This window comes from Variovorax sp. GW821-FHT10C12 (assembly GCF_059415405.1).
On the sequence record NZ_JBWKNE010000006.1, the window covers coordinates 113790 to 168162 of the forward strand.

59 protein-coding genes and 1 tRNA gene (2 of these 60 only partly in view) are annotated in these 54373 nt (G+C 68.5%); 23 read left to right on the plus strand and 37 right to left on the minus strand.

The genetic code is table 11. The features are described 5' to 3' along the window. The 3 genes in view from AC07OH_RS23535 to rbsD are tightly spaced (each overlapping or abutting the next) and all read left to right on the plus strand, a layout consistent with a single transcriptional unit that may run on beyond the window. Window positions 1-119: the final stretch of a LacI family DNA-binding transcriptional regulator gene (locus tag AC07OH_RS23535; protein WP_495302312.1), read on the plus strand. It extends 964 nt beyond the left edge of the window; only the last 119 of its 1083 coding nucleotides appear in the window; its start codon lies off the left edge, out of view; the stop codon is at window positions 117-119. Then, a complete protein-coding gene (rbsK, locus tag AC07OH_RS23540; protein ID WP_495302313.1) occupies window positions 116-1084 on the plus strand; it encodes a ribokinase in 969 nt (322 codons plus the stop codon). Before AC07OH_RS23535 ends, rbsK begins: the two co-directional genes overlap by 4 nt. Beyond that, on the plus strand, window positions 1081-1476 hold the full coding sequence (gene rbsD / locus AC07OH_RS23545) for a D-ribose pyranase (protein ID WP_492680114.1): 396 nt from the start codon (window positions 1081-1083) through the stop codon (window positions 1474-1476). Before rbsK ends, rbsD begins: the two co-directional genes overlap by 4 nt. A 3-nt stretch (window positions 1477-1479) precedes the next feature. Here rbsD and AC07OH_RS23550 read toward each other — a convergent pair whose 3' ends face one another. After that, window positions 1480-2457 (minus strand): glycerophosphodiester phosphodiesterase family protein, encoded by a 978-nt coding sequence (locus AC07OH_RS23550; protein WP_495302314.1) that lies wholly within the window; start codon window positions 2455-2457, stop codon window positions 1480-1482. A 10-nt stretch (window positions 2458-2467) separates the two neighbouring features. After that, complete coding sequence (locus AC07OH_RS23555) at window positions 2468-3352, minus strand: MOSC domain-containing protein (RefSeq protein ID WP_495302315.1); 885 nt, start codon at window positions 3350-3352, stop codon at window positions 2468-2470. A gap of 87 nt (window positions 3353-3439) precedes the next feature. On the opposite strand from AC07OH_RS23555, the gene AC07OH_RS23560 reads away from it, so the two are divergent. From AC07OH_RS23560 to AC07OH_RS23570, 3 genes are read left to right on the plus strand one after another with little or no spacing between them, the layout of a single operon-like run. Further along, window positions 3440-4567 carry an FAD-dependent monooxygenase gene (locus AC07OH_RS23560; protein WP_495302316.1) on the plus strand — a complete coding sequence of 376 codons (1128 nt, stop codon included), beginning with the start codon at window positions 3440-3442 and terminating at the stop codon, window positions 4565-4567. Window positions 4568-4613: 46 nt separating this feature from the next. Then, window positions 4614-5333 carry a DsbC family protein gene (locus tag AC07OH_RS23565; protein WP_062481991.1) on the plus strand — a complete coding sequence of 240 codons (720 nt, stop codon included), beginning with the start codon at window positions 4614-4616 and terminating at the stop codon, window positions 5331-5333. A 4-nt stretch (window positions 5334-5337) separates the two neighbouring features. Then, the gene (locus AC07OH_RS23570; RefSeq protein ID WP_495302317.1) at window positions 5338-7194 is read left to right on the plus strand and encodes a M61 family metallopeptidase; all 1857 of its coding nucleotides are present in this window, start codon (window positions 5338-5340) and stop codon (window positions 7192-7194) included. Window positions 7195-7204: 10 nt separating this feature from the next. Here AC07OH_RS23570 and AC07OH_RS23575 read toward each other — a convergent pair whose 3' ends face one another. Next, window positions 7205-7813: a DUF2325 domain-containing protein gene (locus tag AC07OH_RS23575; protein ID WP_495302318.1), complete on the minus strand. Its 609-nt coding sequence runs from the start codon at window positions 7811-7813 to the stop codon at window positions 7205-7207. A 133-nt stretch (window positions 7814-7946) separates the two neighbouring features. Between AC07OH_RS23575 and AC07OH_RS23580 the strand changes: the two genes are divergently transcribed. Then, entirely contained in the window at window positions 7947-8726 is a 780-nt protein-coding gene (locus AC07OH_RS23580; RefSeq protein ID WP_062481985.1) for an enoyl-CoA hydratase, read from the plus strand. 45 nt (window positions 8727-8771) lie between these two features. On the opposite strand, the gene AC07OH_RS23585 is transcribed toward AC07OH_RS23580, so the two are convergent. Then, entirely contained in the window at window positions 8772-10025 is a 1254-nt protein-coding gene (locus tag AC07OH_RS23585; protein WP_495302319.1) for a hypothetical protein, read from the minus strand. Then, window positions 10022-10690: a sigma-70 family RNA polymerase sigma factor gene (locus AC07OH_RS23590; RefSeq protein ID WP_495302320.1), complete on the minus strand. Its 669-nt coding sequence runs from the start codon at window positions 10688-10690 to the stop codon at window positions 10022-10024. Before AC07OH_RS23590 ends, AC07OH_RS23585 begins: the two co-directional genes overlap by 4 nt. 169 nt (window positions 10691-10859) lie before the next feature. On the opposite strand from AC07OH_RS23590, the gene AC07OH_RS23595 reads away from it, so the two are divergent. Continuing rightward, window positions 10860-10936: transfer RNA gene (locus AC07OH_RS23595), tRNA-Met, on the plus strand. Between the two features lie 84 nt (window positions 10937-11020). Here AC07OH_RS23595 and AC07OH_RS23600 read toward each other — a convergent pair. From AC07OH_RS23600 to AC07OH_RS23700, 21 genes are all read right to left on the minus strand, one after another. Next, window positions 11021-11305, minus strand: a complete 285-nt coding sequence (locus AC07OH_RS23600) for a hypothetical protein (RefSeq protein ID WP_495302321.1) — start codon at window positions 11303-11305, stop codon at window positions 11021-11023. Further along, a complete protein-coding gene (locus AC07OH_RS23605) occupies window positions 11290-12723 on the minus strand; it encodes an Ig-like domain-containing protein (protein ID WP_495302322.1) in 1434 nt (477 codons plus the stop codon). Before AC07OH_RS23605 ends, AC07OH_RS23600 begins: the two co-directional genes overlap by 16 nt. Window positions 12724-12998: 275 nt before the next feature. After that, on the minus strand, window positions 12999-13190 hold the full coding sequence (gene thmT, locus AC07OH_RS23610; RefSeq protein WP_062475127.1) for a 2-hydroxymuconate tautomerase: 192 nt from the start codon (window positions 13188-13190) through the stop codon (window positions 12999-13001). Window positions 13191-13228: 38 nt separating this feature from the next. Further along, window positions 13229-14017: a 2-oxo-3-hexenedioate decarboxylase gene (gene dmpH, locus AC07OH_RS23615; protein ID WP_495302323.1), complete on the minus strand. Its 789-nt coding sequence runs from the start codon at window positions 14015-14017 to the stop codon at window positions 13229-13231. After that, window positions 14014-15087: a 4-hydroxy-2-oxovalerate aldolase gene (gene dmpG / locus AC07OH_RS23620; RefSeq protein WP_495302324.1), complete on the minus strand. Its 1074-nt coding sequence runs from the start codon at window positions 15085-15087 to the stop codon at window positions 14014-14016. Before dmpG ends, dmpH begins: the two co-directional genes overlap by 4 nt. A 10-nt stretch (window positions 15088-15097) precedes the next feature. Continuing rightward, on the minus strand, window positions 15098-16027 hold the full coding sequence (locus AC07OH_RS23625) for an acetaldehyde dehydrogenase (acetylating) (RefSeq protein ID WP_495302325.1): 930 nt from the start codon (window positions 16025-16027) through the stop codon (window positions 15098-15100). Window positions 16028-16040: 13 nt separating this feature from the next. Further along, a complete protein-coding gene (dmpE, locus tag AC07OH_RS23630) occupies window positions 16041-16823 on the minus strand; it encodes a 2-oxopent-4-enoate hydratase (RefSeq protein WP_070062782.1) in 783 nt (260 codons plus the stop codon). Window positions 16824-16857: 34 nt separating this feature from the next. Further along, entirely contained in the window at window positions 16858-17694 is an 837-nt protein-coding gene (locus tag AC07OH_RS23635) for an alpha/beta fold hydrolase (protein ID WP_495302326.1), read from the minus strand. A gap of 10 nt (window positions 17695-17704) precedes the next feature. Beyond that, the gene (locus AC07OH_RS23640) at window positions 17705-19159 is read right to left on the minus strand and encodes a 2-hydroxymuconic semialdehyde dehydrogenase (RefSeq protein ID WP_495302327.1); all 1455 of its coding nucleotides are present in this window, start codon (window positions 19157-19159) and stop codon (window positions 17705-17707) included. Between the two features lie 13 nt (window positions 19160-19172). Further along, window positions 19173-20105: a catechol 2,3-dioxygenase gene (locus AC07OH_RS23645; RefSeq protein WP_495302328.1), complete on the minus strand. Its 933-nt coding sequence runs from the start codon at window positions 20103-20105 to the stop codon at window positions 19173-19175. Window positions 20106-20136: 31 nt separating this feature from the next. Beyond that, window positions 20137-20481 carry a 2Fe-2S iron-sulfur cluster binding domain-containing protein gene (locus AC07OH_RS23650; protein WP_495302329.1) on the minus strand — a complete coding sequence of 115 codons (345 nt, stop codon included), beginning with the start codon at window positions 20479-20481 and terminating at the stop codon, window positions 20137-20139. A gap of 13 nt (window positions 20482-20494) precedes the next feature. Further along, complete coding sequence (locus tag AC07OH_RS23655; RefSeq protein WP_495302330.1) at window positions 20495-21553, minus strand: NADH:ubiquinone reductase (Na(+)-transporting) subunit F; 1059 nt, start codon at window positions 21551-21553, stop codon at window positions 20495-20497. Window positions 21554-21571: 18 nt separating this feature from the next. After that, window positions 21572-21934: a phenol hydroxylase subunit P4 gene (locus AC07OH_RS23660; protein WP_495302331.1), complete on the minus strand. Its 363-nt coding sequence runs from the start codon at window positions 21932-21934 to the stop codon at window positions 21572-21574. Between the two features lie 94 nt (window positions 21935-22028). After that, window positions 22029-23612, minus strand: a complete 1584-nt coding sequence (locus AC07OH_RS23665) for an aromatic/alkene/methane monooxygenase hydroxylase/oxygenase subunit alpha (protein ID WP_354344629.1) — start codon at window positions 23610-23612, stop codon at window positions 22029-22031. 37 nt (window positions 23613-23649) lie between these two features. Further along, a complete protein-coding gene (locus tag AC07OH_RS23670; protein WP_174250302.1) occupies window positions 23650-23946 on the minus strand; it encodes an MmoB/DmpM family protein in 297 nt (98 codons plus the stop codon). A gap of 26 nt (window positions 23947-23972) precedes the next feature. After that, on the minus strand, window positions 23973-24977 hold the full coding sequence (locus AC07OH_RS23675; protein ID WP_495302332.1) for an aromatic/alkene monooxygenase hydroxylase subunit beta: 1005 nt from the start codon (window positions 24975-24977) through the stop codon (window positions 23973-23975). 43 nt (window positions 24978-25020) lie between these two features. Beyond that, window positions 25021-25290, minus strand: coding sequence for a phenol hydroxylase subunit (locus AC07OH_RS23680; protein WP_174250303.1), 270 nt, complete (start codon window positions 25288-25290; stop codon window positions 25021-25023). 223 nt (window positions 25291-25513) lie between these two features. Next, entirely contained in the window at window positions 25514-27187 is a 1674-nt protein-coding gene (locus tag AC07OH_RS23685) for a sigma 54-interacting transcriptional regulator (protein ID WP_492698655.1), read from the minus strand. Between the two features lie 172 nt (window positions 27188-27359). Beyond that, a complete protein-coding gene (locus AC07OH_RS23690; protein ID WP_492686512.1) occupies window positions 27360-29000 on the minus strand; it encodes a 3-(methylthio)propionyl-CoA ligase in 1641 nt (546 codons plus the stop codon). A gap of 44 nt (window positions 29001-29044) precedes the next feature. After that, window positions 29045-30259, minus strand: coding sequence for an ABC transporter substrate-binding protein (locus AC07OH_RS23695; protein WP_062475166.1), 1215 nt, complete (start codon window positions 30257-30259; stop codon window positions 29045-29047). A gap of 46 nt (window positions 30260-30305) precedes the next feature. After that, entirely contained in the window at window positions 30306-31544 is a 1239-nt protein-coding gene (locus tag AC07OH_RS23700) for an ABC transporter substrate-binding protein (protein WP_390348541.1), read from the minus strand. A 241-nt stretch (window positions 31545-31785) separates the two neighbouring features. Here AC07OH_RS23700 and AC07OH_RS23705 point away from each other — a divergent pair, with 241 nt between their 5' ends. The 9 genes from AC07OH_RS23705 (at window position 31786) to AC07OH_RS23745 (ending at window position 40389) form a co-directional block, all read left to right on the plus strand. Then, on the plus strand, window positions 31786-32973 hold the full coding sequence (locus AC07OH_RS23705; protein WP_495302333.1) for an acyl-CoA dehydrogenase family protein: 1188 nt from the start codon (window positions 31786-31788) through the stop codon (window positions 32971-32973). A 22-nt stretch (window positions 32974-32995) separates the two neighbouring features. Continuing rightward, entirely contained in the window at window positions 32996-34090 is a 1095-nt protein-coding gene (locus AC07OH_RS23710; protein WP_495302334.1) for an acyl-CoA dehydrogenase family protein, read from the plus strand. A gap of 11 nt (window positions 34091-34101) precedes the next feature. Beyond that, complete coding sequence (locus AC07OH_RS23715) at window positions 34102-35301, plus strand: CaiB/BaiF CoA transferase family protein (protein WP_495302335.1); 1200 nt, start codon at window positions 34102-34104, stop codon at window positions 35299-35301. A 2-nt stretch (window positions 35302-35303) separates the two neighbouring features. Then, the gene (locus tag AC07OH_RS23720) at window positions 35304-35975 is read left to right on the plus strand and encodes a nitroreductase (protein WP_495302451.1); all 672 of its coding nucleotides are present in this window, start codon (window positions 35304-35306) and stop codon (window positions 35973-35975) included. A 14-nt stretch (window positions 35976-35989) separates the two neighbouring features. Continuing rightward, a complete protein-coding gene (locus AC07OH_RS23725; RefSeq protein ID WP_492686506.1) occupies window positions 35990-36520 on the plus strand; it encodes a hypothetical protein in 531 nt (176 codons plus the stop codon). A 193-nt stretch (window positions 36521-36713) separates the two neighbouring features. Then, entirely contained in the window at window positions 36714-37163 is a 450-nt protein-coding gene (locus tag AC07OH_RS23730) for a hotdog family protein (RefSeq protein ID WP_495302336.1), read from the plus strand. Between the two features lie 41 nt (window positions 37164-37204). Continuing rightward, entirely contained in the window at window positions 37205-38182 is a 978-nt protein-coding gene (locus tag AC07OH_RS23735; RefSeq protein WP_495302337.1) for a Bug family tripartite tricarboxylate transporter substrate binding protein, read from the plus strand. 11 nt (window positions 38183-38193) lie between these two features. Further along, the gene (locus tag AC07OH_RS23740; protein ID WP_495302338.1) at window positions 38194-39174 is read left to right on the plus strand and encodes a Bug family tripartite tricarboxylate transporter substrate binding protein; all 981 of its coding nucleotides are present in this window, start codon (window positions 38194-38196) and stop codon (window positions 39172-39174) included. A 3-nt stretch (window positions 39175-39177) separates the two neighbouring features. After that, the gene (locus AC07OH_RS23745) at window positions 39178-40389 is read left to right on the plus strand and encodes a CaiB/BaiF CoA transferase family protein (RefSeq protein WP_495302339.1); all 1212 of its coding nucleotides are present in this window, start codon (window positions 39178-39180) and stop codon (window positions 40387-40389) included. A 3-nt stretch (window positions 40390-40392) separates the two neighbouring features. On the opposite strand, the gene AC07OH_RS23750 is transcribed toward AC07OH_RS23745, so the two are convergent. The 3 genes from AC07OH_RS23750 to AC07OH_RS23760 are packed head-to-tail and all read right to left on the minus strand — an operon-like array spanning window position 40393 to window position 44554. After that, window positions 40393-41379, minus strand: a complete 987-nt coding sequence (locus AC07OH_RS23750) for a Bug family tripartite tricarboxylate transporter substrate binding protein (RefSeq protein WP_495302340.1) — start codon at window positions 41377-41379, stop codon at window positions 40393-40395. Between the two features lie 41 nt (window positions 41380-41420). After that, window positions 41421-43538, minus strand: a complete 2118-nt coding sequence (locus tag AC07OH_RS23755; RefSeq protein ID WP_495302341.1) for an acetate--CoA ligase family protein — start codon at window positions 43536-43538, stop codon at window positions 41421-41423. Between the two features lie 23 nt (window positions 43539-43561). Beyond that, window positions 43562-44554 carry a tripartite tricarboxylate transporter substrate binding protein gene (locus tag AC07OH_RS23760; protein WP_495302342.1) on the minus strand — a complete coding sequence of 331 codons (993 nt, stop codon included), beginning with the start codon at window positions 44552-44554 and terminating at the stop codon, window positions 43562-43564. A 197-nt stretch (window positions 44555-44751) separates the two neighbouring features. Between AC07OH_RS23760 and AC07OH_RS23765 the strand changes: the two genes are divergently transcribed. The 5 genes from AC07OH_RS23765 to AC07OH_RS23785 all read left to right on the plus strand — a co-directional run bounded on the left by AC07OH_RS23765 (window position 44752) and on the right by AC07OH_RS23785 (window position 49542). After that, a complete protein-coding gene (locus AC07OH_RS23765; RefSeq protein WP_495302343.1) occupies window positions 44752-46305 on the plus strand; it encodes a long-chain-fatty-acid--CoA ligase in 1554 nt (517 codons plus the stop codon). A 94-nt stretch (window positions 46306-46399) separates the two neighbouring features. Beyond that, entirely contained in the window at window positions 46400-46765 is a 366-nt protein-coding gene (locus AC07OH_RS23770; protein ID WP_495302344.1) for a hypothetical protein, read from the plus strand. A 19-nt stretch (window positions 46766-46784) separates the two neighbouring features. Further along, window positions 46785-47609 (plus strand): helix-turn-helix domain-containing protein, encoded by an 825-nt coding sequence (locus AC07OH_RS23775; RefSeq protein ID WP_495302345.1) that lies wholly within the window; start codon window positions 46785-46787, stop codon window positions 47607-47609. Between the two features lie 35 nt (window positions 47610-47644). Beyond that, window positions 47645-48625 (plus strand): DMT family transporter, encoded by a 981-nt coding sequence (locus AC07OH_RS23780; RefSeq protein ID WP_495302346.1) that lies wholly within the window; start codon window positions 47645-47647, stop codon window positions 48623-48625. Between the two features lie 8 nt (window positions 48626-48633). Continuing rightward, complete coding sequence (locus AC07OH_RS23785) at window positions 48634-49542, plus strand: alpha/beta hydrolase family protein (protein ID WP_495302347.1); 909 nt, start codon at window positions 48634-48636, stop codon at window positions 49540-49542. Between the two features lie 25 nt (window positions 49543-49567). Here the strand turns inward: AC07OH_RS23785 and AC07OH_RS23790 are convergent, their stop codons facing one another. Both AC07OH_RS23790 and AC07OH_RS23795 read right to left on the minus strand, forming a co-directional pair. Then, the gene (locus AC07OH_RS23790) at window positions 49568-49909 is read right to left on the minus strand and encodes a hypothetical protein (RefSeq protein WP_495302348.1); all 342 of its coding nucleotides are present in this window, start codon (window positions 49907-49909) and stop codon (window positions 49568-49570) included. 49 nt (window positions 49910-49958) lie between these two features. Next, window positions 49959-50303 (minus strand): helix-turn-helix domain-containing protein, encoded by a 345-nt coding sequence (locus tag AC07OH_RS23795; RefSeq protein WP_495302349.1) that lies wholly within the window; start codon window positions 50301-50303, stop codon window positions 49959-49961. 480 nt (window positions 50304-50783) lie between these two features. Here AC07OH_RS23795 and AC07OH_RS23800 point away from each other — a divergent pair, with 480 nt between their 5' ends. Next, entirely contained in the window at window positions 50784-51104 is a 321-nt protein-coding gene (locus AC07OH_RS23800; protein WP_495302350.1) for a hypothetical protein, read from the plus strand. A gap of 19 nt (window positions 51105-51123) precedes the next feature. On the opposite strand, the gene AC07OH_RS23805 is transcribed toward AC07OH_RS23800, so the two are convergent. The 6 genes from AC07OH_RS23805 to AC07OH_RS23830 form a co-directional block, all read right to left on the minus strand. Next, window positions 51124-51579, minus strand: coding sequence for a DUF4288 domain-containing protein (locus AC07OH_RS23805; RefSeq protein WP_495302351.1), 456 nt, complete (start codon window positions 51577-51579; stop codon window positions 51124-51126). Between the two features lie 9 nt (window positions 51580-51588). Beyond that, window positions 51589-51828 carry a hypothetical protein gene (locus AC07OH_RS23810; protein ID WP_492680030.1) on the minus strand — a complete coding sequence of 80 codons (240 nt, stop codon included), beginning with the start codon at window positions 51826-51828 and terminating at the stop codon, window positions 51589-51591. A 161-nt stretch (window positions 51829-51989) separates the two neighbouring features. Then, window positions 51990-52400, minus strand: a complete 411-nt coding sequence (locus AC07OH_RS23815) for a tetratricopeptide repeat protein (RefSeq protein WP_492680380.1) — start codon at window positions 52398-52400, stop codon at window positions 51990-51992. A 114-nt stretch (window positions 52401-52514) separates the two neighbouring features. Further along, window positions 52515-52940 (minus strand): DUF4279 domain-containing protein, encoded by a 426-nt coding sequence (locus AC07OH_RS23820; RefSeq protein ID WP_495302352.1) that lies wholly within the window; start codon window positions 52938-52940, stop codon window positions 52515-52517. 49 nt (window positions 52941-52989) lie between these two features. Further along, a complete protein-coding gene (locus AC07OH_RS23825; RefSeq protein WP_495302353.1) occupies window positions 52990-53787 on the minus strand; it encodes an immunity protein TriTu family protein in 798 nt (265 codons plus the stop codon). 68 nt (window positions 53788-53855) lie between these two features. After that, window positions 53856-54373, minus strand: partial view of a hypothetical protein gene (locus tag AC07OH_RS23830; RefSeq protein ID WP_495302354.1) — the 3' portion only. It continues 19 nt past the right edge of the window; the window shows 518 of its 537 coding nt (coding positions 20-537); its start codon lies off the right edge, out of view — the gene reads right to left on this strand; the stop codon is at window positions 53856-53858.

Genomic DNA, 54373 nt, shown 5'->3' on the forward strand with positions numbered 1-54373 from the left:
TGCAGCCCGAGCTGCGCGTGCGCGCCTCGACCGCGCGCCACGCGGGCTTTCGCGAAACCGGCGTGACGCCCGCCCCTTCCACCACCACCGCCACACCTTCCAAGTCCCGCACCTCGTGAGCCTTCCGCCTCTTTCTTCCTCCACGCCGTCTTCGCCGCCGCGCATCGTGGTGCTCGGCAGCCTGAACATGGACATCGTGCTGCGCGTGCCCTACGCGCCGGCCGCGGGCGAAACCCTGCTGGGCCGCTCGATCGCCGCCATCCCCGGCGGCAAGGGCGCCAACCAGGCCGTGAGCTGCGCACGCGAAGGCGCGCAGGTGCAGATGATCGGCTGCGTGGGCGACGACGCGCATGGCGCGGCCCTTCGCGATGCGCTCGCGCGCGACGGCATCGACACCGCCGCGCTGCGCACCGTGGCGGGCGAGCCGACCGGCACGGCGCTGATCCTCGTGGAAGACAGCGGCCAGAACCGCATCGTGATGATCCCAGGCGCCAATGCGCAGGTCACCATCGACGAGGCCTCGCTGACGCAGCAGGTGCAGGGCGCGGCCTTCCTCGTCGCGCAGTTCGAGACCCCGATGGACCAGGTGGCACGCGCCATCAACGCCGCGCACGACGCGGGCTGCGCGGTGATGCTCAACCCCTCTCCGGTGCAAGCCATCGCCGAGGCGCTCTGGCCCCGCATCGACACGCTGGTGGTCAACGAGATCGAGGCGCAGACCCTGTCGGGTCAGAACGCCGACAGCCCCGAAGAAGCAGCACAGGCCGGCCAGGCACTGCGCGCGCGCGGCATCGCCCGCGTGGTCGTGACGCTGGGTTCGCGCGGCGCCGTGGCGGTCGACGCCGACGGGGCGCGCCACCATCCCGCGCCGAAGGTGCAGGCGGTCGACACCACCGCCGCCGGCGACACCTTCCTGGGCGCGCTCGCCGTGGCGCTGGGCGAAGGCCAATCCTTCGACGAGGCCGTGCGCCTGGGCATCCGCGCCGCCGCGCTGTGCATCCAGCAGCCCGGCGCCCAACCCTCCATTCCGCTGCGCGACGCCGTGCTGCGCAGCCCCCTGCCCCCCGACTGGATCACGCTGTGAAACGCTCTCCCCTGCTGCACGCCGAACTCTCCCACGTGATCGCCTCGATGGGCCACGGCGACATGCTGGTGATCGGCGACGCCGGCCTGCCGATTCCCGACGGCCCGCGCCGCATCGACCTGGCCGTGGCGCGCGGCGTGCCGGGGATCAGCGATGTGCTGAAGGCGGTGCTGTCCGAGATGCAGGTCGAAGCCATCGTGGTGGCCGACGAAGCGCTGCAAGGCGATGCGAAGGCGCTGCCGGGCTGGTACCCGCAGTCGCTGGGCATCGCGCCGCAGACGGTGTCGCACGAAGAGTTCAAGCGCCGCAGCGCGAAGGCCCGTGCCATCGTGCGCACGGGCGAATGCACGCCCTACGCGAACATCATCCTGATCGCCGGCGTGAGCTTCTGAGGCTCAGTCGGGCGCGCGCTGGCGCACCAGCGGCCCGATCTGCTCGATGCGGTTGGTCCACAGGCCGCCGCGGTAGTCGGGCGGCAATGCCGCCAGTGCCTCGGCACTGTCGATGCCCCCGTTGAAGTCGCCGCCCGTGTAGGGACCGACCACGATCAGCTGCGTGCCCACGCCTTCCAGCCGCTGCTGCAGCCGGTGCGGCCAGCCCCAGAGCCAGGGCGCGACATTGGCGGGCACCAGCATCAGCCCGTCCCGGCACGCCTCGGGCACATGGCCCGACCAGCCGAGCGCCTCGTAGCGCAGCAGGCATTGCACCAGCGCCCCGCGTGGCGCCACGCGCACGGCCGGCAGTGCCTGCTTCAACGCGACGACGGGCTCGTCGCTGCCATAGACCGCCAGCCGCGCCAGCGCCGCCGTGTCGAGCGCCGCGAGGTGGCGCGCGAGCAGCCGCCCTTCAGCCGCATCGCGGCTTTTCATGTGGATCAGGAAACGCTGCGACGGAAAGGCGGCCAGCACCTGCGCCAGGCTGGGCATCAGCCCGACGCCCTGGCCGCGCAGCGGGTAGGTCTTGCCGCCATCGGCCGTGTAGCCGTGGCCCACGTCCAGCGCCTGCAGCGCGGCCAGCGTGTGTTCGCGCACCACGCCGCGGCCGTCTGTGCGGCACTCGAGCGTCCAGTCGTGGAACACCGCGAACTGGCCGTCGCGCGTGGGATGCACGTCGAACTCCACCCGGTCGGCGCCGGCCTCGAAGGCAGCGCGCATCGACGGCAGCGTATTCTCGATCAGGCCGTGCGTCGGCGCATGGATGCGCTGCGCGGTGCAGGTGTCGTTGCGCAGATCGTGCGTGTCGAAGGTCTGGTGCACGCCGCGGTGCGCGAGCAGCGAGGGCGAGGTCTGCGGCGGCGCGACCCAGCGCGACTGGTTGCCGGCGTAGAGCAGCGCCGCGACGGCGAGCAACACGGCCACGAGGGCACGCCGCATGCTCCGCCCCTCACTCGAAGCGGTAGTTCGCGCCCACCACCTGCCCCACCTTCAGCATGTGCTCCACGCCCTGCACCACGATGCAGTTCATGCCGAAGGTGATGCCGCCGTCCACGCGCGCGTCGGCGCGGTAGGTGCGCAGCATGTCGCCGACCTCGGGGCTGCTGAGCGCGGTGGCCGGGTCGATGTCGGGAATCGGGCAGCGCGTGCAGGGCTTGACCGGGCGCAGCTCGGCTTCGCCTTCACCGGTGGTGACGTGCAGCGCGTCGACCCGGTCTTCGTCGTGCGACTCGATGCCGGCCAGCACGATGTTCGGGCGGAAGCGCTCGATGCCGACCGGGTCGTGGCCCGCCGCCGCCAGGCGCTCGTTGAGTTCGGCGATCGAGCCTTCGCTGGCCACCAGCAGCGGAAAGCCGTCGGCGAACTGGTTCAGCGCCTCGACGCCGTCGGTCCACTTCAGGCTCGACAGGCGCTGGTGCTCGGGGTCGAAGCGCACCAGGCGCAGCGTCTGCGGCTTGCCGGGCTCCGAAAGAAAGTCGCTGAACCACTGGGCGGCGATGTCGCCCATGTCGTAGGCCGCCACCTCGTCCTTCCACACGCGCACGCGCACCGGCTGCTCGACGCGGTCGAAGGCCAGGTGCAGCGCCAGCATGCCGGGCGCGCGCAGCACGACCTCGGTGTGCTTCATCTGCGGCTGGATGAGCGCCATGCGCGGCAGCTGCCGCTGGGTGACGAACTCGCCCTGCGCATCGACCACCATCCAGGCGCGGTCGAATTCCAGGCCGGTTTCGGTGAGCAGCATCTCGTCGAGCTCGACGCCGGCGCACGACTTGACGGGGTACACGAACAGGCGGGCGATGGTGGCCTGGAGATCGAAAGCGGACGGCTGCGACACGGTGGGGGTTCCTTTGAAATCGCTGGGCATTCTCCCGCATGAACGGGTATCGGCGCCCGTGCGCGAGGCAACTCCTACAATCATCCGATGGCCCTTTCCCCCGAAGTTTGTATCCGCGGCGCCGGCATCGTCGGCCGCACGCTGGCGCTGCTGCTGGCGCGCGAACGCGTGCGTGTCGCGCTGGTGGTGCCGCCGGCCCCGTCGGCCAAGGAAGACATCCGGGCGTACGCGCTCAACGTGGCATCCCGCACCCTGCTCGAATCGCTGCGCGCCTGGCCCGACACGGCCCATGCCACGCCGGTGCACGAGATGCAGGTGCACGGCGACGACGGCGGCCGGGTGCAGTTCAGCGCCGCGCGCCAGAAGGTCGAGGCGCTGGCCTGGATCGTCGACGTGCCCGCGCTCGAACAGCAACTGGCCGACGCGGTGCGCTTCCAGCCCCTGATCGACGTGGTGACCGAGCCCGTGGCCGCGCCGCTCACGGTGGTGTGCGAAGGCAAGGCCAGCGCCTCGCGCGCGGCGCTGGGCGTGAGCTACGAGGTCACGCGCTACCCGCAGCACGCCATTGCCGCCCGGCTCGAGGCCGCGCACACGCACGACGGCATCGCACGCCAGTGGTTCAACGACCGCGGCGAGGTGTTCGCCCTGCTGCCGCTGGGCGGCGTGCACGGCAAGACGCTGGCGCTGGTGTGGTCGGTCGACCAGCTGCGCGTGCCCGAGCTGGTCGCGCAAGGCGCCGACGAATTCAGCGCCGCCGTGAGCGAAGCCAGCCACGGCGAGCTGGGCTCGCTGCGGCTCACGAGCGAACGCGCCGTGTGGCCGCTGTCGCGCGCCATCGCCGACCGCTGGTCGGGTGCGATGCCGGGCCAGCCCACCCAGTCGTGGGTGCTCGCGGGCGACGCCGCGCACACGGTGCATCCGCTGGCGGGCCAGGGCCTGAACCTCGGCCTGGCCGACGCGGCCGCGCTGGCCGACGTGATCCGCACCCGCGACTACTGGCGCAGCGTGGGCGACGCCCGCCTGCTGCGCCGCTACGAACGCGCCCGCCGCGCCGACGTGCTGCAGATGAGCCTGGCCACCGACGGATTGCAGCAACTTTTCTCGCACAACCTGGGTCCACTGCCTGCGTTGCGCAACTGGGGCATGCGCGGTTTCGACCGCACGCGCTTCGTGAAGCACTGGATCACCGCACAAGCCATGGGCCTGAAGTCCTGACGCCCCGCGCCCTCCAGCCCTCCACCTTTTTCCCGAAACCTTCCCGATGACCTTCGTCCGCCACCTTCTCGTCGCCGCCTGCGCGCTGCTCACGCTCTCCACCGCCGGCGCGGGCGAGGCCGAGATCCGCAAGAACCTGCCGACGCACATCCCGCAGCTGCCGCCCATCGAGGAAGTCACCAAGACGCCCGTGCCGGGCCTGTACGAAGTGCGCGTGGGCGGCAGCCAGCTGCTCTACACCGACGAACAGGGCAACTACCTGCTGCAGGGCAACCTGATCGACGCCAAGACCCGCCGCAACCTCACCGAGGAGCGCGTCGAGAAGCTCACCGCCGTCGCCTTCGACAAGCTGCCGCTGAAAGACGCGATCAAGATCGTGCGCGGCAACGGCAAGCGCAAGGTCGCGGTCTTCGAGGACCCGAACTGCGGCTACTGCAAGCGCTTCGAGAAGGACATGAAGAAGGTCGACAACGTGACCGTCTACATGTTCCTGTACCCGGTGCTCGGCCCCGATTCGACCGCCAAGTCGCGCGACATCTGGTGCAGCAAGGACCCGGGCAAGGCCTGGGCCGACTGGATGGAAAGCAGCGTCAAGCCCGCCGCCGCAGGCACCAGCTGCAACGTGACGGCGCTGGAGCGCAACGTGGAGTTCGGCCGCAAGTACAACATCACCGGCACGCCCACGCTGATCTTCACCGACGGCAGCCGCGTCCCGGGCGCGATTCCCGCCGAGCAGGTCGAGAAGCAGCTCGCCGCCGCCAACTGATCCGATGGCGACCACCTCGACTCCCCGGCGCACGGCCGCAGCCACCGCCATGCCCGCCGTGCATTGCCGCGTCGAGTGCGCCGACCTGCATGCGCGCCTGTTCGCCGTCACGCTGACCATCGCCACGCCCGCCGCGCAGCAGCGCGTGGCGCTGCCGGTGTGGATTCCGGGCAGCTACCTCGTGCGCGAGTTCGCCAAGAACCTGCAGGGCCTGCGTGCCACGCAGGGCCGCCGCAAGCCGGTGCTGACGCAGCTCGACAAATGCAGCTGGCAGATCGACTGCGTGCCGGGCCAGCCGCTGGTGCTGCACTACCAGGTGTGCGCCTACGACAACTCGGTGCGCACCGCCTGGCTCGACGCCACGCGCGGCTTCTTCAACGGCACCAGCGTCTGCCTGCGTGTCGAAGGCCAGACCGAGGCGCCGCACGCATTGGAAATCGTGCCGCCCGCGCTGCCGGCCGACGCCGCGCGCTGGTCGTGCGCCACCGCGCTCGTGCCGACGAAGGCCGACAAGCACGGCTTCGGCAGCTACCGCGCCGCCGGCTACGACGAACTGGCCGACAGCCCGGTCGAGATGGGCGCCTTCTGGAGCGCCGAGTTCGAGGCCTGCGGCGTGCCGCACCGCTTCGTGATCGCGGGCGCCGCGGCCTCGTTCGACGGCGAGCGCCTCATCGCCGACACCAAGGCCATCTGCGAAGCCGAGATCCGCTTCTGGCACGGCGACAAGGCCGGCAAACGGGGCGGCCCGAAGCTGCCGATCGACCGCTACGTGTTCATGCTCAATGCGGTGGACGACGGCTACGGCGGGCTCGAGCACCGCCATTCCACCGCGCTCATCTGCAACCGCCGCGACCTGCCGCTGCGCGGCGAAAAGAAGAAGCAGCCCGAGGGCTACACCACGCTGCTGGGCCTCATCAGCCACGAGTATTTCCACACCTGGAACGTCAAGCGCATGCGCCCGGCGGAGTTCGCCGGCTACGACTACAGCCGCGAGAACTACACGCAGCTGCTGTGGTTCTTCGAGGGCTTCACGAGCTACTACGACGACCTGCTGCTGCGCCGCGCCGGCCGCATCGACGACGCCGCGTACCTGCGCCTGCTCAACAAGACCATCAACCAGGTGCTGCAGACGCCCGGCCGGCTGGTGCAGCCGGTGGCCGACGCGAGCTTCGACGCCTGGGTCAAGTACTACCGCCAGGACGAGCAGACGCCCAACAGCACCGTCAGCTACTACACCAAGGGTGCGCTGGTGGCGCTGTGCTTCGACCTCACGCTGCGCCACGAAGGCAAGGGCACGCTCGACGACGTGATGCGCCACCTCTGGACGCACAGCAACGGCGGCCCGATCAGCGAGGCCGACATTGCCGCCGCGCTCGAAGCCGTGGGCGGACGCTCGTTCGCACCGGAACTCGCGCGCTGGGTGCATTCGACCGACGAACTCCCGCTGGCCGACTTGCTGCGCGCCCACGGCGTCGCCACGCTCGACGATCCCTCGCAACCCGCGCAGGCGCTCGGCCTGCGCGTGGCCGAGAGCGGCGGCAGCGTGCAGATCAAGGTGGTGCTGCGCGGTGGCGCCGCCGAAAAGGCGGGCTTCTCGGCCAACGACGAATGGCTCGGCATCGAACTGCCGGCCGTCGGTGGCCGCGGCAAAGGTGCGGCGCAACCCGCGCAGGCCTGGCGCCTCACCAAGCTCGACGACCTGGCGCTGTACCTCGGCGATGCCAGCAAGTGCACTGCCCTCGTCGCGCGCGACCGCCGGCTGCTGCGCCTGCCGCTCACGCTGCCGACAGGCTCGACCACGTGGCGGCTGTTCTCGCACGACGCGGCCAAGATCACGGCCTGGCTCGCCGCCAAGCCTTGATTTCTTCCGTTCAGGCGGAGTGATCGACGGCCGCCGCCAGCGGCGGTCGCACGAACAGCATCGGCTGCGGCTCGCCCACCAGCACGCAGGGCTTGCCGGTGCGGCGACAGTGGTCCTGCACGCGCCAGTAGGCGCCGTGGCTCACGCAGCCGGTCTGGCAGATCACAAGGTCGGCGGCGCGCAGGCCCGCCTCGAGCGCCGCGGGGTCGTCGGCCTCGTCGCCGCCGTCGTGGTGCAGGTAATGGCCGCCGGCAATCTCCACGAGCTGGCGCGCCAGCGAAGGCGCCTCGGGCGCCGCTTCCGAACGGCCCACGCACAACACCGACTTGGCCCGCAGATCGGCCGGCACCTGCGGCCCCGGCGGCAACGCATGGTGGCGCCGGCCGCCCGGCGCCAGCAGCGCATGCAGGCGCTGGGGCAAGGCGCTGCCTTTGGCGGCGCGCGCCGCCAGTTCCTCGCGCACGATGGCAATCGCCGAGTCGCGCGCCACCAGTGCGCCGCGCAGCCGCACGATCTGCGCTTCGAGCCGCTCGACCCGGGCGGCCTGCTCCACCAGCAGGCGCGAGCAACGCTCCTGCACCCGGGCATAGGCCCGCAGCAACACGGCATGTTCTTGCATCGGGAAGTCCATGGCGGCCATTCTAGATGAGAACAATTCTCAAATGAAACACCCGCGCGTCAGCGGGTCCGAAGCCTGGCTGGGTATAGTGGGACGCGTTTTTTTCCCCACCTCCCCCGGAGACAGCGACACCATGAGCTACGAAAACATCGACGTGCGGACCGAAGCAGGCAAGGTCGGCATCATCACCCTCAACCGCCCCAAGGCCCTCAATGCGCTGAACGACGCGCTGATGACCGAGCTGGGCCAGGCGCTCAAGGCCTTCGACGCCGACGACGCCATCGGCTGCATCATCCTCACGGGCAGCGAGCGCGCCTTCGCGGCCGGCGCCGACATCGCGGCGATGGCCAAGTACAGCTTCATCGACACCTACAAGGGCGACTACATCACGCGCAACTGGGAAACCATCCGCTCGATCCGCAAGCCGGTCATCGCGGCCGTGAGCGGTTTCGCACTGGGCGGCGGCTGCGAACTCGCGATGATGTGCGACTTCATCATCGCGGCCGACAACGCCAAGTTCGGCCAGCCCGAAATCAAGATCGGCGTGATCCCCGGTGCCGGCGGCACGCAGCGCCTGCCGCGCGCGGTGGGCAAGAGCAAGGCCATGGACATGGCGCTCACCGCCCGCATGATGGACGCCGCCGAAGCCGAGCGCGCGGGCCTCGTGAGCCGCGTGGTGCCGTTCGAGAAGCTGGCCGACGAAGCGCTGGGCGCCGCGCTGATCATCGCGGGCTTCTCGCAGATCGCCGTGATGGCGGCCAAGGAATCGGTCAACCGCGCCTTCGAGAGCGGCCTGAGCGACGGCGTGATGTTCGAACGCCGCCTGTTCCACGCACTGTTCGCCACGCAGGACCAGAAGGAAGGCATGGACGCCTTCCTGGCCAAGCGCCAGCCGGATTTCAAGAACGCCTGATCCGCCAGATCGTCGCGGGCCCGGCGGCCGCAGCAGCGGTTGCCGTCAGCGGGCTCGCGACAGCGCCGTGCGCAGCGCGTCGAGCGCCTGCGCCGGCGGCGTGCCGATGGAGGCGGTGCCGCCCGGCTGCGGCGTCCACCGCACCTGGTCGCCCGCGATCTCGAGCACGGCCAGCAACGCGCCGTCGCGCCGCAGTTCGATGCGCGCCTCGACCGGCGCACCCCATTCCCCGCCCGACATGGTGGCCGCGCGCGCCACGGTGTTCACCAGCGCCGCGAGGCCCTCGGTGTCGCCGCGCGCCTGGCGCGTGGTGGCGCCGGCGCGCGTGATGTCGAGGGCGGTCCAGCGGTCCAGTGCGGTGAAGCCGCCGCTCGCCACGGCCTTGGCGGCGGCCGATGCAGGGGCCGGCGCGGCTTGCACCGACGCGGCGCGGCGCTGCATGCCGGCGACGTTCGCGCTGGCACCGCCTTGCGCGGCAAGCGACGAGGCCGTGTCTGCGGACTCGCGCTGCATCGACGCTGGCGCTGCAGGTGCTGCAGGTGCTACGGCCGGCGCCGGCGGTGCGGCTGCGTAGGGCATCGGACTCTGGCCGACGTCGGCCATGGGCGGCGCGGCCGGCATGGGCGCAGATGCGATGACCGGCGCAGCAGGCGCAGGCACGGGCGCCGGGACTTGCGCCATCGGGGCCGCAGGCGCCGCCTTTTCCATCGTCCGTGCTTCGTCTTTCTGGACCGACGCCGCCGCCGCAGGGGCTTCGCGCCGCCGCGACGCTTCACGCGTGTCCTGCGTCTCGCGCTGCTTGAGGGTTTCCTTCGCATCGCGTGCCGCTTCGCTGCGCTGCGCAGCGGGTGGCGTCGTGTCCGCCGTTGCGGCCGGCTCAGCGGCGGGCGCAGGTGGCACCGGTGCCGCTGCCACTGCCGGCGCTTCCGCCGTTTGCGCAGGCGGTGCCGACGCCGGCGCGGGCGCCCCGGCCACTTGCGCCTCGCCATCGAGCCCCGCTTCGGGCACCGGCTCGCGATGCCACAACACGGTGACGAAGGCCGCCACGAGCACGGTCGCGAAGGCCGCGTTCCACGGCATGCGCGAGCGGGGACTGCCGCCGCCGAACAAGCGTCGCCACCACGGCGCGGTCTCCGCCGGGCGACTGGTCGTCGGTGCGGAAGCCGCGGCGAGGTTGTGCGCCATCTTCAGGATCGCCTCGCGCGTGTGGGCCGCGGGCACGGCGTCGCGGTCGGGCGCATGGTCCAGCGCGCGACGCAGCCGCGGGTCGTGCAGGTCGTCGTCCAGGCCGGTGCTCATGCCCGCTGCTCCAGCGCCGACAGGTAGCGTTCCATGCAGCCGCGCAGCTTCTGCAGCCCGTAACGCAGGCGGCTGCGCACGGTCTCGAAGCCGATCTCCAGCCGGGCCGCGAGCGCGTCGACCGTCAGGCCGTCTTCATGGTGCAAAAGGAAAGCGGCGCGTTGCTCGGCCGGCAGTTCGTCGAGGCAAACCAGCAGCCGGCGCCCGGCGGCGCGCCAGAACGCCAGCTCTTCGGCCGACGGGTGCGCCGACAGGTCGGTGGCGCCGTGCACGCCACGGTCGAGTGCAGGTACCGCGTCGCCGTCGTCGTCGGTCGCATGGCCATCGAGCGTCACCTCGCGCCCGCTCACACGCAGGCGGTCCATCGCGAGGTTGTGCGCGATGGTGAAGGCCCAGGTGCGCCAGGTGGCGCCCTGCGGCGAGAAGCTGTCGCGCGCCGAGATGATCCGCACCCAGGTGTCCTGGAACACCTCGTCGGCCTGCGCCGCCAGCCGCGCGCCGAGCAGGCGCTTGACGAAGCGGAACAGGCCGCCTTCGTGGCGTGCGTAGAGCACGTCGAAAGCGGCGGCGTCGCCGTGGGCGTAGGCCAGCATCAACTGATCGTCGGGCATGGCGTCGCGCGCAGTGGCGGCTTGGGCAGAAGGGGCGCGGGGCAGCGCAGACATCGAAGGATTGTCACCCGAGCTTGTACGGGCCAGCGGCGCGATCGGGGTTAAGTCGGGGTGCGATCCGATGCGTTCGAACGCAGAAAAATCGACCAGAAAACGCGGGGTGTTGAACTGAGCCCAAAGCCTGGGCTATAATTTTGGGCTTCGGTGCAGTTTTGTACTGAACGGCTCTTTAGCTCAGTCGGTTAGAGCGATGGAATCATAATCCACAGGTCCGCGGTTCGAATCCGTGAAGAGCCACCAACACCACTTCCCCGCCTCGGCGGAGAAGTCAAAAAAGCCCTAAGTTTTCAACGACTTAGGGCTTTTTTCTTGCCCGAAACGTCCTCAGGAGCCCACCGGCACCCGGTCCAGCCGGAACGCCTCGGGCTCGCAGTGCACCAGGCGCCAGCCGTGGGCGCCGTGCAGTTGCAGGTCGTCCACCACGTCCGTCAGCGTGCCGATGAGTTCGTTGCCCCAGAACCTGCGCGCGCCGCGCACGGGGTTCAGCATCTGCCGCAGCCGCGGAATCGACAGCACGCGCTCCGCATTGAAGAAAAACTCCAGCGCGAGGTCGAAGGTGACCGGGTCGACGCGCTGCGTGCGGCCCGGGAAGCTCACGCTGCGGTCCATCGGCTGGAAGCTGTAGTCGCCCCACACGAGCGGTGCCCCGCCTTCACCGACTCCGCATACAGGCCCGCACCCAGGTCGACCGGGGGCGTGAAGCTCCACGAACCGTCGGCCTTGACCACGGTTTCGCCCAGCAGGGTCGAACCGTCGTACACCTTGACGGTGCTGCCGGCCTTGCCCGTGCCCTGGATCTCGGGGCGCTGGTCGTCGGTGATGCCGTTGGCGTCGATGGGGCCCTTCTTGCTGCCCTGGTCGTCCACCAGCGCGCTGATCCGCAGCTCGCCAGGGATGGTGTCCACGATCAGGTTCAGCGGCGCGCTTTGGCCGCTCGAGTTGCCCGCCGGGTCCACCACCTCGGTCGTGAGCGCGTGCGAACCGTTGGCCAGCGGCGTGGGAGGCGTGAAGCTCCAGTCGCCGTTGGCGTCGACCGGCACGCTGCCCAGCAGCGTGCCGTTGTCGTAGACCTTCACGGTCGCGCCCGGCTCGGCCTTGCCCTTGAACTCGGGCTTGGTGTCGTCGGTGGTGTCGCCGTTGTTCAGCACCCCTTGCTTGCCGCCCACGTCGTCCAGCAGCTGGACGGTCGCCGCGTCGGGGGCCTTCGTGTCCACCGAGAAGTTCCAGATGCCGGTGGCAGGACTGACCGCGCCCACCGCGTTGGTGGCCGTGGCGGTGATGTTGTGCGTGCCGTCGGCCAGCTCGGCGTCAGGCGTGAAGCTCCACTTGCCGTTGGCGTCGGCCACGACCTGGCCCAGCAGCTTGGCGCCGTCGTAGACCTTGACGGTGCTCCCCGCCTGCGCGGTGCCGATGATGGTCGGCTTGGCGTCGTCGGTGACCTGGCCCTTCTGCAGCATGCCCTGGTGCGGGCCCACGTCGTCCTGCACGTTCTGGATCACCGGCATGAGCGACGGGCCGTTTTCCACGATCACGGTGTAGGGCGCACTCGGTGCGGTCGGGTTGCCTGCCGGGTCCACTTCGATCGCGGTGAACTCGTTGCTGCCCTGCAGCAGCGGCGTGGTCACCTGCAGCGTCCACTTGCCATCGGCGCCCACGGTCGCGCGGCCGAGCTCGCGGCTGCCCGTGCCGTCCTTGACCATCACGACGATGGTGTCGCCGGCCGTGCCGGTGCCGCTGATCGCGGGACGGCTGTCGTCGGTGGCGCTGCCCGAGGCCACGTTGCCCGTGATGCTGCCCTGGTCGTCTTCCACGCCTGTGATGGCCAGCTTGCTGGCGTCAGCCGGCGTGTAGTCGGTGGTCAGCACGAACCCGGCCGAAGGCGCGCTCGTGTTGCCCGCCTTGTCGGTGGCGGTGACGGTGAACGTGTGCTGCTCTTCCGTCAGCGGCGTGGTGGGCGTGTACACCCAGTTGCCTTCGGCGTCGGCCGTGACCTCGCCGAGCACGGCGCCGTTGTCCTTGATGACCACGGTGCTGCCATGAGATTCCTAGTGCTTGCTGAATGAAAAACGGGACCGAGGCGGCACGCGCACGCGCGGCGCCAGCTCATACGGTTTGTTGACCGATGACTTTAGGAAGACGGTCCCGATCCATCCATCGGACGAGTCCGAAAGCGGGTGCGACAAACATAGGCACAGGGCGAAACTGTGAACAAAGCCCCTGGGAGTTCGTACAAAGCACAAGGCCCTTGCAAGTCGACGACTCGCAAGGGCCTTGAAGAAGACAGCGCCGCGGCGCGAAGCGGTCAGCGTCCGAGGTCTTTGGCGGACACACCGCCGATGCCCCAGTTTTCCTTGGGCATGTCGTGCAGCCACACGCGCACGTTCTCCTTCGGCGCGTCGACGGCCTCGACGATGGCGCGGGTCACTTTCTCGATCAGCGCGCGCTTCTGTTCTTCGGTGCGGCCTTCGATGAGGTAGATCTGTGCAAAGGGCATCGTGTACTCCTGTTCGGTTCTTCAGTGCTTGATGCAGATCAGACGAAGCGCAGGCCCACGCTGCCCATGCCCTGCACCTTCAGCGTGACGGCATCGCCCGTCTGCACGGCCACGGCCTCGGTGATGCCGCCCGACAGGATCAGCGTGCCCGCCGGTATCTCCTCGCCGCGCGCGCCCAGGTGGTTGGCCAGCATCGCAATCGCCGCGGCCGGGTGGCCGAGCACCGCGGCGCCCGCGCCGAAGGCCACGGGCTGGCCGTTCTTCTCGAGCACGATGCCCACGGTGCGCAGGTCGACCTCGCTTGCGGGCACGGCCCGTCCGCCCACCACGAAGCGCGAGGCGGAGGTGTTGTCGGCCACCACGCTCTTGAGGTCGAACTTGAAGTCGCGGTAGCGGCTGTCGATCACCTCGATGCCCGGCAGCACGAAGTCGGTGGCCGCGAGCACGGCGCCGATGTGGCAGCCCGGGCCACTGAGCGCGCGCTTCGTGACGAACGCGATCTCGGGCTCGACCTTCGGGTGGATGAGCTCGCTCACCTTGCATTCGCCGCCCTCGGGCAGCGCGTAGTTGTCGGCCATGAAGCCGAAGACCGGCGTGGTCACGCCCATCTGCTTCATCTTGGCGTGCGAGGTGAGCCCGGCCTTCAGCCCGATGATGCGGTGGCCGCGCGCGAGCTTGCGGCGGCGGATCTCGTTCTGGATGGCGTAGGCATCGTCCCAGTCCATCTCGGGATGTTCGTCGGTGATCTTGGGCGTGTCGCGCGCTTCCAGCTCGCAGGTCTCCAGGTGCTCTGCGAGCGCGGCGATGGTGTTCTTGTCGAGCTTCATGCCGCGACTCCTTCCTGTGGTTGCTGCACCGCGTGGCGTGCGCGGGCCAGCGTGATGGCCGTGTCTTCGATCATGTCTTCCTGGCCGCCGACCATGCCGCGCCGGCCCAGCTCCACCAGGATCTCGCGCGCGGGCACGCCGTACTTCTTCTCGGCGCGCTTGGCGAACAGCAGGAAGCTCGAGTACACGCCCGCGTAGCCCAGCGTGAGCGAGTCGCGGTCGACGCGGATCATGTGGTCCATGATCGGCACGACGCGGTCCTCGGCCACGTCCTGGATGCGGAACACATCGACACCGGTCTCGATGCCCATGCGGTCGCACACCGCCACGAACACCTCCATCGGCGTGTTGCCCGCGCCCGCGCCCAAGCCTGCGGCGGCAGCGTCGATGCGGTTGGCACCGGCCGCCACGGCCGCGACCGAGTTGGCCACGCCCATCGCGAGGTTGTGATGGCCATGAAAGCCCAGCTCGGTGTCGGCCTGGAGCGCCGCACGCACCGCGCCGATGCGCGCCGTGACGTCGTCCGGCAGCATGTGGCCGGCCGAGTCGGTCACGTAGATGCAGTTGGCGCCGTAGCCTTCCATGAGCAATGCCTGGCGCACCAGCGTCTCGGGCGAGGCCATGTGGGCCATCATGAGAAAGCCCACCGTGTCCATGCCGAGCCGGCGCGCCATGGTGATGTGCTGCTCGGACACGTCGGCCTCGGTGCAGTGCGTGGCCACGCGCACGGTGTGCACGCCCAGGCCGTGCGCCATGCGCAGGTGGTCCACGGTGCCGATGCCGGGAATCAGCAGCGCCGACACCTTGGCCTGCTTCATGAGCGGAATCACGGCGCCCAGGTACGCCTCGTCGGAATGCGCGGGAAAGCCGTAGTTGACCGAGCTGCCGCCCAGGCCGTCTCCGTGCGTCACTTCGATCAGCGGCACGCCCGCTTCGTCGAGCCCGCTGGCGATGTGCGTCATCTGTTCGAGCGTCATCAGGTGGCGCTTGGGGTGCATGCCGTCGCGCAGCGTCATGTCGTGCAGGGTGACGCGGCGGCCCTGCAGGTGGGTGTTCGTGGGGGTGGTCATGGGTGTGCTCCTAGGCCACGGCGGGCTCGGGTTGCGGAAGGCTGGCGAGCATCGCTTCGGCGAACATTTCGGCCGTGCGCGCCGCGGCGGCGGTCATGATGTCGAGGTTGCCGGCGTACTTGGGCAGGTAGTCGCCCAGGCCCTCGACCTCCAGGTAGATCGACACGCGGTGGCCGTCGAACACCGGCCCGTTCACGAGCTTGTAGCCCGGCACGTACTTGCGCACCTCGGCGATCATTTCGTGCACCGAGGCCGTGATGCGCGCCTCGTCGGGCGGGCCTTCGGTGAGGCAGTGCACCGTGTCACGCATGATCAGCGGCGGTTCGGCCGGGTTGACGATGATGATCGCCTTGCCCTTGGCCGCGCCGCCCACGCGCTCGACCGCACCGGCCGTGGTGCGCGTGAACTCGTCGATGTTCTTGCGTGTGCCCGGGCCGACCGAACGGCTCGACACCGTGGCCACGATCTCGCCGTAGGCCACCGGCTGCACGCGCGACACCGCCGCCACCATCGGGATGGTGGCCTGCCCGCCGCAGGTGACCATGTTGACGTTGGCCGGCCGCGCACCGCCCGCCATGAGCAGGCTCTTGAGATTGACCGGTGGCACGCAGAACGGGCCGATGGCCGCGGGCGTGAGGTCGATCATCAGCACGCCCAGCGCATTGAGCTTGGCGCTGTTCTCGGCGTGCACATAGGCGCTGGTGGCGTCGAACGCAATCTGCACGCCGTCGGCCTGCACATGCGGCAAGAGGCCGTCCACGCCCTCGGCCGTGGTCTTCAGGCCCATCTCGCGGGCGCGCTTCAGGCCGTCGGACTCGGGGTCGATGCCCACCATCCACACGGGTTCGAGCACCGGGCTGCGCTGCAGCTTGGCGAGCAGGTCGGTGCCGATGTTGCCGGGGCCGATCAGCGCGCACTTGATCTTCGTTGCTGTCGTCATGGGGTTGTCTCCTTCAGTGGAAGCGCACCGAGCAGCCACCGAGGCCGCCGATCGAGACGCGGAAGTTGTCGCCGGCCTTGGCGGGGAACATCGCGGCGAGCGCGCCCGACAGGATCACCTCGCCCGCCTTGAGCCCGATGCCCAACGCACCCAGCGTGTTGGCCAGCCACGCGACCGCGTTCACCGGCGAGCCGAGCGCGGCGGCGCCTGCGCCGGTGGCGATGATTTCGCCGTTCTTCTCCAGCACCATGCCGCAGGTCGCCAGGTCGATGCGGCGCGGATCGACCGCGTGGTCGCCGAGCACGAACACGCCGCACGAGGCGTTGTCGGCCACGGTGTCGGCGATCTGGATCTTCCAGTCGCGGATGCGCGAATCGACGATCTCGAAGCAGGGCATCACGCACTCGGTGGCGGCCAGCACGTCGGCGTTGCCGATGCCGGGGCCCATGAGGTCGCGTTTGAGCAGGAAGGCGATCTCGCCCTCGGCCTTGGGCTGGATGAGCGTGCGGCTGTCGATCGACTCGCCCTCGCCGACGACCATGCCGTCGAGCAGGTAGCCGAAGTCGGGCTGGAACACGCCCAGCATGTTCATCACGGCGCGCGAGGTGACGCCGATCTTCTTGCCGACGACGCGCTCGCCGGCGTCGAGGCGGCGCGCGATCATGCGCTGCTGGATGCCGTAGGCGTCGGCGATGGTGATGCCTGCGTGCCGGCTGGTGAGCGGCTCCACGACGCTGCGCTCGCGCAGTGCGTCGTAGAGCTCGTCGCCGAGCCGCTGGATGAGGGTGGGGTCCATGGTGGGTTCTGTCCTTTGCTCTGTCTCGGGTGAATCAATCAATCGGTCGATCGGCTTCGTTGAGGAAGTCGCCGACAAGGCGGGCGAAGCGCGCGCTGTGCTCGATCTGCGTCCAGTGGCCGCAGTGGCCGAACACATGCAGCTGGCTGCGGGGAATCCACTGGCTCAGCGTGAGCGAGGTGGCCAGCGGAATCACCTGGTCTTCGCGGCCGTGGATCAGCAGCGTCTCGTGCGGCAGGGCGCGAATGGCGGCCTCCGGGCTCGCCATGGCGTCGACCCAGCGCTGGCGCGGCGCCGGGAACATCGCGCCGAAGGTCTCCTGGAAGCCGGGCCGCGTGCTGGCTTCGTAGCGCAGCTGCGCGAGCTCGTCGGTGACGAGGGCGCGGTCGAACGCGAACACGTCCATGATCCGGCGCATGTTCGCGAACGAGGGTGTGTAGCCCCACACCGCGTCGAGCCCCGGCGTGATCGCGAAGGGCACGCCCACGCTGCCCATGAGCACCAGCCGGCGCACGCGGTGCGGCGCGCGGATGGCGAGTGCCAATGCCAGCGCACCACCGAAGGAGTTGCCCACCACGTCGGCGCGTTCGATGTCGAGCGCGTCGAGCAGGTCGAGCGCCTGCTGCACCCACGCGTCCATGGTGTAGGCCACGCCGGGCACGCGCTCGGTGAAGCCGAAGCCGGCCATGTCGGGCGCGATCACGCGGCGCGTCTGCGCGAGCACCGGCAGCACCAGCCGCCAGTTGGCCCACGCACTCACGCCCGGGCCCGAGCCGTGGATGAAGAGCACCGGCGCGCCCTCGCCCAGGTCGTGGACGTTGGTGTGGAAGGCGCCGGTGCGCACGCTGTTCGCGATTTCGGGGTTGCTCACCGCCGGGCCCTCACAGCTTGATGCAGACGTTGCGAAGTTCTGTATAGAACTCGAGCGAATGCACGCCGCCCTCGCGGCCGATGCCCGACGACTTGGCGCCGCCGAAGGCCGTGCGCAGGTCGCGCAGGAACCAGCTGTTGACCCAGCAGATACCGACCTGCACCTGCCTGGCCACGCGGTGCGCGCGGCCCAGGTTCTCGGTCCACACGGTGGTCGCCAGGCCGTAGTCGGTGGCGTTGGCCAGCGCGATGGCTTCTTCCTCGGTGTCGAAGGGCGCGATGTGGCAGCAGGGGCCGAAGATTTCCTCGCGGATCACCGAGGCCGTCTCGGGCAGGCCGGTCCAGATGGTGGGCTGCACCCAGTGGCCCTCGGCCAGCGCGCCGGGCATCGAGGGCACGCCGCCGCCGGTGACGACGGTGGCGCCTTCCTTCACGGCCTTCGCGTAGTACGACAGCACCTTCTGCTGGTGCTCGCGCGAGATCAGCGGGCCGATGCCCACGCCGGCTTCTTCCGACGGGCCCGGCTTGAGCGCCTCGGCCCTGGCCTTGAGCGCCGCGACGAACTTGTCGAAGATCGGCCGCTGCACGTAGACGCGCTCGGTGCCCAGGCACACCTGGCCGCAGTTCTCGAAGACCGAGCGCGTGATGCCGGCCACGGCCTTGTCGAAATCGGCGTCGGCGAACACGATGCCGGCGTTCTTGCCGCCGAGCTCGAAGGACACGGGCCGCACGCCCTTGGCGGCCGCCCCCATGATGGCCTCGCCGGTGCGCGTCTCGCCCGTGAAGGTGATGCCGTCCACGCCCGGGTGCGTGGTGAGGAATTCGCCGGCCGAGTCGGGGCCGAAGCCGTGCACCACGTTGTAGACGCCGGGCGGGATGCCGACCGCGTTCATCACCTCGCCCAGCAGCGTGGCGGTGGCCGGCGTTTCTTCCGAGGGCTTGACCACCACCGTGTTGCCGCAGGCCAGTGCGGGGCCGACCTTCCAGGTCATGAGCAGCAGGGGCAGGTTCCACGGGCACACGACGCCGATCACGCCCAGCGGCGAGCGCACCGCGTAGTTCAGCGCCTGCCCGCCGTCGGGCGTGGCCATCTCGAAGCTCTCGGTGGGCACGTTTTTCACGATGTCGGCAAACACCTTGAAGTTGGCCGCGCCGCGCGGGATGTCGACGTGCGAGGCCAGCGCGTGCGGCTTGCCGGTGTCGGCCATCTCGGCCGCCAGGAAGTCGTCGAAGCGCCGGTTGATCTCGTCGGCCACGGCATGCAGCAGCTCGACGCGGCGCGCGACGCTCATGTGGCCCCACTCGCCGTTCAATGCCGCACGCGCGGCGCGCACGGCCGCGTCGACCTCGCCGCGGCCGGCCTCGTGCACCTTGCCGATGACGCGGTTGTCCACCGGCGCGCGGTTGTCGAAGGTCTTCGCCGTGGCGACGAACTCGCCGCCGATGAAGTTCATGAACTGTTTCATCGCACCGTCTCCTTCAGGTCACCACGCTCAGGAAGTTCTCGTTGAGCTTGCGGTCGTGATAGAAGATCGCGCGCCCGAGTTCGTCGTCGGTCCACACCAGCGGCGGCTTGTCGGGGTAGAAGATGTAGCCGCCCGAGAACACCTCGTTGCGGTTGCCGCTCGGGTCGAAGAAGTAGATCGTCTCGCCGCGCGTGATGCCGTGGCGCGTGGGGCCGATGTCCAGCGACACGCGCTTCTTGGTGATGATGTCGGCCGCCTTGAGCACCTCGCCCCAGTTGTCGAGCAGGAACGAGGCGTGGTGGAACTTGTTCTTTTCCGGGTGGCGGATGAACGCGATGTCGTGCGGCTTGGTCGAGCAGGTGAGGAAGGCCGCGATGTGCATGCGCTCGGGGCCGGCCACCACGCTCTCGGCCAGCTGGAAGCCCAGCACCTCGGTGAACAGTTTCATGGTGCCGTCGAGGTCGTCGCCGTACAGCAGGCAGTGGTCGAAGCGCGAAGGCGCCATGCCCTTGAGGTCGTCGGGATAGACCTCGGGGTTCTCGTAGGGCATGCCGTTGCCGACCTTTTCCTTCTCGGCGAAGAGTTCGATGGCATGGCCCGTGGGCACGGTGAAGCGAAAGCGCTTGCCGGTGCGCAGGTGCTCGCCGGCGTCGATCCACTGCATGTCGGTGGCCAGGCCGCTGGCCTTCAGGTCGGCGGCGAGTCGGTCGAGCGTGGCGGGCGAATCGACGCGAAAGCCCATGAAGTCCATGCCGGCCTCGTCGGCTTCGCGCAGCACGACGCTGTGGTGGTCGTGCTCGTCCCAGGCCTTGAGGTAGATGCGGCCCTGCGCATCGCGCCCGGTTTCGATCAGGCCCAGCACGTCGCGGTAGTGCGTGAGGGCGGCCCCGAGGTCGAGCACGCGCAGTTGCACGTGTCCGGGGCGAATGACGCCAGTGAGTGCCATGGAAGTCTCCTTTGGTGGGTGAGGGAAAAGTTCAGGTGGGGGAACGGGGAACGGCGGGCTGCGACGCGGCCAGCCGCCGCTCGATGCAGCGCGCCAGCTTCTCGACGGCGCGCAGGGCCAGGTCGCTTTGCGGGTACGCGCGGCAGGCCAGCACGTAGCCCTGGGCTTCTTCTTCGGCGCTGACGTGGCAGCGGCTCATGCGCTCGCGGCGCACGGCGCCCGACTCGATGCGCACCTTGCACACGCCGCAGCCGCCGCCGCGGCAGCCGACCGGGATGCCCTTGCGGCCCAGCTGCTCCATGCCGCCGAGCAGGGTCTGGTCGGCGCGGCACAGGTAGTGCTCTTGGGTGTTGCCGATGGCGACAGAGAAGCTCATGGACGGCTCCACGTCACAGCGCCTTGAACAGCGGGCTGCGCGGCGCTGCAGAGGCCGCATCGGCGGCGGTGAAGAATTTCTCGGTGTAGATGTCACGCTCGAACAGGCGGCCCTGCATCAGCGTGGCGATGCAGGCCTCGGTCATCGGCGGCGGCCCGCACAGGTAGGCCTTGTGGCCACGGAAGTCGTTCGCGAAGTGGGCCTTCAGCACCTCGTGCGCAAAGCCGCGCGCGCCGTGCCAGTCGCTGTCGGCTGGCAGGTCGGACAGCACGGGCACGTAGGTGAAGTTGGGGTGCTGTTCGGCGAGCTGCTCGAAGAGTTCGCGAAAGTACAGCTCTTCGGCATTGCGCGCGCCCTGCACCAGCGTGATCGGCAAGGTGCAGCCTTCGGCCAGCAGGTCGAGCACCATCGACTTCGGGCTCGACAGGCCCGAGCCGCCGGCCACGAAGATCATCGGCAGGCCCGCCGACTTGCGCACGAAGAAGCGGCCATTGGGCGCGGTGAAGCGCAGGCGCTGGCCCAGCTGCAGTTCGTCGTGCAGCCAGCCGGTGGCGCGGCCGTTGGGCACGCGGCGGATGTGCAGCTCGACGAGGTGGTCGTCGGGTGCGTTGGCGATCGAGAAGGCGCGCGCGCCCTCCACGCCCGGCACGTGCAGCATCACGTACTGGCCGGCCTGGAACGGCGCCGGCCGGTCGGTGCGCAGCCACAGGCCGCGGATGGTGGGCGTGAGCATGCGGGCCTCGACCAGCTCGGCGTCGAAGTCTTCCAGCGGCAGGAACTGCGCGTCGGGGTCTTCGTCGATCTCGGCCTCGATGACCAGGTCGGCCTGCGCCATCGCGCAGCACGCGAGGATCTTTCCGTCGTCGCGCTCGAAGTCCATCAGCGCGAAGTTGGACGCATCGCCGTGCTCGCACTCGCCTTCGAGCACCTGCACCTTGCAGGTGCCGCACACGCCGTGGCCGCAGGCGTGGGGCAGCCACACGCCGGCGCGCAGGCAGGCGTCGAGCACGGTCTGTCCGTCGCGCGCCGCCACAGCCTGGCCGAGCGGCTCGATCATGATCTGGAAGCTCATGGCAAGGCCCTCCGGTACTCAGCTGAACGAGCCGCCGATGCCCGTGAGCCCGGGCGTGCGAAAGCGCAGCGCCGACTTGTGGACCAGGCCGTTGTCGGCCAGCGACTTCGCCGCGTCGGGCGCGAAGGGCTTGCCGGAGTCGAACCATTCGACCTTCGACCAGTCGACCTTTTCGAAGTCGGGGTGGCTGCCGTACACGCCGGGCAGCACGTCGCTGATGAGCGCGCCGAAGGGCATGGTCGCGGGCAGCGGCAGGCACACGGGGGCGCAGAAGAGCAGGTGGTCTTCCCAGCCGATGTAGAGCAGGCGGTTGCCGTGGAAGCGGTCTTCGCTGTCCATGACGGTGCCGGTGTAGCCGGGGGCGAGTGCAACAACAGACATGTCGGTCTCCTTTTTTGGGGTGAGCGCCGCCCGCACCGTGCGTGGGGCACGGCGAGAGCGCGGGGGTCGATGAGGGGTGGTGGGGCCTGGGTGCTCAGGCCACCTTGGGCTCGGCCGCCGACAGGTCCTGCCCTGTCCAGCGTTCCCAGTTGGCCTTGTCGGGCGAGGTGTTGAACTCGCCGTTGTCGGCGCCGACGTTGATGTGGTAGTAGTCGAGCACGGCCGCCAGCGGGTTGAAGCCTTCCACCGTCGGGTCGGTGCCCTCGGGGAAGCAGTTGCCCTGGTAGATCTGGTGCACCGGCAGCCAGGCCTGCACGTACTTCTCGGGCTCGCCGTCGAACACGTCCTTGCAGCCGTCGGAGCAGAAGTGGTACTTCATGCCGTGGTAGCTGCTCTCGCGGTAGCAGATCTTGGTGGGGTCGTCGGGCTCGGTGAAGGCCATCGGGATCTGGCAGGTCTGGCACAGCATGGGCAGCGTGTTGTTGAACCAGCGCTTGCCCTGCTTCTCCTGCTCGGCCAGCCACTCGAAGCGCGGGCGGTACAGGCTGTCGAAGGTCTCGGGGTACTTCTCGGCCAGCCAGGTCATCTCGTCTTGCTTGGGCACCCAGACGTTGAAGTTGGCAGCGTGGCCGTAGTTGTTGAAGATGGCCCAGGCCTCGTGCGAGATGCGGCTCTTTTCCTTCGAGGCCACCTCGTGGTACTTGGGCATGCGGATGCCGTAGCGCGCGAGGTCTTCGAACAGCGCGCCGCCGTTCTTCTCGAAGTACATCTCCCAGGCCTCGGACCAGCTCATGACGCGCTTGGGCAGCATGTAGTCCATCATCATCGCGACCAGCGTGAGCAGGCGGTAGCCGCGCCAGAACCACTTGTCGACCCACTTCTGCACGATGGGCACGTTGTCCGGGTCCTGCTCGAGGATGAACTTCACCACCTCCAGGCCCAGCGTCATGTGGCGCGACTCGTCGCTCTGCGCCGAGAAGCCGAAGGTGACGGTGGCCATGTCGCCGTTGTAGGCGGCGCCACTCATGAAGGGCATGAACAGCAGGTTGGTCAGCACGTACTCGAACGAGAACGAGATGGCGGTGATGAACTCGAAGGGCCCCGCGCTCATCGCGTCCTCGAAGTAGCTCTTGGGCACCGACAGGTACCACACGCGGTCGTGCATGTGCTGCGGGTCGTGCAGGCCGTGGAAGTACTTGTTGAAGTGGCTGATGGTGTGGAACTGCGTCTGCGCATGGCGCAGCTCGTCGATCGACTGCATCTGGCAGGCCACGCGCGCGCCCACGCCGCGCAGCGAACGCCCGGCCATGGCATAGCCGCGGTGCGCCGCGTACTCCAGCGGCGAGACGCCGGTGAGGAACAGCTTGAGCGTGTTCAGGTAGCGCGGGTCGCTGATGTTGAACTGGCCGTTGTTCTGCTGGAACGCATCGATGATCGCGTAGAGCTTCTTTTCCTTCTCGCCCTGGAACTTCCAGTAGGCGTCCATCGTGAGGCGGAACGGGTCTTCCCACTGATCCCAGTCGTGGATCTTGATGCCCTCGAACTTGTCGAAGGGAAACACGTCGTCCATCGACTGGTAGGTGGTCTCCCAGCCGAGGCCGCGCGTCATCATGGCGTAGCGTTCCTTCAGGCCGAGGCGCGGGGTCGTGGGGGTCTTTGCTGCTGCTTGGGTGGTCATGGCGTGGTCCTTGGTCGTGGTCCGGTGGGGGCTGGGCTCAGGCACCCCAATGGAGGGTGAATTCGTCGTCGGTTTCTTCGATGCTTCCGGACAGCGAGATCAGGCTCAGGTGCAGTTCCTGCAGGTCCCAGCGGCGCCCGACCAGGGCTTCGACGCTCTCGCGGCGGATCACGAGGCGGCCGGGCGCATCGATCTTCACCATCGCGGGGTACTCGGTGACGGTGGCCCCGGGGTTGTCGGCCACGATGGCCTCGACGATGGCGCGCGCGGCCTCGCCGGTCTGCAGGGCGATGAAGACGGGCGGTCGGGACACTTCGGCGGTGGCGGTGGTCATGGGAGGGTCTCCTTGGTTCGATCGGTTCAGGCAGTGGTGCCCGTGCGCACCAGCCGGGCCACGCGCGCATCGAGCGCGGTGTGCAGCGTCTTCAGCACCTCGGCACCCTGTGCGCCCAGGGCCAGCGCGGCCAGCGGCGCCAGCGCCTGCACGGCCTGGTCGCGCCAGCTCGCGTACCACTGCGCGAGCAGCTCGGCGTTGGCGGGCGATTCGTCGGCGGCGGTCTTCAGCGTGGCGTCGACCCAGCGCACGTTCTCGTCGAACCACTCGTTCATGAACTCGGTCAGCATCGCCAGCGCGTTGCCGGTGGCGGCGCTGTGCGCGTTCACGTAGTGGCGGTAGACCAGCGGGTACAGCAGGCCGTCGAGCACGAGGTTCTGGGCCACGAACACCTCGAACCAGTCCTTGGTGACGAACAGGTTCTCCATCAGGCGGCGCACGCCCTGCCAGGCCGGGTGCGCGAGCCAGGCCTGCTTGCCGGCGTCCAGCGCGCGGCCCGAGTTGGCGTCGATCTGCAGGCCGACGCGCGAGAGGTACTGCGCAATGCCCAGGCGGTCCATGGCCGCGTAGATGAAGGGCTGCGTGATCGCCGTGCCGTAGCCGTAGCCGCAGCAGTAGCTGTGGTTCATGTTGGCGCCCCACTCGTAGTGGCGCAGCGGCACCAGCACCTGCTGCAGCGACTCGCGCACGCCCGCATCGGCCTGGGCCAGCAGCTGGCGCTTCTCGGCGAACTCGAACTGGCGGTCGGCGCCTTCCCCCTGGCGCGCGCGGGTCATCGTGTACACGCCGTAGTAGTAGTGGCGCGGGTCCTTGAAGCTGTACCAGTCGGCCATCACGAGCGCCGTGCGGCGCTTGTCGTACAGCGCGTGCTGCGGGTCCCACAGCGGCCGGTAGTGGAAGTTGGCGGTGGGCTGCATGTCCAGCGTGGCCTCCTGGTAGCGCGAGGCCGGCTTGTCGCCGAGCCGCCGCGCCACATGCGAGAAGGTCTGCCGGATCGGCCGGATGTCCGAGGTCTTGATGTCGACTTGCACGGGGTGTCTCCTTGGTTGTCGCGGGAAAAACTGCGGGGGGTCGTCAGTGGTCGATGCCGGGCGCGCCGAAGCGCCACTTCATGCGCTCGAAGTCCAGCCGCGCGCCCTCTTCGGTGCTCAGGTGGCGCACCGCGTGGCGCGCGCAGAACTCGCGGAACTGGTCGAACTGCAGCACCAGCTCCACGGCCAGCTCGGGGTCGCCGATGGCGAACTCGAACTCCACGAAGCGCGTGCCGCGCGTGCCGGTGACGCGCACGAAGCACGGCTGGCCGGTCATCTGGGCGGCGCTGCCGCTGCGGGGGTCGGGCTGCATCGAGGGCATCACTTGTTCAATCCATCAACAGGTGGACGGCACCAGCGCCGCCCGGCCTGATAAGGGCAACGGGCGTGCCAGCGTGGCTAAGTGATTGATTTGCATGGGCCCGCTGCGCCTGCGGGCCCGAAGCACCGGGAAGTCCCGGATGCTGGTTTGATCATTTGCTGCAGTGCAGCTTGATCAAATGGTGAAAAACCGGAAAACGCCGGCCGGCGTCCGCTCAGGACGTGGGCAGGCCTTCTTTTTTCAGACGGTAGGCCAGCTGCGGGCGCGTGATGCCCAGGATGCGCGCGGCCTGCGACAGGTTGCCCTTGGCGCGCTGCATCGCGGTCTGCATGAGGCGCTGCTCGAGCGAGGCGATGTCGATGTTCTGCTCGAGCACGCGCTGGCACAGCGCGTCGAGTTCGCTCGCGTCGGCACCCGAAGCCGACGCGCCCGTGGCGACCTTGCCGCTGGCGTCGAGCTGGTTGTCGGGCGGCGCGCCCGGCGGCTGCATCCACAGGTGGCAGGCTTCGATGTCGCCGTGGTCGGGCGCCAGCAGCACGGCGCGCTCGATCACGTTCTCGAGCTCGCGGATGTTGCCGGGCCAGGCGTGCTTGTGCACGTCGAGCGCGGCCTTGTCGGTCAGGCCGCGCAGCTTCTTGCCGTACAGCGCGCTGTACTTCTCGACGAAGCGCGCCACCAGCGCCGGGATGTCGGCGGTGCGCTCGCGCAGCGGCGGAATCTGGATCGGGAAGGTGTTGAGCCGGTAGAACAGGTCGGTGCGGAACTTGCCCGCCTGCATGGCCTGCTGCAGGTTGACGTTGGTGGCGGCCACGATGCGCACGTCGACCTTGGTCGGCTGCTCGGCGCCCAGGCGCTCGACCTCGCCGGTCTGCAGCACGCGCAGCAACTTGACCTGCGCGGCCAGCGGCAGGTCGCCCACCTCGTCCAGGAACAGGGTGCCGCCGTGGGCGCGCTCGAAGCGCCCGGCGCGCGCATGGTGGGCGCCGGTGTAGGCGCCCTTTTCCACGCCGAACAGCTCGGCCTCGATCAGGTCGGCCGGGATCGCCGCGCAGTTGACGGCAATGAAGGGCTGCTTGCCGCGCGGCCCGTTGTCGTGCAGCCAGCGAGCGAACACTTCCTTGCCGACGCCGGTCTCGCCGAGCAGCAGCACGGTGATGGCACTGTCGACCGCGCTGCGCATGAGCTCGAAGGCGGCACGGAAACCCGGCGACACGCCGACCAGCTTCTGGTCGTACTCGCGGCGCGGCTGCAGGCGGCGCAGGTGCTGCAGGCCGAGGTTGAAGTCGATGAGCTTCTCGGCCACGTGGTGCTGGCGGAAGTACTCCAGGTAGTGCTCGTCGTTCCACGCCTCGGCGGCCTGGCCGACGATGCGGCAGCGGCTGTCGCCCATGCTGGTGCACTCGACTTCCTTGAACACCACGAGCCGCCCCATGAAGGCGGTGGTGTAGCCCGAGGCATAGCCGATCTGCGACCAGCACTGCGGGTCTTCCCCGTAGCCGAAGTCGGCCACGTGGGCTTCGCATTCCCAGGAGTTCTCCCAGAGGAATTCGCCGTAGAAATGCTTGGTGGCCACGTCGAGGTCGACCTGCACCTTCTGCACCGAGACGATGCCCTCGATGGAATGCAGGCGCGGCCCGAGCATGAAGGCGTCTTCGGCGCGCATGCCGGCAAGGCGCTCGCGCACGGCCACCTCGCCGTCGCGCAGGCCGGAAGCAAAACCCATGCGCACCAGCAGGCCGCGCGCACGCTCGATGCCCAGCGAGTCGAGCAGTTCGCGGCGCAGTTCGGCGAAGGCCCGGGCATGCATGAGCAGCATGCGCTGCTCGTCCAGCCAGATGTGGCCCGAGCCGGCGCTGAAGCGCAGGAGAGAAAGAAGTTCTCCCACCATGTCCCCTTTACTTGTCTGGAATCCGTTCCTCCTACATTCTCCTGCAAGGACGGACGACAAGGCTGCTCAATCAACAGGCAACGTGGTGCGAAGCCGCGCCAATGCTCGCTCTGCGGGTCCGCCTCCTCAAGCAACCCACAGAGTTATGCACAGAAAGAACGAACAACTGTCATCAGGTTGACTTGGCCGCGACGTAGCCCTTGAACTGCTCGCGCAGCTTGGTCTTCAGCAGCTTGCCGGTGGCTGTATGCGGCAGGCTGTCGACGAAAGCCACGTCGTCGGGCAGCCACCACTTGGCCACGCGCTGCGAAAGAAAAGTGAGCAGTTCCTCGCCCGTGACCTCCGCGCCTGCACGCTTCACGACGATCAGCAGGGGCCGCTCCTGCCACTTCGGATGCGCGATGCCGATCACTGCGGCCTCGGCCACGGCCGGGTGCGCGCTGGCCGCGTTCTCCAGGTCGATCGACGAGATCCACTCGCCGCCCGACTTGATGACGTCCTTGGCGCGGTCGACCAGCTGCACATAACCGTCGGCGTCGATGTTGGCCACGTCGCCGGTCGGAAAGAAGCCCTCGGCGTCGAGCACGTCGCCGCCTTCGCTGCGGAAGTAACCGCTCGCAATCCACGGACCGCGCACATGCAGGTGGCCGAAGGCCACGCCGTCGTGCGGCAGGCGCTGGCCGTTCTCGTCGACGATCTTGAGCTCCACGCCCCACACGCCGCGGCCCTGGCGCATCTTGACCGTGGTCTGCTCATCTTTCGGGAGCGCGAGGTGCTTGGGCAGCAGGTTGCCGATCACGCCGATGGGGCTGGTCTCGGTCATGCCCCAGCCCTGCACGAAGTCGGCGCCGAAGTCGCGTTCGAAGCGCTCGATCATGGCGCGCGGCGTGGCGGCGCCGCCCACGCCGATGCGCTTCAGGCCGATGGCGCGGGTGTCGATCTCGGGATGGGCGTCGAAGTACTGGAACAGCATGAGCCACACGGTGGGCACCGCCTGCGAGAAGCTCACCTTCTCGTCGCGCATGAGCTCGTACAGGCTCTGGCCGTCCAGGTGCGGGCCGGGCATGACGAGCTTGGCGCCCACCATCGGCGCCGAATACGGCATGCCCCAGGCGTTGGCGTGGAACATGGGCACGGCCAGCAGCAGCGTCATCTGCGAGCACACGCCGAAGGTGTCGGGCGCGCATTCCATCAGCGAATGCAGCACGGTGGAGCGGTGCGAATACAGCACGCCCTTGGGATTGCCCGTGGTGCCTGACGTGTAGCACAGCGACGAGGCGGTGCGCTCGTCGAACTCGGGCCAGGTGTAGTCCTCGCTCTGCGCGCCGATGAGCTCGTCGTAGCACAGCAGGTTAGGCACGTCGATGGCCGGCATGTGGGCGCGGTCGGTCATGGCGACGAAGGCGCGCACGCTCTTCAGTTTGGAGGCGAGCTTCTCGACCAGCGGTGCGAAGCTGGTGTCGAAGAACAGCACCTTGTCTTCGGCGTGGTTGACGATGTAGTCGATCTGTTCCGGAAAGAGGCGCGGGTTCACCGTGTGCAGCACCGCGCCCGAGCCCGACACGCCGTAGTACAGCGCCAGGTGCCGGTAGGTGTTCCACGCCAGCGTGCCCACGCGGTCGCCGGGCGCCACGCCCAGCGCCTTCATCGCGTTGGCCACCTGCTTGGAGCGCCGTTGCACCTCGCGGTAGTTGGTGCGGTGCACCGGGCCTTCGACGGTGCGCCCGACGATCTCGACGTGAGGGTGGAAGGTGGCCGCGTGGTCGATCAGCGACGAGATCAGCAGCGGGCGGTCCTGCATCAGTCCGAACATGGTGTGTGTCTCCTGTGGTTCTTTTGAGCGTGCGTCTGCGAAGGCTACTTCACGGCAATCGAATCGCCCATGGGCTCGAACTCCTTGCCGTTGAACTGCACCAGCTGCAGCGTGTTGAACGGGAAGTAGTCGGTGGCCGAGGTGTTCAGCGCAATGCCCGGCAGCAGCATGCCGGTGCGCATGTTCTTCAGCGTGGTGGCCTGCTTGAGCACGTTCTCGCGCGTGAGGTTGTCGCCCGAGGCCTTGAGCACCGTCTCCATGGCCTGCGCCACGCCGTAGCCGTACACGCCGGCGGCGTTGTTCACGTCTTCGTTGGGTGCGTACTTCTTCATGAAGGCCAGGAACTCCTGCGTGGCCGGGTCGTTGGCCCAGCGCGGCTGCGCGGCGTCCTTGAAGAAGGCCATGGCCATGATGCCCTTCGACTTTTCGAGGCCCGCGGGCTCCAGCGTCATCTTCACGTAGGCCGACACGTAGGTGAGGTACTGCTGCTTCGGCTTCCAGCCGATGTCCCAGGCCTTGCGGATGGCCTGCGCCGCGAAGCGCGCGGTGGCGAAGTTGACGAACACGTCGGCGCCCGACGACTGCAGCTTGATGATCTGCGAATCGACCGTCGGGTCGGCCACTTCGAACGAGGCCTCGGCCACCACCATCGAGGCCTTGTCGCCCAGGCCCTTCTTCAGGCCCTTGAGCAGGTCCTTGCCGAAGTCGTCGTTCTGGTAGAGCACGGCGATCTTCGCGTTCGGCATCGTCTTGAGGATGTTCTTCGCGTAGAGGCTGCCCTCGCCCTCGTAGCTGGGCATGTAGGGCGTGGTCCAGGGGTAGGCCTTGGGGTCGTTGAAGCGGTCGGCGCCCACGCCCAGGAACAGGTGCGGCACCTTCTTGGCGTTCATGTAGCGCTGGATCGCGGCATTCGAGGCCGAGCCCAGGTTGCCGTACACGGCGAGCACTTCGTCCTGCTCGACCAGCTTGCGCACCACCTCGGTGGTGCGCGGCGGCGTGTACTGGTCGTCGTAGCTGATGAGCGTGACCTTGCGACCGTTGATGCCGCCCTTGTCGTTCACCATCTTGAAGTAGGCCTCGTTGACCTTGCCGACGATGCCGTACGAAGACACCGGGCCGCTGTAGGGCATGGCCATGCCGAGCTTGATCTCGGTGTCGGAGGCGCCGGTGTCGTACTTCTTCTGCGCGAGGGCCGCGCCGGCGGTGAACAGGAGGGCCGCGCCGCCCAGGGCGGCAGCCAGTCGAACGATGGAGGTCATGGAAGCTTCAGTGGAAAAACGAAAAGGGAGATCAGGAAAGAAGCGCTCAGTCGCCGAGCACCTTGCCGAAGGGCTCATAGCGCGTGCCGTTGAAGCGCACCAGCTGCATGCGCTCGATCGGATAGAAGTCCGTCGGCGAGGTCTTCACCTCGATGCCCGGGTAGAGCATCGGCGGGCTGTACTGCAGGTTGGCCGCCACCTTCATGATGTTGGCGCGCGTGAGGTCGTCGCCCGCCTTGCGCAGCACCTGCTCCAGCGTCTGCGCCGACGAGTAGCCCAGCACGTTGAGCGAATCGCTCAGGTCGCCCGAGGGGTAGTACTTGCTGAACCAGGTCTTGTAGTCCTCGTACTCCTTGGAGCCCTTCCACATGTCGTCGGCCGGGTCGCGCAGGTAGGTGGCCGAGATCACGCCCACCGCGTTCTCGGGGCCGGCCGGCTTGATCACCGCCGACACCGACACCGACACGCTCGACAGGTACTGCGTGGGCTTCCAGCCGATGTCGGCCGCCTTGCGGATCGCCTGCGCCGCGAACTTGGGCGTGGTGATGCTGAAAAAGGTGTCGGCGCCCGAGGCCTTCAGGTTGACCATCTGGCTGTCGATGGTCGGGTCGGTCACCTCGTAGGTCGACTGCGCCACGATCATCGTCTTGGCCTTGTCGCCCAGCGCCTCGAGAAATCCCTTCAAAAAGTCCTTGCCGAAGTCGTCGTTCTGCATGAGCACGGCGATCTTCGCGTTGGGCTTGGTGGAGAGGATGTGCTGCGCGTAGATCTTTCCTTCGGTCTGGTACGTGGGCTGCCAGCCCATGGTCCAGGGGAAGGCCTTCGGGTCGCCGAAGCGCGTGGCGCCCGTGGCCACGAACAGCTGCGGCACCTTCTTGGCGTTCATGTAGCGCTGGATCGCCAGGTTGTGCGCCGTGCCCAGCGGCCCGAAGAGCACCAGCACTTCATCTTGCTCCACCAGCTTGCGCGCCTGCTCCACCGTCTTGGAGGGGTTGTAGGCGTCGTCCAGCGAGATGAACGTGACCTTGCGGCCGTTGATGCCGCCCTCGGCATTCACCTTGGCGAAGTAGCCCGCCGCCGCCTTGCCGATGGTGCCGTAGGCCGACACCGGGCCGGAGTACGGGACGATGTGGCCGATCTTGATCTCGGTGTCGCTCGCGCCCGGGTCGTAGCGCTTCTGGGCCTGCGCCGTGAAGGCGGTGGCGAGGCCGAGCGTGGCCGCGAGGCCTGCGCCCAGCAGGCGGCGGCGCGTGCCGGGGCGGGCGGAAATGAGGGAACGTGTCATGGTGTTGTCTCCGTCGTTCTCGTGAAAAAGAAGCTGCGGCCGCGGGCCTCTCACCGGCCTCGTGTCGGTCTCTGTCGGACCTCGTGCGGCGTTCGGGCTGGATGGTAGGCAGCGCCCCCTGCGCGTCACATCGTCGGAACGGACGATTGAGAGCGGCCGAGGGTTGCCCCTAGCATGAGCCTCGACACGGAGACAACATTCACCGCCGCGCAACGCGGCGCGCACCGAAGGCAAGCACCGCATGGACCTCACGCTCAATCCCCGCTACGAAGCCTTTCGCGACGAGCTGCGCGCGTTCCTGGCCACGCACGGCCACCGCTCGGCCTTCGCGCGCACCGCCGAACGCCCCGACGCCGACGCCCTCGCGTGGCAGCGCCTGCTGCTGGACCACGGCTACGCCGGGCGCACGGTGCCGCGTGAGTACGGGGGCCACGGCGCAGCGCCCGACGTGATGGCGTCGCACCTCATCACCGAGGAGTTCGCGCGCGCCGGCGTGGCACCGCCGCTGGGCAACCAGGGCATCTCGATGCTGGTGCCCACCCTGCTCGAGCTGGGCAGCGAGGCGCAGCGGCGCGAGTGGATCGGCCCCACCCTGCGCGGCGAGGTGGTCTGGTGCCAGGGCTACTCCGAGCCCGGCGCGGGCTCCGACCTGGCCTCGCTGCAGACGCGCGCCACCGAAGACGGTGGCGACTTCGTCATCAACGGCCAGAAGATCTGGACCTCGACCGCGCACGTGGCCGACATGATCTTCTGCCTCGTGCGCACCGAGCCCGGCGCCGCGAAGCACGCGGGCATCAGCTACCTGCTGTTCTCCATGAAGACGCCCGGCATCGAGGTGCGCCCGCTCAAGACCATGACGGGTCACGCCGAGTTCAACGAGGTCTTCTTCACCGACGTGCGCGTGCCGCAGCACCAGATCGTGGGCCAGCGCGGCGACGGCTGGAAGGTGGCCAACGCCACGCTCAAGCACGAGCGCGGCTCGCTCGGCAACCCCAACCTCACGACCCAGCGCTACCAGGAGCTCGCCACGCTGATGCAGACCGAGACCGTCGACGGCACGCGCCTCATCGACCAGCCCGTGCTGCGCGACCGCCTGATGCGGCTGCAGGGCCAGGTGCTGGCGCAGAAGTGCCACGGCCTGCGGCTGCTCACGGCCGCGGCCACCGGCGAAGACCCGGGCCTGGCCGCGCTGGTCGTGAAGCTGCAGGGCTGCGAGCTGCGCCACCAGCTGGCCGCGCTCGCCATCGACGCGCTGGGCGAGCTGGGCCTCCTGATGCCCGGCAGCGCGCACCTGCGCGCGCAGGCGCTCTGGCAGGAGCGCTACATGTTCGACCTGGGTTTGATCATCGGCGGCGGCACCGCGCAGATCCAGAAAAACATCATCGCGGAACGCGGGCTGGACATGCCGCGCGAACCACGACTGGCTTGAGACAAACGGAAAGAAGCACCCCATGGAATTCGCCCTCTCCGCCGACCAGAAGCTGCTGCAGGACAGCCTGCGCCGCGCGCTCGAACGTGCCTGTCCGCTCGACCGTGTGCGCCGCGTCGCGGTCGACGACCTGCCGCTGGACCGCGAGGTCTGGCGCACGCTGTGCGAGGTCGGCGTGCCGGCCCTGCTCGTGCCCGAGGCCTTCGGCGGGCTCGGCCTGTCGCTGCTCGACGCCGCGCTGGCCGCCGAGGAGCTGGGTCGCCATGTCGCGCCCACGCCGTTTCTCGGCACCGCCGTGCTCGCGCCGCTCGCGCTGTGCGAGGCCGGCAGCGCGGCGCAGCAGGATGAATGGCTGCCGCGCCTGGCGGCCGGCGAATGCATCGCCGGCGTGGCCATCGCCGAGGCCGTGGCCGGCGCACGCGACGGCGCCGGCGTGACGGCCAACACCAATGGCACGCTCGACGGCAGCGCGCTCTTCGTGCTCGACGCGGGCGCGGCCGATGTGTTCATCGTGGCCGACCGCTCAGGTGGCCTGCACCTCGTGCGCGCCGATGCACAGGGCCTCACGCGCGGCGCGCTGCGCAGCATCGACGCCACGCGCCCGCTCGGCGAGCTGCACTTCGCACAGGTGAGGGCCGAACCACTGCCCAACGCCAGCCCCGCCACGCTCGCGCGCCTGCGCAGCGCGGGCTGGGCCCTGCTCGCGGCCGACACGCTCGGCGCGGGCGAAGCCATGATCGGCCAGGCCGTGGCCTACGCCAAGGAACGCCGCCAGTTCGGCCGCGTGATCGGTTCCTTCCAGGCCGTGAAGCACCTGTGCGCCGAGATGGCCGCCGCGCTGGAGCCCGGCCGCGCCCTCGTCTGGTACGCGGCGCATGCCTTCGACGCATTGCCCGAAGAAGCCGCGCTGCTCGCCGCGCACGCCAAGTCGCACCTGAGCGAAACCGGCACTTTCGTCGCCCGCACCGCCACCGAGGTGCACGGCGGCATGGGCATCACCGACCTGCTGGGCCTGCACTACTGGTTCAAGCGCATCGGCTTCAACCGCCAGCTGCTCGGCGGGCCGGAGCGCGTGCGCCACCTGGCCGCCGAGATGCAGGGCCTTGTCGCCGCATGACCTCCCATCCCATGACCACACCATCCACCGCCCCCCGCATGCTCGAAGGCCTGCGCATCGTCGACCTCACCACGGTGATCTTCGGCCCCTACTGCACGCAGATCCTCGCGGACCTCGGCGCCGAGGTGGTCAAGGTCGAGCCGCCCGAAGGCGACAGCATCCGCATCATCGGCACGCCGCCCGTCACGCCGCTGATGAGCCCCGTGCACCTGCGGCTGAACCGCGGCAAGCGCTCCGTCGTCTGGGACCTGAAGAGCGAGGACGGCCGCGCCGCGATGCGCCGCCTCATCGAGACCAGCGACATCTTCATCCACAACGTACGCAGCGACGCCATCGCGCGCGCGGGCCTCTCGTACGACGACGTGCGCGCCATCCGCCCCGACATCGTCTACGTGCACTGCACCGGCTTCGACCAGCGCGGGCCGTATGCCGCGCTGCAGGCCTACGACGACATCATCCAGGCCGCCTCGGGCATCGCCTCGCTGCCGCCCAAGGTCGACGGCAACCCGCAGCCGCGCTACGTGCCGATGACCATGGCCGACAAGGTCTCGGGCCTGCATGCAGCGTACGCCGTGCTCGCCGCCGTGGTGCACCGGCTGCGCACCGGCGAGGGCCAGCAGGTGGAGGTGCCGATGTTCGAGTCGCTCGCCAGCTTCAACCTCGTGGAGCACCTGTGCGACAAGACCTTCGTGCCGCCCACCGGCCCCGCGCTGTACCCGCGCCAGATCGACCCCATGCGCCAGCCCATGCGCACGCGCGACGGCTACATCGCCATTGCGCCCTACCTGGACGACCGCTGGCTGCGCTTCTTCGAAGCGACCGGCCACCCCGAGGTGCTCGAGGCGCCCGAGCTGGCCGACAAGGCGCTGCGCCGCAAGCACATGAGCCGCATGTACGAAGCCGCCGCCGCCATCCTGCCCGAGCGCACCACGGCCGAGTGGCTCGACATTCTGAAGAAGGCCAACGTGCCCGCGATGCGCGTGAACGACATCGCCGACCTGCCCGACGACCCGCAGCTGCAGGCCGCCGGTCTTTTCCGACAGCGCACGCATCCGACCGAAGGCGCGTATCTTGAGGTGCGCCCGCCGGTGCGCTTCTCGGGCTATGCCTACGCCGACCTGTCGCACGCCGCGACACCCGGCCAGCACAGCGCCGAAGTGGCGCGCGAGCTGGGCGTGACCCTCATGAACGAACGAAAGAACGCCGCATGACCATGACCGTCTACGACGCCGTCGCAAGCCGCCGCTCGGTGCGCGAATTTCTCGACCGCCCCGTGCCGCCCGACACCATTCGCCGCGTGCTGCAGGCCGCGCTGCGCGCGCCCTCGGGCGGCAACCTGCAACCGTGGCACCTGCACGTGGTGGGCGGCGAGCGGCTCGATGAGCTCAAGGCCCTCATGCGCACCCGCGTGCAGGAAACACCCGGCGGCGAAGGCAGCGAGTACGACATCTACCCGCGCGAGCTGGTGGCACCGTATCGCGACCGCCGCTTCGCCGTCGGCGAGGCGATGTATGCGCGCCTGGGCATTCCGCGCGAAGACAAGGCCGCGCGTTTGAAATGGTTTGCGCGCAACTTCCAGTTCTTCGGCGCGCCGCTCGCGCTCTTCTGCACCGTCGACCGCCGCATGGGCCCCCCGCAGTGGTCCGACCTTGGGATGATGTTGCAGAACGTGATGCTGCTGCTGCGCGCCGAGGGCCTGGACAGCTGCCCGCAGGAGTGCTGGGCCATCTACCCGCAGACCATCGGCCGCTTCATCGACCTGCCGCCCGAACGCATGCTCTTCACCGGCATGGCCATCGGCTACGCCGACCGCGACAAGCCCATCGACGCCCTCGAGACCGAGCGCGCGCCGCTGGACGACGTGGCCGAGTTCATCGGCATCTAGGAAGGCAATCACCCATGGACGATTGGGAAAGCGCCTGGGCGCCGATGGTGGCGCGCGTGGGCGAAGACTTTGCGAACGGCGTGATCCGCTGGGGCGCCGACGTGATCGAGGCCGGCGCGGTGCGCCGCTATGTCGAGGTGCTGGAGTTCGACTGCCCGTTGCATCAAGGCCCAGATGCAGTGGCGCCATCGACCAGCCTCGCAAGCCTCACGCTGCCGCCCATGTGGGCCCCGGGCCAGCCGCCCGTGTTCACCAGCGAGGCGCGCAACGCCGAGCCCGAACGCAGCCCGCTCAAGGGCACGCGCCCCGAAGGCATGCCGCCCACCACCGCCTACATGGCGACCGACTACGAGGTCGACTACCTGCAACCCGCGCGCCTGGGCGACCGCCTGGGAAGGCGGGGCAACCGGCTCGTGCGCTGCGAGCCCAAGGCCACGAAGGTGGGAAAAGGCGCCTTCACGACGTGGGAGTACGACATCGTGAACCAGCGCGAAGAGGTCGTGGCCCGCTGCCGTTTCGGCATGTACCACTACCTGCCGCACTAGCGAACAAGCATCCGATTCGGTGCGGCCTCCCGCACCGGCGCACTGCGTCCCGTGCGCAGGGCATTGGGTGCTCCCCGCAGCGAAATCAAGGAGGAGGGGCGAAGCCCCGGGGGACATTCGCGGAGGGGAGTACCCGATGTCCTGTGCACGCGCCCTGAACCGACCCACAACGCCTCACAAGCAGAGCAACAAGATGAACTGGCAAACACAACGCCGCTGGGAAGAAGTCAACGAGGGCGACCCCTTGAACCCCGTGCCCTTCCCCCTCACCGTCTACCGCCTCGTGATGGCCGCCGGCGCCAACCGCGACTTCAACGCCATCCACCACAACACCGAGCACGCCCGATCGACCGGCGCCCCCGAGATGTACGCCAACGTCATGCTGCTGCAGGGCATGTGGGAGCGCGCGATTCGCGAGTACATCGGCACGGCCGGTGTGCTGCATGCCATCCGCGGCTTTCGCATGAAGTCGTTCAACACCGCAGGCGACACCGTCACCGTGCGCGGCCAGGTCGAGCGCAAGTGGATCGACGACAGCGCCGACACCGCGCACCGCCACCGCCTCGACCTGCGCCTGTGGAGCGAGAACCGCCACGGCGTGTCCGTCGGCCCCGGCATTGCCGTCGTGAGCCTGCCGCCCTGACAACGCACCCACACAGAAAAACCATCGGAGACAAGACAAACATGCACAGCAGATTCACCCGCCGCCACGCCCTCGCGCTGGCCGCCGCCCTGGCCACAAGCAGCGCCTTTGCGCAGCAGCCAACCTGGCCCGACAAACCCATCCGCATGATCGTGCCCTACGCCGCGGGCGGCGGCACCGACGTGTTCGCGCGCATCGTCGCCGAGGGCCTGGGCAAGCGGCTCGGGCAGAGCGTCATCGTCGACAACCGCCCCGGCGGCAACGGGCAGATCGGCATCACCGCCGTGCAGCGCGCACCGGCCGACGGCTACACCGTGCTGTTCTCGCTCACCTCCATCATCCAGAACCCGCTGCTGTACCCCAACGCCGGCTTCGATCCGTTCAAGGACTTCGTGCCCGTGTCGGAAGCCGGGCGCCTGCCCATCGTCTTCACCGTGAGCAACAAGCTCGGCGTCGACACCCTCGACGGCTTCGTCAAGCTCGCGCGCGCCGCGCCCGGCAAGTACTCGTACGGCTCCTACGGCAACGGATCGAGCGCCCACCTGTACGCCGAGGTGCTGCAGGACGCCGCGGGCATCCAGCTGCTGCACGTGCCCTACAAGGGCGAAGCGCCGGCCATCACCGACCTGCTCGGCGGCACCGTCGATGCCGTGTTCGTCTCGGCCAAGGGCGTGGGCCCGCACGTCGCGGCGGGCAAGGTGAAGTCGATCGCCGTGGTCGGCACCGCACGCGCCCCGCTCGCGGCCGGCGTGCCCACCTTCAAGGAACAGGGTTTCGCCGGCATGGAGTCGGTCGGCTGGTTCGGCATCTACCTGCCCGCCGGCACGCCGCAGCCCATCGCGCAGCGCCTGTCGGCCGAGGTCGCGCAGGTCGTGCAAAGCCCCGAGCAGGCCGCGCGCATCGAAGGCCTGGGCGTGATCCCGGTCGGCAGCACGCCCGCGCAGCTCACCGCCACCATGCGCGCGGACCATGCGCGGTGGAAGCAGGTGATCCAGGCCAAGAACATCAAGCTCGATTGAGGCCGCACGCCATGACACGTCTTTCCTCCACGCTCGGCATTGCACTCGCAGCCTTGTTCGCTCTGCCCGCCGCCGCGCAACAGCCACCGGTCGACTACCCCTCGCAACCCGTCACGCTCGTCGTACCCTTCCCCGCCGGCGGCATCACCGACAACATCGCGCGGCTGGTCGCGCAGGAACTCGGCACCGCCTGGGGCAAGCCCGTCGTCGTCGACAACCGCGTGGGCGCCAGCGGCACCATCGGCGCCGCCGCCGTCGCACGCGCCCCGAAGGACGGCCACACGGCCCTCTTCACCATCACCACGCACGTGCAGATGCCCGCGCTGCAGCGCAAGCTCTCGTACGACGCGGTGAAAGACTTCGCGGCCGTGTCGCAGATCGGCATCTCGACCTCGGCCCTGGTCGTGACGCCCGACGTGCCCGCGAAAACGCTGGCCGAACTCGTCACGCTGCTCAAGGCCGAGCCCGGCAAGTACTCCTACGGCTCGACCGGCGTGGCGACCACCTCGCACATCTACGGCGAGCTGTTCAAGAAAGAGGCCGGCGTCGACATGCCGCACGTGCCCTACAAGGGCGCCGCGCCCATGGTGACCGACCTGCTCGGCGGCCACATCCGCGTGGCCGTGCTCGACACCGGCACCGCCCTGCCCTACCTGCAAAGCGGCAAGCTGCGCGCGCTGGCGGCACTGGGCACGCAGCGCTCGGCCACGCTGCCGCAGGTGCCGACCTTCCAGCAGGCGGGCTACGCGGGCTTCGAGCCCTATGCGTGGATCGCGCTCTTCCTGCCGGCCGGCACGCCGCAGCCGCGCGTGGACAAGATGTCGAAGGCCGTGGCCGCCATCATCGCCAAGCCCGAGGTTCAAAAGAAGATGCGCGACATGAACATCGAGCCCGTGGGCAGCACGGCCGCCGAGTTCGCCGTGGTGCTGCGCCAGGACGCCGACACCTGGAAGCGCGTGATCGACAAGACCGGCATCCGCCTGGAGGACTGACCGATGACGCTCCCTCCCCTTTTTCGCGGCGCCCTCGAAGGCGTCAAGGTGCTCGACCTGTCGTCCGTGGTGCTCGGCCCGTTGGCCAGCCAGATGCTGGCCGACATGGGCGCCGACGTCATCAAGGTCGAGGCGCCGCAGGGCGACCTGGCCCGCTCGGTCGGGCCCGCGCGCCACAAGGGCATGTCGTCGCTGTACCTGTCGTGCAACCGGAACAAGCGCAGCCTCGTGCTCGACCTGAAGCAACCCGCCGCGCGCGGGGTGCTCGACACGCTGGTGCGCGGCAGCGACGTGCTCGTGCATTCGGTGCGCACCGACGCGGCGGCGCGCATCGGCATCGACGCGGCGCGGCTGCTGGAACTCAACCCGCGCCTCGTGAGCGCGCACGTCAAGGGCTTCTCGGACGAGGGACCGTATGCGGGCCTGCCGGCCTTCGACGACATCATCCAGGCCGCGTCGGGCTTGGCGCAGCTGCAGTCGATCTACACCGGCGAGCCGCGCTACATGCCCGCGCTCGTCGCCGACAAGACCACAGCGCTGTACGCGGCGTACGCCATCGTCACCGCGCTGTTCCACCGCGAACGCAGCGGCCAGGGGCAGGCCGTCGACGTGCCGATGTTCGAGACCATGACCGCCTTCAACATGGTGGAGCATCTGTGGGGCCACACCTTCCAGCCGCCCATCGACGACATGGTGTACGGCTCGATCCGCTCCGGCGTGCGCAAGCCCTTTCGCACGGCCGACGGCTACATCGCGCTGGTGCCCTACACCGACGCGCAGTGGCTGCGCTTCTTCGAAGTGGTGGGCCACCCCGAGCTGCGCGAGGACGAACGCTTTGCCACGCTGGCCGCGCGCGTGCGCAACCACACGGTGGTGTTCGGCGAACTCGAACGCGCCACCGGCGCACGCACCACAGCCGAATGGGTGTCTGCCTTCCGCCAGGCCGACATTCCGGCGATGCCGATCCAGACGCTGCAGCAGCTGCCCGACGATCCGCAGCTGAAGGCCAGCGGCCTGTGGCACGACGCCGAGCACCCGACCGAAGGCACGCTGCGCTTTCCCGGCGTGCCGTTCACGCTCTCTGCCACGCCGGGCGGCGTGCAGCGGCTCGCACCGTCGCTGGGGGAGCACACAGACGAGGTGCTGGGGGAGTTCGGGTTCGAACGCGCGGCGGTCGATGCGCTGGTGACCGCCGGCGTGGTGGCACGGGCCTGAGGTCTATTCGAGCTTCAGGTTCATGTCCTTGATCAGCCGCGACCACAGCAGGTTCTCGCGCCGCACCGCCGCCATCAACTCACCCGGCCCTTCACCCGAAGGCTCCAACCCCAGGCCGATCATCCGTTCCTGAAGATCGGGCTGTGCCACGGCCTTTCGCACCGCACCGGCCAGCTTGTCGATGGCCGGTTGCGGCGTGCCGGTGGGCACGAAGAAGCCCCAGAAGCCGCCGTGCTCGTAGCCCTTGAAACCCTGCTCGGTGAAGGTGGGAATCTGCGGTGCGAGCGGCATGCGGCGCGTGCCGAACACGCCCAGCAATTTCGCGCGGCCCGACTTCGCGTGCGGCAGCGCCTCGCCCATGGTGACGAAGCCGCCCTGTACCTGGCCGCCGAGGATGTCGATCATCAGCGGCGCGCCACCCTTGTAGGGCACGTGCGTCATCTGCAGGCCCTCGTCGCGCATGAGCTTCTCACCATAGAGGTGGCCCGACGAGCCCTGCCCCGCCGAGCCGAAGCTCAGCTTGCCGGGCTGCGCCTTGGCCATGGCGACGAACTCGCGCATGCTCTTGGCCGGCACGCCCTCGCCCACCGCGAACACGAGCAGGCCGTAGTTCGACAGCGACACGGGCGCGAAGTCCTTGAACACGTCGTAGCCGGGCTTGGCCATCAGCAGCGGCGCGAGCACGAAGGAGTTGACGGCGAACAGCAGCGTGTGGCCGTCGGCCGGCGCCTTCGCCACGAAGGACGCGGCAATGGCACCGTTCGCACCGGGCTTCGGGTCGATCAGCACCGGCTGGCCCAGCGGCTTGGCGATGCGTTCGCCGATGGTGCGCGCGATGCCGTCGACCAGCCCGCCGGCCGCCGACGACACGATCACCTTGATCGGCTGGGTCGGGTAGGCGTCGGCCGCCTGCGCCTTCGGCAAGGCACCGAGCGCGGGGGCCAGCAGTCCGCTCGCGCCCCATTGCGCGAATCGACGTCGTTGCAGCATGGAAGATGTCTCCTGTTGGTTTTCTTGACGAGGAAGGTCGTTCAGCCCGCCGCGCCCCACACGGCCAGCGCATCGAGCGCCTCGACCGTGCGGCCGTCCACCCGCAGCGGGTTGACTTCGAGCGAGACCAGCTCGGGGCCGAGCGAAAGCGCGGCGTTGCCGATGGCGGCCACGGCTTCGGCGATGGCGTCGCGGTCGGCCGCGGGCGCGCCGCGCCAGCCGTCGAGCAGGCGCGCGCCGCGCAGCTCGGCCAGCATGTCCTTCACCTCGGCGGGCGTCACGGGCAGCAGGCGCAGGCTGGTGTCGCGCAACGCCTCGACCCAGATGCCGCCGAGCCCCACGGCGAGCGCCGGGCCCCACTGCGGATCGCGCACGGTGCCGACGAACAGCTCGAGCCCGCCCTGGCGCATCGGCGCGACGAGGATGCCGTCGATCTCGGCCTCGGACCGCGCGGCACGCACGCGTGCATCCATCGCCTGCCAGGCAGCGCGCACCGCGTCGGCGCCCTGCAGGTTGAGCGCCACGCCGCCGACCTCGGTCTTGTGTGCGATCTGCGCCGAGGCGATCTTCAGCACGACCGGGCCGCCGAGTTCCTGTGCAATGCGCGCGGCCTCGTCGGCGCTGCGCGACAGCCGCACGGGCACCACGGGCACGCCGCGCTGCGAGAGCCACTCGAGCGTCTCGCGCTCCGAACGCAGAGGCTGCGCGGGCGGCGTGGCCGGCACTGCAGCAGCGACACCTTGCGCGCCCTGACGCCGGCGCAGCGTTTCCGACCAGCGGCGCACCGCCCCCGCCGCGCTCATCGCGTGGTGGATGCCGCAGGCGATGTGGCGGATGCCGGTCTCGGCGATGAGCTCGCGCGACCGCTCGCTCACCTGCATCACGTAGTGGCTGCAGACGATGGCCGGCACCGGGCTGGCCGACAGCCCGCGCGCCACCTGCGCGAGCACGGCGCGGTTGAGCGGCGTGTCGTTGGCCGGTGCGTTGGGCACGTCGGCCACCACGATGGCGGCGCCCAGCGCGGGGTCGCGCACCAGCGCTTCGAGCGCGTTGCCGAACAGCTCGGGCTGCAGCATGGCCGCGCCGGTCACGTCCAGCGGGTTCTGCGGCGTGCCGTAGCCCGGCAGCACCTCGCGCAGCGCGGCCTCGGTGGCGGGCGCGAGCGGCGTGAGCACCAGGCCTTCTTCCTCGGCGCGCTCGGCAAAGATCTCGCACATGCCGCCCGACATCGACACCGCCGCCAGCCCGCCGGCCGCGAAGGGCCCGGTCATGCTGGCGAAGGCGGCGGTGAACACCAGGTCCTCGATGGAGCGCACGCGCATCAGGCCCAGGCGCTGGCACATGGCGTCGAACACGCGGTCGTCGCCCACCAGCGAGCCGGTGTGGGCCTGCGCGGCCTGCGCGGTGATCTCGCTGCTGCCCATCTTCAGCACGACGATGGGCTTGGCCACGGCCAGCGCGCGCTCGGCCGCGGCGGCAAAGCGCTGCGGGTCGCGCACGGTCTCGGCGAACACGGCGATGGAACGTGTGTGCTCGTCGTCCACCAGGTAGTCGATGACCTCGGCGATGTCGATGTCCGACTCGTTGCCGGTCGACACCATGCGGCTCAGGCCGATGCCGTGCACCTGCGCCATGAACGACAGCTGCCCCGCCAGCGCGCCGCTTTGCGACACGATGCCCAGCGTGCCCGCCGGCAGCGGCTCGCGCAGCGAGGCGGTCCACACGGCCGAGCGGTCGACGAAGTTGACGAAGCCCAGGCAGTTCGGCCCGAGGATGCGCAGGCCGCGCGATCGCGCCTTGGCCGTGAGCTGGCGCTGGCGCTCGCGGCCTTCCTCGCCGGCTTCGGCAAAGCCCGAGCTCAGCAGCACGGCGTTGCCGATGCCCGCGCGCTGCAGGTCGGCCAGCGCGTCGTCGAGCGCGTCGGCCGGCACCATCAGCAGCGCCGTATCGACCGGCTCGCCGATGGCCTCGGCCGAGGTGGCCGCCGCCATGCCATGAAAGCTGCCGCCGCGCCGGTTGACCGGGTAGAGCTGGCCCGCATAGCCCAGCGTGCGCAGGCTGGCGAGCGCCGCGTTGGACCACACCGAGCGCTCCGTGGCGCCGACGAAGGCGATGGCCTTGGGGTGGAGGAAGCAGTGAAGAGAAGAAGAGGAAGTCATGGCAGCAGGAAGGAAGGTCGGGTTCAGTCGTCGAGCTTGATGCGCAGGTCGCTCACGAAGCGCTTCTCGTCGGCGTAAGTCTTGTGCGCCCAGGCCGTGTAGGCGGGGCTGTCCATGTAGAACCGGACGTAGTCGTTGAGGTCGAGCGTGCGCAGGAACTCGGGGTCGTCCACGGCCTTGCGGAAGGCCTCCTGCAGCGCCTGCACCACCTTCGGGTCCATGCCGCGCGGGCCGGCGATGCCCCACGAGCCGTTGGCGACCACGTCGTAGCCGAGTTCCTTCACGGTCGGCACGTTCAGCCGCGTGGGCGAGCGCGCCTCGTTGAAGGTGGCCAGCAGGCGCACGCGCCCGCCCGCCACGGCGGCGCCGAAGCCGGCCTCGGAGACCGCGTCCACATGGCCGCCCATGAGCGCGTTGTACAGCTCGGCCGCGCCCTTGAAGGGAATGAAGTTGAACTTCACGCCGGCCAGCGCGGCCAGCCGCTCCATCGACACGTGCGAGGTGCCGCCGCGCCCGGTGGTGCCGTACGACACCTCGCCCGGCTTGGCCTTGGCCGCGGCCAGCAGCGCGTTGAGGTCTTTCCACGGCGCGTCCTGGCGCACCGTGATGCCCAGCGTGGCGGCCGTCACGTTGGCCACGTAGGTGAAGTCGGTGGCCGGGTCGTAGCTCACCTTCTGCAGGTGCGGCAACCGGTACAGCGAACTCAGCATGAGCGACAGCGTGTAGCCGTCAGGCGCGGCCTTGCGCGCCATGGTGGTCGGCGCCAGCGTGGCGGCCACGCCGGGCTGGTTGAGGATCACGATCTGCTGCTTCAGCTCGCGCGAAGCCGCCAGCGCCAGCGCGCGCGCCTGCACGTCGGTGGCGCCACCCGCGGGGTACGGCACCAGCAGCGTGATCGGCTGCTTGCCGAACAGGCCCTGGGCGCGCGCCAGGGAGGGCAGCGCGGTGCCCGCGGCGGCGAGCGCGGCGCCGTGGATCAGGCGGCGGCGCGCCGGGTCGGTCGGGAAGGAATGCATGGCTTGTCTCCGGTCGGTCGGTCGAATCTGTCGTTCTGCGGCGATGGTCGCGCGCTGCCCTGTGCCGGTCACCGTCGCTTCGGACGACTTTGGCCGCCACGGCGTTTTCGATCCCGTCGCTTCCGACGATGCCGGCGCGACGCGTCCCTTCCATACTCGGCGCACAACAACGAACCGACCGACGGAGACCGCAGTCCATGGACCTCACCCAGCCCCTGCACAAGGCCCTGCAGGAACGCCCCGGCGCCACCGCCCTCGTGTGCGGCGAGCGCCGCAGCACCTTCGCCCAGTTCGTCGACCGCGTGGCGCGGCTCGCGGCCGTGCTGCAATCGCTCGGCCTGCAACCCGGCGACCGCGTGGGCCTGCTGGCGCTGAACTCCGACCGCTACGTGGAGTACCTGTACGCCACCTGGTGGGCGGGCGGCGTGATCAACCCCGTCAACATCCGTTGGAGCGCGCGCGAGGTCGCGTACTCGCTGGACGACTGCGACACACGCATCCTGCTGTCGGACGCGCACTTCGGCGCCGTGGCGCAGCAGCAGCGCGAACTCTCGCGCTCGCTGAAGACGCTGGTGCACTTCGGCGACGGCCCCGCGCCCAACGGCATGGCCGATGCCGAAGCCCTCATGGCGCAGGCGCAGCCCGTACCCGACGCGCGGCGCGGCGGCGCCGACCTGGCCGCCGTGATGTACACCGGCGGCACCACCGGCCTGCCCAAGGGCGTGATGCTCACGCACGGCAACCTCTACACCGGCCAGCTCTCGGCCAACATGGCGGCCACGCGCCCCGCCGAGGCCGTGGGCCTGAACATGGCGCCCATGTTCCACGTGGGCGGCACCGGCCTCACGCTGCAGCTGATGATGCGGCTGTGCACGCAGGTCATCATTCCGGCCTTCGACGAAGTGAAGGTGCTCGAGGCCATCCAGAACGAGCGCGCCAGCGAGACCTTCATGGTGCCCACCATGCTCAAGCGGCTCATCGAGCACCCGCGCTTTGGCGAGTTCGACACCACGCCGCTGCAGCTGGTGCTGTACGGCGCCGCGCCCATCGACGACGCGCTGCTGCTGCAGGCCATCGACAAGCTGCCGCGCGCGGGCTTCTGCCAGCTCTACGGCATGACCGAGCTGTCGCCCGTGGTCACCGTGCTGCCCGCCTGGTGCCACCAGCCCGACCAGCCGGCCGCGCGCCGCCGCTCGGCCGGGCGGCCCGTGCCCATCGCCGAAGTGCGCATCGTCGATGCCGACGGCCGGCCCGTGCCGAACGGCACCGTCGGCGAGATCGCCGCGCGCGGGCCGATGGTGATGGCCGGCTACTGGAACAAGCCCGAGCAGACCGCCGAGGTGCTGCGGGACGGCTGGATGCACACCGGCGACGGCGGCGTGATGGACGCCGACGGTTTCGTCTACGTGGTCGACCGGCTCAAGGACATGATCGTGAGCGGCGGCGAGAACATCTACTCGGCCGAGGTCGAGAACGCCATCACCCAGCTGCCGCAGGTGTCGATGTGCGCCGTGGTCGGCGTGCCCGACGACCAGTGGGGCGAGCGCGTGCATGCCGTGGTCGTGCTGCGCGCCGGAGAAAGCCTGAGCGCCGAGGCGCTGGTGGCGCACTGCAAGACGCTGATCGCCGGCTACAAGTGCCCGCGCAGCGTGGAGTTTCGCGAAGAGATTCCGCTGTCGCCGGCGGGGAAGATGCTCAAGTACAAGCTGCGCGAGCCGCACTGGGAAGGGCGCGCGCGCAAGGTGGGGTGACGCGCCGGCGGTGTGTGTGCGGATGTGTGCGGGTGTGTTTCACCTGCTTGGGGTATGGTGGCGGGCCGCCACCTGCACCTGCACCTTCTGCGACATGCACCGCCGCCTCCTCGCTCTCGCCCTGCCCTGCTTTCTGCTCCTCGGCCTGTCGCCCGCCTTTGCGAACGGCAGCCTGCAGTGCGACGGCCGGCCGTATGCGGTCGAGATCCAGTTCAGCCTCTCGACCGGCCAGCTGACCGAACTGGTCGTCGCGCGCACCGGCCCGGGCACCGAGGGGAGCGAGCGCTTCACCCTGCAGCAGCGCTTCGTCGACCATCGTCAGCAGCTCATCCGCGCGCGCGGCACCGGCCTCGAACGGCCGCAGGTGGCCGTGGCGCTGCGCGTGGCCGGCGCGACGGGCACGCTCAGCTACCGCGGCGCGCAGTACGAGCTGCGCTGCAGCTGGACCGCGCTGGGCTGATCCACCCTTCACGCTTTCCATGCCTCAAGACCGCACCCTTCTTTACGCAGGACGCGGGTTCGAGGTGGCGCATGTGCGCCTGCACGCGCCGCAGGGGCCCGCGTGGAGCGACCTGTACACCGTGGCCTCGCCGCGCGTCGTCTTCCCCATCGGGCGCACGCGGCTCGACGTGCGCTCGGGCGATCACACCTGGCTGACCGACGCGCTCACCGCCATCCGCTTCGGCGATGCCACCGCCTACCGGCTGCGCCCCGAGACCGCGACCGTGCGGCACAGCCTCGTGGTCAGCGGCCAGGCATCGGTCGACCCCGCCCACGGTGCAGATACGGCCGCGGGCGTGAGCGTCTGCCTGCTGACGCCGCAGGCGCTGTACCGCATGCACGCGGCACGGCGCCAGCTGCCGGACACCGACAGCGCCCAGGCCGCGGCCCTGGTGGCTGCGCTCGTCGCCGAGCTGGGCAGCGCGCCGCACCAGGCGCCCTGGCACGGCGCCGTCGCGCGCGCACGGCAACTGCTGCTGTCCGAAGGCAGCGGCCCGGGCGCGCGGCCTGCTCTCTCGCTGGACGAACTGGCCGAGGCCGTGTCGCGCTCGCCCTTTCACTTGGCGCGGCGCTTTCGCCAGCAGACCGGCCTGAGCCTGCACCAGTACCGCCAGCACCTGCGGCTGGCGGCGGCGATGGAGCGGCTGGCCGACGGCGAACGCGACCTGGCGGGCCTGGCGCACGACCTGGGCTACTGCAGCCAGAGCCACCTGGGCGCCGTGTTCCGGCGCGGCGTCGGCGTCACGCTCGGCGAGGCCCGCCGCGTGCTCGGGCCGGTCGGCGCAGCAGGCGCACGAATCTGATAGCTTTCGCGCCGGCCGGGCCACAGACTGGCCCGATGACGACATCGCCTCGCACCCTCTGGACCGGCGCGCTCGCCGCGCTGGCCGCCGCCCTCATCGGCAGCGCCTGGCAGCTGCTGTCGCGCCACGGCGTGACCGCCACCGCGCTCGGGCCGATGGACCTCGCCCTGCTGCGCTACGGCATTCCCGCGCTGCTGCTCAGCCCGCTGTGGCTGCGCGGCAGGCTCGTGCCGCCGGGTGCGTCGCGCGGCGCGCTCGTGCTGCTCGTCGTCGGCAGCGGCCTGCCCTTCGGCCTGCTGGTGCTGGCCGGCGCGCAGTGGGCGCCCGCCAGCCACATGGGCATCTTCATGGCCGGCAGCCTGCCGCTCTTCACCGCCCTGGGCGCGTGGGTCTACCGGGGCGAGCGCGTGCACGGCCTGCGCCTGCTCGGGCTGGCCGGCATCGCCGTCGGCATGGCCGTGTTCGCAGCGGGCAGCTTCGGCGAGGGCCTGCGCCAGCAGCACTGGCGCGGCGACCTGCTCTTTCTGCTGGCGGCCCTGCTGTGGACCGTCTACTCCCTGGCCTTCGGCCGCTGCGGCATAAGCGCGTGGCAGGGCGCGGCCTTCGTCAACGGTGCGTCGACCCTGCTGCTGTTGCCGCTGCTCTGGCTCGCCGGCCCGCCGCGACTGTTCGCCGCTCCGTGGACCGACATCGCGATGCAGGCCGCAGGCCAAGGCGTGGTCGCCGGCCTGCTGGGGCTGGTGGTCTACGGCGTGGCGATCACGCGGCTGGGCGCCGCACGCGCCGCGCTGTCGTCCGCGCTCGTGCCCGTGCTGACCACCCTCGGCGCGGCATGGTGGATGAACGAGCCCGTCACGCGCGCCGCGCTGCTGGCGCTGTCGTTCGTGGTGCCCGGCGTCGTGCTCGCGAGCGGCGCGTTGCGGTGGCGGGTGCCGGTGCCACGCGACAGCGAACGACAGGCCCCGGGGCAGAATGCGGCGGCGTCCTTGCCCACTTCCGAAAGCACTCGCCCATGAAGAAAAAGATGAATCGCCTTCGCACCGCCGCGCTCGTGACTGCCTCGTTCGCGTCGCTCTTCGCCTTCTGCGGCGCGGGCTGGGCGCAGCGACCGGAGCCGCAGCAGCAGCCACAGGTACAGCAGCAGCCGCCACTGCAACGCAGCGTCGTGCGCGTGCCCACGCCCTTCGTCGAGAACGGCGCGCCCGTCACGCTCGAGATGGTCATCTACAAGCCCGACGGCGCCGGCCCGTTCCCCACCGTCGTGTTCAACCACGGCTCCACCGGCATCGGCAACGACCCGGCCTTGTTCAAGCAGACCTGGGCCCCCGAGCGAACCGCCCGCTGGTTCACGCAGCGCGGCTGGCTCATCGCCTATCCGCAGCGGCGCGGACGCGGCCAGTCGGACGGCCTCTACGACGAAGGCTTCACCGCCAAGCGCGAGCACTACAGCTGCGAACCCGCCATCGCCCTGGCCGGCTTCGACCGCGCCGTGGCCGACCTCGACGCCGCGGTCGCGTGGTTGCAGCGCGACCCCGACGTCGACACCCGCCGCATGGAAATCGCAGGCCACTCGCGCGGCGGCATCCTCGCCGTGGCCTACGCAGGCCTGCACCCCGACATGTTCCAGGGCGTCATCAACTTCGTCGGCGGCTGGATGGGCGACAAGTGCCCCGGCAACGCCGCCGACGCCATCAACCCCGCCACCTTCCGCCGCGGCGCGGCCTTTGCCAAGCCCACGCTGTGGCTCTACGGCGAGAACGACCCGTTCTACGCGATGTCGCACAGCCGCAAGAACTTCGAAGCCTTTCGCGAGGCGGGCGGCAAGGGGCGCTTCGAGAGCTTCACGCTGGAGGGCGGTGCGAGCGGGCACGGGCTGCTCGGGCAGCAGGGGCTGTGGGGGAAGGCGGTGGAGGGGTATCTGGCGGCGCCGTGAGGTGGTGGTGCGGCGCCTCGGTCCGCTAACGGCGCAGGTCGGCTGCCGCGGCGTTCAGTTGCGCGATGAAGTCAGGAAGAGGAATGCGTGCGCCCAGGCTTCCGTCCTTCGCGGGGAACGCAACGCAGAGGTGCTCCCGGCCTTCCTCGCGGTCGAGCAGCAACAGGAACTGACCATCGAAACTCAGTTCCGCCACGAGGTGCTCGTACGCCCTGTCGCTCAGGATGGTGGTTTCCCATTTCTCGTTGTTCATGTCTGCTCTGCGGATGGAAGATGACGCTGCCGTGCGCTGCGGGTTGAGGTTCAGCAGGGCCGGATGATAGGTCGACAGGTCTGCGAATCCGCCCTCGTCCGACCAGCCAATCACTGCGTGCAGCTCTTGGTGGAAGCGGTGTGCAATGAGCGCCTCGCGCCATTCACCCCTTTTCAAATCGGCTCGAAACGGAAGCTGAAAGAGCCAGCGGCGCGCCGAATGGTCGGGGATAGCCTACCTCGCTCAGGATTTCGTCGAAGTCCAGGTGCAGCAGTTCGACAAGCTTGTCGATATCCCGCAGTTTCATGGTCCCGTTCGCCATCAAGTCTTGTGCACGCCGTTCGGACGTGCCGATCGCGCTCGCCACGTCGCCGAGGGTGAGACCGGCGTCGGCAAGCTCTCTTCGAAGAATCGCAAGTAGATGCGGAGTTCCGGGCATCGCTGGACTGGCAAGTTGAAATCCGCGCTTGAATCGCGCGGAGCTATTCAGCGCGATTGTTCCGAGCATGGCGGTGATCGCGACGTGTTATCCGGGAGGTAGCGTCTCCTGACACTCCGGGTATCCCGGTATCGCGAACCCGCCCAAGGTTCAAACCGTTGCAACCGGTCATGGCTCAGACGCCGCTTCGGATGACGCCGAGCACGCGCGTGCTGCTCGCGCGGATGCCGTGGGCGTCGCAGCCGAAGCTGGCGGTGTTGCCCGTGGCGTCGAAGCCATGTCCGTGGCTATACTGCGCCGGTCACGTCAACACAGGGCGTGATCGGGCTTGGACTCCCGTTGAAATCACTGCGACGTAAAAGCCGCAGCCACCCCGCAGGGTCTGCGGCTTTGTCGTTCGTGCTTCCTGTTTAGGCGGCTCGATGGGCGGGCGCGAGCCCGGCCGGTTTCACGCAAGTGGTTTCCCGGTAGTCCAACCCGTCGAGCCGCCGCCCCCGCTTGGACTCGGGTGCGTCGGTTTCAGCAAACCGAAACCCTTGGAGGCCATTCATGGCTGCATCTGCATCTCCCCGCGCGTGCGCGCACGCGTCTTCGCTTCCTGTATCTTCTGAAACCGCCAGTGCCGAATCGCTCGCGCTGCAGGCGTGTGATGACGTCGACAGTCTTCACGCGGTGCAACGGGCCTACGCGTGCATCGAGAAGCTCATCGTTCCGCAGCGTGTGGGGGAGACGGAAGAAGTCTTTCCGACGCGTACGGAGTTGGGGGCGTTGGTGCGGTTGGTGAATGAGGAACTTCAACGGCGGATCGAAGCTGCCGATGCAACGACTCAGTCACTGCGTGCGGCGCTTGGTGAAGGCGGTGTGCAATGACCGACCTCAGCGCCATCGATTACTCACGATACAAGACGTTCACCATTTCGCCTCTTGCCAAGGCGAGAACTTCATCGAACGTATCGACCTCGAGCACCGAATAGGTCAGCTCTTGTCCACTCGCCAACGCTGCGCGCTCAGGCAACGGCGCTGTTTCTGCTTCGACTATTTTTCTGATGCCTGCGAAAAGGTAGATCGCCTTCTTTTCGTTCAGCTCCAAGTGCCCTTCAGCTCCTGAGTCCTCGTTTGCCCTGGCGATGATTTCCGCCTTGGCTCTTGCTTCGCCTGAGTCAGCTGCATTGATGACGTACACGTTCTCATGCACGAGGAAGGAGTCTTGGCTCTGATCAATCAGCTTGAAGTAGAACAGTGCGTGTGCCGCGTACCACATAGAAGTCCCCCCTGGAACGGAATTCAAGAAGCGTTTGACCTTGTGCTCGGAATCCGTGCCGTCGCGGTCCCCACGACGACCCATTTTCCCCTTTCACCCCTTCTCTGGTTGCACTCGCTTCGTATGCGCGGGGCAAAGCACAAGCCCCGCCGAATCAACAGACCACCCTTCACTTCGGGCGGAGCGAGCCATCATTTCTGACCATCCTTCGACAGGGTCAGTTGCTGGCTGGTCAAGACTCTTCTTGAACACGTTCGAGCAATTGCCGAGCCGGCAGAAAATCAACAGCTCGGTGAATGCGAGATTCACCATGGGGTCAATCGAATCACTCATGACTAAACAACTCCATGAACGATGTAAGGACATGCCGGCACATCAGCTTTTTCAATCGCGAAACGACTGCGACGATTTCTGCTTTACTGCTTGAGAGGAACCGCTCGAACTCACGGGCACAGTCGTCAATGGCATGCTGAACACCCTGATCGCCCTCCGTCTCATGTGCTCGAACTGCCAGGACCGATAGTCAACTCCGCCAAGGATTCACGAGCCCATTCTTCTCCCCTCGCAGCGGCACGTCGATACCAGATCTTCGCCAACTTGGTATTGCCTTCACTTCGATAGTGCGAGCCAAGCGCCGTCGCCCCATACGCACTCCCTCGCCTGAACGCGGACTTATAAAGCTGCTTGGCGAGCAGAGCGTTCTTGGTAACGCCTTCGCCTGCGCTGTACAAGTTTCCGAGATTGACCTTAGCCTCTGGTGACCCAAGCGCGGCAGAACGCCGGTAGTACCGAATTGCCGCCGCCAAGTCACCAGATTCGTGGGCTTCGCATGCGGCTTCCAACAGAACACGAGCATCGTGGCGATCTTTAGGATTTATAGAAAATCCTGTCCTTCTTTTTCTCATTTTTTGCACCTCGATTCTTTAACGAATTTCTAGCCCCGAGAGCAGCGAGGGCATCGCGGCCGTTCGAGAAATCTTCGAACGAAAGGTGCGAAGGGTCCGCCCGAAGCACCCAGCCTATGCCGGCCTTGGCAGGTTGGGAAAAACCTCGACGCCGATGCGAACACCAAGTCTTGCAGCGAGCGCCATTGTCTCTAGTGATAGATCACTGCCAATGTTGACGGCGCCCGGCAGTTGCGCAATCACCTGCAATTTGCCGCCAGAAGACAACAAGCGCGCGACGAACTCGTGCGCTTCCTCCAGCCATTTCAGAACATCATGGATCTCTTCGAAGAAGAAACGCTTTCCCTCAGTCCATGAGGTATGACTCCACATCGCACCCGGGGTGAAACGACGCGCCCCAGCACTCCAGGCGTGCGTGGGTCCCATATTCAAGGCGACGGTGATCTCGTCGGCTGACATGGACGGGTGAGTGATGAGCAATCGAATGCTGTAGTAGCAGGGCGTTTCGTTCTCGGTATCACTCGAATTTTCTTCATCCATCACTGACCACCTCCATGCTTTCGGACCTCGACACGAGCGTGCCAGCACATCAACTCTTCAATCGCGAAACGGCGGCGGCGATTTCTGCCTCGCTCTTTGACAGGAACTGCTCGAACTCACGCATCCATTCGTCTAGCGCTGGCTGAACACTCTCAGTCCACTGAATCTTCGCAAGAGGCCCTATCACCAACACCGTACCGTCTTCTTTGCACACGTCAGATTCAATCGCCATCTGCTTGTCGTCGCCCCGGATATCCACCGTGATCGCGAGCTCTTCGCCATCAACACGCCGCCGGAAGGCCAGGTACGCCCTGAGCAAGAACGCTTCATTGCTGGTACGTCTCACATCGCGAATCACGGATGAATCGCGCATCTCAATCTTCCCCGCGAACGTGGACAGTGTGGTTTGAAGACGAAGCCACAGGGCCTCAATGAGGGCTCCACGGGCGTGCAGCCTCTCGCGGCTCACGACAACTCCCAACGACGTAAAAAACGGGGAGAACTTCTTCGACGTCTCATCGTCCCGTTGCAGGGTCCCGCGATCAGCGTAGAGCAACCGCTCGGTGTCGAGATCGATAGATTCAATCTCGTAGTCACCACTTTCCCAGACGGTGATCCGACCTATCGCTGCCGGTGTATCGACATCCAGACGTGCCGAGGGATTGGCTGAAGGCTCGCTTTCGGTCAGTCGCATGTCGATGTTCTTTGGCCCCAGGGCTCGGTCTGCCCGAACCGTTTGGGCCCAGTCCACGAATCTTCTCAGCATCATTCTTCCAATGTGAGCACTCGGGCTCGTTCCTCGGAGCAGACCTCTGTCCGGTGCCGGTTCATCACTGTTCATTGCCATTTCCCGCTTGGGCGCTCAGGGTGCCATCACCTTCAACTGAAGTGGAATGAAGCCTGACTCCAATACTTCTACTGCTTCACCCTGAGCAAGATGTTGCTGCCAGATTTGACGACCAGATAGGGATGCTCATACGTGACCACGGGGTCTTCTTCTATTTCTCTCGATGTCCCTAGATTCGCCATCGCGATCAAGTCACACACGGCGCCATCACTGGCACAGGAATAGAACCAGCCGTCAAGTTGACCTATGCCTGAACCCCTCGGCGCATAGAGAGCATAGATCTCCGCATTCCGCCCAGTTGGAAGTTTGACGCTGTAGCGCCTCTCTACATGCGAGGAATAGATCTTATCGATCCAAGTGCCTGCCTCCTTGAGGCTGCCAACACGCACGGGCGCATCCTGAGCTGCGGCGCAGAAGGACATCAGCACGAGCGAGATCACTGCTAGTTTGGCAAACATACAACTCCACATTGAGTTGGATAGGTTGATGATGGAACCGGAGAATCGCCAAGTGACTTTGTGGAGACCGAGTGGTCTATCAGGCAAAGCATCGATGCGACCGCAAAGCTTCAGACGCTGAAGATGGA

Excerpts from the sequence above, each read along its gene's own strand:
- AC07OH_RS23550 (WP_495302314.1), bottom strand. The coding sequence starts at position 2,457 with ATGCGGCGTGCCCTCGTGGCCGTGTTGCTCGCCGTCGCGGCGCTGCTC.
- AC07OH_RS23560 (WP_495302316.1), top strand. The coding sequence starts at position 3,440 with ATGGCCCTTTCCCCCGAAGTTTGTATCCGCGGCGCCGGCATCGTCGGC.
- AC07OH_RS23565 (WP_062481991.1), top strand. The coding sequence starts at position 4,614 with ATGACCTTCGTCCGCCACCTTCTCGTCGCCGCCTGCGCGCTGCTCACG.
- AC07OH_RS23570 (WP_495302317.1), top strand. The coding sequence starts at position 5,338 with ATGGCGACCACCTCGACTCCCCGGCGCACGGCCGCAGCCACCGCCATG.
- AC07OH_RS23575 (WP_495302318.1), bottom strand. The coding sequence starts at position 7,813 with ATGCAAGAACATGCCGTGTTGCTGCGGGCCTATGCCCGGGTGCAGGAG.
- AC07OH_RS23580 (WP_062481985.1), top strand. The coding sequence starts at position 7,947 with ATGAGCTACGAAAACATCGACGTGCGGACCGAAGCAGGCAAGGTCGGC.
- AC07OH_RS23585 (WP_495302319.1), bottom strand. The coding sequence starts at position 10,025 with ATGAGCACCGGCCTGGACGACGACCTGCACGACCCGCGGCTGCGTCGC.
- AC07OH_RS23590 (WP_495302320.1), bottom strand. The coding sequence starts at position 10,690 with ATGTCTGCGCTGCCCCGCGCCCCTTCTGCCCAAGCCGCCACTGCGCGC.
- AC07OH_RS23600 (WP_495302321.1), bottom strand. The coding sequence starts at position 11,305 with ATGGACCGCAGCGTGAGCTTCCCGGGCCGCACGCAGCGCGTCGACCCG.
- thmT (WP_062475127.1), bottom strand. The coding sequence starts at position 13,190 with ATGCCCTTTGCACAGATCTACCTCATCGAAGGCCGCACCGAAGAACAG.
- dmpH (WP_495302323.1), bottom strand. The coding sequence starts at position 14,017 with ATGAAGCTCGACAAGAACACCATCGCCGCGCTCGCAGAGCACCTGGAG.
- dmpG (WP_495302324.1), bottom strand. The coding sequence starts at position 15,087 with ATGACCACCCCCACGAACACCCACCTGCAGGGCCGCCGCGTCACCCTG.
- AC07OH_RS23625 (WP_495302325.1), bottom strand. The coding sequence starts at position 16,027 with ATGACGACAGCAACGAAGATCAAGTGCGCGCTGATCGGCCCCGGCAAC.
- dmpE (WP_070062782.1), bottom strand. The coding sequence starts at position 16,823 with ATGGACCCCACCCTCATCCAGCGGCTCGGCGACGAGCTCTACGACGCA.
- AC07OH_RS23640 (WP_495302327.1), bottom strand. The coding sequence starts at position 19,159 with ATGAAACAGTTCATGAACTTCATCGGCGGCGAGTTCGTCGCCACGGCG.
- AC07OH_RS23645 (WP_495302328.1), bottom strand. The coding sequence starts at position 20,105 with ATGGCACTCACTGGCGTCATTCGCCCCGGACACGTGCAACTGCGCGTG.
- AC07OH_RS23650 (WP_495302329.1), bottom strand. The coding sequence starts at position 20,481 with ATGAGCTTCTCTGTCGCCATCGGCAACACCCAAGAGCACTACCTGTGC.
- AC07OH_RS23655 (WP_495302330.1), bottom strand. The coding sequence starts at position 21,553 with ATGAGCTTCCAGATCATGATCGAGCCGCTCGGCCAGGCTGTGGCGGCG.
- AC07OH_RS23660 (WP_495302331.1), bottom strand. The coding sequence starts at position 21,934 with ATGTCTGTTGTTGCACTCGCCCCCGGCTACACCGGCACCGTCATGGAC.
- AC07OH_RS23665 (WP_354344629.1), bottom strand. The coding sequence starts at position 23,612 with ATGACCACCCAAGCAGCAGCAAAGACCCCCACGACCCCGCGCCTCGGC.
- AC07OH_RS23670 (WP_174250302.1), bottom strand. The coding sequence starts at position 23,946 with ATGACCACCGCCACCGCCGAAGTGTCCCGACCGCCCGTCTTCATCGCC.
- AC07OH_RS23680 (WP_174250303.1), bottom strand. The coding sequence starts at position 25,290 with ATGCAGCCCGACCCCCGCAGCGGCAGCGCCGCCCAGATGACCGGCCAG.
- AC07OH_RS23685 (WP_492698655.1), bottom strand. The coding sequence starts at position 27,187 with ATGGTGGGAGAACTTCTTTCTCTCCTGCGCTTCAGCGCCGGCTCGGGC.
- AC07OH_RS23690 (WP_492686512.1), bottom strand. The coding sequence starts at position 29,000 with ATGTTCGGACTGATGCAGGACCGCCCGCTGCTGATCTCGTCGCTGATC.
- AC07OH_RS23695 (WP_062475166.1), bottom strand. The coding sequence starts at position 30,259 with ATGACCTCCATCGTTCGACTGGCTGCCGCCCTGGGCGGCGCGGCCCTC.
- AC07OH_RS23700 (WP_390348541.1), bottom strand. The coding sequence starts at position 31,544 with ATGACACGTTCCCTCATTTCCGCCCGCCCCGGCACGCGCCGCCGCCTG.
- AC07OH_RS23705 (WP_495302333.1), top strand. The coding sequence starts at position 31,786 with ATGGACCTCACGCTCAATCCCCGCTACGAAGCCTTTCGCGACGAGCTG.
- AC07OH_RS23710 (WP_495302334.1), top strand. The coding sequence starts at position 32,996 with ATGGAATTCGCCCTCTCCGCCGACCAGAAGCTGCTGCAGGACAGCCTG.
- AC07OH_RS23715 (WP_495302335.1), top strand. The coding sequence starts at position 34,102 with ATGACCACACCATCCACCGCCCCCCGCATGCTCGAAGGCCTGCGCATC.
- AC07OH_RS23720 (WP_495302451.1), top strand. The coding sequence starts at position 35,304 with ATGACCGTCTACGACGCCGTCGCAAGCCGCCGCTCGGTGCGCGAATTT.
- AC07OH_RS23725 (WP_492686506.1), top strand. The coding sequence starts at position 35,990 with ATGGACGATTGGGAAAGCGCCTGGGCGCCGATGGTGGCGCGCGTGGGC.
- AC07OH_RS23730 (WP_495302336.1), top strand. The coding sequence starts at position 36,714 with ATGAACTGGCAAACACAACGCCGCTGGGAAGAAGTCAACGAGGGCGAC.
- AC07OH_RS23735 (WP_495302337.1), top strand. The coding sequence starts at position 37,205 with ATGCACAGCAGATTCACCCGCCGCCACGCCCTCGCGCTGGCCGCCGCC.
- AC07OH_RS23740 (WP_495302338.1), top strand. The coding sequence starts at position 38,194 with ATGACACGTCTTTCCTCCACGCTCGGCATTGCACTCGCAGCCTTGTTC.
- AC07OH_RS23745 (WP_495302339.1), top strand. The coding sequence starts at position 39,178 with ATGACGCTCCCTCCCCTTTTTCGCGGCGCCCTCGAAGGCGTCAAGGTG.
- AC07OH_RS23750 (WP_495302340.1), bottom strand. The coding sequence starts at position 41,379 with ATGCTGCAACGACGTCGATTCGCGCAATGGGGCGCGAGCGGACTGCTG.
- AC07OH_RS23755 (WP_495302341.1), bottom strand. The coding sequence starts at position 43,538 with ATGACTTCCTCTTCTTCTCTTCACTGCTTCCTCCACCCCAAGGCCATC.
- AC07OH_RS23760 (WP_495302342.1), bottom strand. The coding sequence starts at position 44,554 with ATGCATTCCTTCCCGACCGACCCGGCGCGCCGCCGCCTGATCCACGGC.
- AC07OH_RS23765 (WP_495302343.1), top strand. The coding sequence starts at position 44,752 with ATGGACCTCACCCAGCCCCTGCACAAGGCCCTGCAGGAACGCCCCGGC.
- AC07OH_RS23770 (WP_495302344.1), top strand. The coding sequence starts at position 46,400 with ATGCACCGCCGCCTCCTCGCTCTCGCCCTGCCCTGCTTTCTGCTCCTC.
- AC07OH_RS23775 (WP_495302345.1), top strand. The coding sequence starts at position 46,785 with ATGCCTCAAGACCGCACCCTTCTTTACGCAGGACGCGGGTTCGAGGTG.
- AC07OH_RS23780 (WP_495302346.1), top strand. The coding sequence starts at position 47,645 with ATGACGACATCGCCTCGCACCCTCTGGACCGGCGCGCTCGCCGCGCTG.
- AC07OH_RS23785 (WP_495302347.1), top strand. The coding sequence starts at position 48,634 with ATGAATCGCCTTCGCACCGCCGCGCTCGTGACTGCCTCGTTCGCGTCG.
- AC07OH_RS23795 (WP_495302349.1), bottom strand. The coding sequence starts at position 50,303 with ATGCTCGGAACAATCGCGCTGAATAGCTCCGCGCGATTCAAGCGCGGA.
- AC07OH_RS23800 (WP_495302350.1), top strand. The coding sequence starts at position 50,784 with ATGGCTGCATCTGCATCTCCCCGCGCGTGCGCGCACGCGTCTTCGCTT.
- AC07OH_RS23805 (WP_495302351.1), bottom strand. The coding sequence starts at position 51,579 with ATGGGTCGTCGTGGGGACCGCGACGGCACGGATTCCGAGCACAAGGTC.
- AC07OH_RS23810 (WP_492680030.1), bottom strand. The coding sequence starts at position 51,828 with ATGAGTGATTCGATTGACCCCATGGTGAATCTCGCATTCACCGAGCTG.
- AC07OH_RS23815 (WP_492680380.1), bottom strand. The coding sequence starts at position 52,400 with ATGAGAAAAAGAAGGACAGGATTTTCTATAAATCCTAAAGATCGCCAC.
- AC07OH_RS23820 (WP_495302352.1), bottom strand. The coding sequence starts at position 52,940 with ATGGATGAAGAAAATTCGAGTGATACCGAGAACGAAACGCCCTGCTAC.
- AC07OH_RS23825 (WP_495302353.1), bottom strand. The coding sequence starts at position 53,787 with ATGGCAATGAACAGTGATGAACCGGCACCGGACAGAGGTCTGCTCCGA.